Consider the following 57,671-nt stretch of genomic DNA (forward strand, 5'->3'; position numbering starts at 1 on the left):
GCGTCGTGGTGCTGAGCGGCGCGGGCCTGTCGACCGAGTCGGGGATACCCGACTACCGGGGGCCGAGCGGGGCGCTGCGGCGGCACAGCCCGATGACCTACCAGACGTTCGTCGGCGACCCGCTGGCGAGACGGCGCTACTGGGCCCGCAGCCACCTCGGGTGGCGCACCATCGCGCGGGCCCGGCCGAACGACGGCCACCGCGCGGTCGCGGACCTGCAGCGGCGCGGCCTGCTGGCCGGCATCATCACGCAGAACGTCGACGGCCTGCACCAGGCGGGCGGCGCCCGCGAGGTCGTCGAACTGCACGGAAGCCTGGACCGCGTGGTGTGCCTGGAGTGCGGGGACCTGAGCTCCCGTCAGGAGCTCGACGGGCGCCTGCGGGAGGTCAACCCCCACTTCGCGGCCGGGGTCACCGCGGTCAACCCCGACGGCGACGCCGACCTGCGCGACGACGAGATCGACGGATTCCGGACGGTCGCATGCCGGGCGTGCGACGGCGGGACGCTGAAGCCCGACGTGGTCTTCTTCGGGGAGACCGTCCCGGCCGGCCGGGTCCAGGAGTGCTTCGCCCTCGTGGAGGGCGCGCGCCTGCTGCTGGTGCTCGGGTCCTCCCTGACGGTGATGTCCGGCCGCCGCTTCGTGCTGCGCGCCGCCAAGCAGGGCATCCCCGTCGCGATCGTCAACCAGGGACCGACCCGGGGCGACGGCTACGCGGCGCTCACCGTCGACGCCCCGCTCGGCGTGGCGCTACCGGAGATCGCGCGTCTCACCGGGGCCCGGGCCGCCGTCCGATAGTCCGGGCCGCCGTCCGACAGGCCGGGCCCGCCTACCGGCCGGCCCGGCCTCGCCGCGTCGTTTCCGGAAGGCCTGTTCGGCGTCCCGGTGAGAAGCGCTTGTATTCCATCGACCTGTCTCAGGTGACGGTGTCGCGGGTCCAGGTGCCGAGGACCAGTAACGTCTTGGTGCCGGTCACGTCGCCGGCGCGGCGGAGCCGGTCGATGACCTTCTGCAGGTGGCCGAGGTCGCGGACGCGGATCTGGACGAGCGCGTCCGGGTCGCCGGCGATGGTGTAGACGGCCTGCACCTCGGGCGCGTCGGTGGCCGTCCGGACGATCTCGCTGACCGGGGTGGTCCCGGGATAGCGAAGCTCGGTGAAGGCCTCGATGCCCCAGCCGAGCTTGGCGTAGTCGATCTGCACGGCGAAGCCGGTGATCACACCGATCTCCCGCAGCCGGTCCACGCGCCGCTTGACGGCGGCGACCGAGAGCCCGATCTCGGCGGCCATCTCGGAGAAGGTCCGCCGCCCGTCCTCGCGCAGCAGGCGCAGCAACCGGTGGTCGATGTCGTCCACGTCGGACATGGGAAACCTCCTCCGCTCGACGCAAAGAACCCTAGCCATTCGGGCGTCATCTGCAAAGACTTTGCGTCTTCGTCCCTATTTGTCGTCCGATACTTGCGCGCCCTCCCCGCCGTTGCTGTGCTGGGGTCTTCACGTACCAAGCCAGGAGGTTCTGTGAGCGTGAAGCCCCCCACGGTGTCGCTCGACGACAAGTACACGGCCACGGACGGCCGGGTGCTGATCTCCGGGATCCAGGCCCTGGTCCGCCTGGCGCTGGACCAGCGCAGGCTGGACCGGGAACGCGGCCTGGACACGCGGGTCTTCGTCTCCGGCTACCAGGGCTCGCCCCTCGGCGGGGTGGACCTGGAGATGGGGCGGGCCGCGAGGTTCCTGGACCCCGCGGGCGTGGTGTTCCGGCCGGGGCTGAACGAGGAGCTGGCGGCGACGGCCGTGGCCGGGACGCAGCTGCTCGGCCGGGTGCCGGGACGGCGGCACGAAGGGGTCACCGGCTTCTGGTACGGCAAGAACCCCGGCCTGGACCGGGCCGCCGACGCCATCCGGCACGGCAACCTGGCGGGCACCGCGGCACTCGGCGGCGCGGTGGCCTGGATCGGCGACGACCCCGGCAGCAAGTCCTCCACCGTGCCCAGCTCGTGCGAGCCGATGTGCCAGAGCCTGTCGATGCCGCTGCTCGCGCCGGGCTCCGTGGCGGAGATCATCGAGTTCGGCCTGCACGCCGTCGCCCTGTCCCGCGCCACCGGCCTGTGGACCGGCTTGAAGATCGTCGCCGACGTCGCCGACGCGTCGGCCACCGTGGACCTCGGCCCGCTGCGCGACGGCGTCCCGGCGCCGTCCACCACGAGCCGCGGCCCGTCGCCCGCGCTGGTCGGCCCGGCCTCGCTGGACGCCGAGCACGACATGCTGACCCGCAGACTCGACATCGCCCGCGCCTACGCCCGCGAGAACGGCCTGAACAGGGTCGTGTTCGGATCGCGCCGCGCCGGCCTCGGCATCCTCGCGTCCGGTACGTCGTACGCGGTGGTCCGGCGCGCTCTGGCGGACCTCGGCCTCGACGAGGCGGCGATGGACGACCTCGGGCTCCGGCTCATCCGGCTCGCCATGCCGTTCCCCCTCGCGCACGACGACCTGGCCGCCATGACCGCGGACCTCGACCGCGTGCTCGTGGTGGAGGACAAGGTGCCGTTCCTGGAGGGCGAGCTCAAGCAGGCCCTGTACGGCGGCGAACGGACCCCCGCCGTGGTGGGCCGCGAGCTGCTGACCGCCCGCGGCACCCTCGGCGCGGAGGACGTCGCCAAGGCGCTGGCGACCTGCGTCGGCCCCGACCGGCTGCCCCGCGCGGCCGTCCACCTGTCACCCCCGAGGGCCGCCCGCCGCCGTCCGCTGCCGATGGTCGCCGCCCGCACGCCGTACTTCTGCTCGGGCTGCCCGCACAACACCTCCACCCGCACCGCCGACGACACGCTGGTCGGCGTCGGCATCGGCTGCCACGCCATGATCGCCCTCGACGGGAACGGGCGCGGCACCCAGATCGGCATCACCCAGATGGGCGGCGAGGGCGCGCAATGGATCGGCCTGGCGCCGTTCACCCGCGACCGGCACTTCGTGCAGAACCTCGGCGACGGCACCTTCCACCACTCCGGCTCGCTGGCCGTCCGCGCCGCGGTCGCCGCCGGCGTGTCCATCACCTACAAGCTGCTCTACAACGATGCCGTGGCCATGACCGGAGGCCAGCGCGCCGAAGGCCGCCTCGGCATCCCGGAACTGACGCAGGAGCTGGCCGTCGAGGGGGTGCGGCGCGTCGTCATCACGACGGCGGAGCCGCAGGCGTACCGGGGCGTCCGGCTGGCGCCGATCGCCACCGTCCGGCACCGCGACGACCTCCCCGCCGTGGAGAAGGAGCTGGCCGCGGTCGACGGGGTCACCGTGCTGATCCACGACGACCGCTGCGCGGCCGAGGAACGGCGGCTGCGCAAGCGCGGCAAGCTGCCCACGCCGGTGGCCAAGGTCGTGGTGAACGAGCGGGTCTGCGAGGGCTGCGGCGACTGCGGGGACGTCTCGACGTGCCTGTCGGTGCAGCCCGTGGAGACCGAGTTCGGCCGCAAGACCCGCATCCACCAGCCGTCCTGCAACTCCGACCTGAGCTGCCTCAAGGGGGACTGCCCCTCGTTCCTGCTCGTCGAGCCGGGCACCCTCCGCGCCAGGCCGGTGCCGCCGCTGCCGGTGCGGCTCACCGAGCCGGTCCCCAGGTTCGGCGACCGGACGGTGCTGCTGCGCATGCCCGGCATCGGCGGCACCGGCGTCGTGACCGTCTCGCAGATCCTGCAGATGGCCGCGCACCTGGACGGCCTGCACGCGGCCGGGCTGGAGCAGACGGGCCTGGCCCAAAAGGGCGGTCCCGTCGTCAGCGACGTCCGCATCTCCCCGCGGCCCGTCGAGGGCGCGCTGCGCGCCTCGCGCGGCGCGGCCGACGTGCTGATCGGCTTCGACCTGCTCGGCGCCGCCGCGGACGCCAACCTCGCCGTCGCCTCGCCCGAGCACACGATCGCGGTGGTCGGCACCGCCGTGGTGCCGACGGCCGCCATGGTGACCGGCCGTGCCGCCCTGCCCGGCTCGGCCGCGGACGCCATCGTGCGCGTCGAGTCGGCCACCCGGGGCGCCGACAACCTCTACCTCGACGCGCACGGGCTCGCCGAGGCGCTGTTCGCCGACCACATGCCCGCCAACATGATCCTGGTCGGCGCCGCCTACCAGCACGGCTGCCTGCCCGTCTCGGCCGAGTCGATCGAGGAGGCCATCCGGCTCAATAAGGCCGCCGCCGAACAGAACCTCGCCGCCTTCCGCTGGGGCCGCGCCGCCGTCCTGGACCGCGAAGCGGTGCTGCGTGCCGCGCTCCCGCCGGGGCGGAACCACGCCCCTGCCGCGCCGGAGGGCCTGGAGGAGGTGCTGGCCGTCAGGGTCGCCGACCTGACCGGCTACCAGAACGCGGCCTACGCCCGCTCCTACGCCGACGACGTGCGCCGGGTCGCCGCGCTCGCCGCGCGGCGGGCCGGGGAGGACGCCGGCACGCGCGTCGGCCTGGCCTACGCCCGGGGGCTGCACAAGCTCATGGCGTACAAGGACGAGTACGAGGTCGCCCGGCTGCACCTCGATCCGGTCGAGCGGGCCCGGCGTGAGCAGGAGTTCGGGCCGGACGCGGTGGTGTCGGTGCTGCTGCACCCGCCGCTGCTGCGCGCCATGGGGATGAAGCGCAAGATCAAGCTGCGCCGCGGCGCGGGGCCGCTGTTCCGCGGCCTGCGCGCGGCCCGCGTGCTGCGCGGCACCGCGCTCGACGTGTTCGGCTACGCCGAGGTCCGCCGCGTCGAACGCGAACTGGTCGGCGAGTACCGCGACCTGGTGCGCAAGGCTCTGGACCGGCTCACCCCGGCCACCGCCGACGAGGTCGCCGCCATCGCGGCCTTGCCGGAGGTGATCCGTGGGTATGAGGACATCAAGCTCGCCCGCGTCGCCGAGTTCCGCGAGCGGGCCGCGACCGCCCTCGCCGGGCTGGACCGCGAGCCCGCCGCGGGGCCGGCCGACACCCCGGCGCGCCCCGCCTGACCGTACAGATCACCCCCCGGGAGTACACCGTATGGCCGTCGACCGCCTGCTGCCCGACCAGGACGCCAAGGACCTCATCGACCTCACCCGCGAGATCGCCGACAAGGAGCTCGCCGGCCGGGTCGACGAGCACGAGCGGGCCGAGACCTATCCCGAAGGCCTGTTCGCCACGCTCGGCGACGCCGGGCTGCTCGGGCTGCCCTACCCGGAGGAGTACGGCGGGGGAGGGCAGCCGTACGAGGTGTACCTGCAGGTGATCGAGGAGCTCGCCGCGCGCTGGGCGGCCGTCGCGGTGGCCACCAGCGTGCACACGCTGGCCTGCTTCCCGCTGGCCACTCACGGCAGCCGCGAGCAGCGGGAGCGCTGGCTGCCCGGCATGCTGGGCGGCCGGCTCGTCGGCGGCTACAGCCTGTCGGAGCCACAGGCCGGGTCCGACGCCGCCGCCCTGACCTGCAAGGCGGAGAAGACCGAGCAGGGCTACCGCGTCACCGGCACCAAGGCGTGGATCACCCACGGCGGCAGGGCCGACTTCTACGCCCTGTTCGCCCGCACCGGCGAGGGCAGCCGGGGCATCTCCTGCTTCCTGGCGCCGGGATCCGCCGAGGGGCTGACCTTCGGGCGTCCCGAGGAGAAGATGGGCCTGCACGCCGTCCCCACCACCAGCGCCTACTGGGACGGCGCGATCCTGGAACCCGACCGCCTGATCGGCGAGGAGGGGCAGGGCCTGCAGATCGCCTTCAGCGCCCTGGACTCCGGCCGCCTCGGCATCGCCGCCTGCGCCACCGGCCTGGCCCAGGCCGCGCTCGACGAGGCCGTCGCCTACGCCCGGCAGCGCCAGACCTTCGGCAGGAGGATCATCGACCACCAGGGGCTCGGGTTCCTGCTCGCCGACATGGCCGCCGCCGTGGACTCGGCCCGCGCGACCTACCTCGACGCCGCCCGCCGCCGCGACGCCGGGCTGCCGTACGGCAGGCAGGCCAGCATCGCCAAGCTGGTGGCCACCGACGCCGCCATGAAGGTCACCACCGACGCCGTGCAGGTCTTCGGCGGATACGGCTACACGCGGGACTTCCGCGTCGAGCGCTACATGCGCGAGGCCAAGATCATGCAGATCTTCGAGGGCACCAACCAGATCCAGCGGCTCGTCATCAGCCGCCACCTGGCCAAATAGCCCGTCGGTCCGGGAGGACCCTACGCCGGTGACGATCGCCGGGCGGCCTCGGACGTCGCCCGGCGATCGCCGGTTCTGTCCCGTCCTCGCCGCTGATCCGCGACGGCCGGTCAGGACAGCCGGTGGCGCCCGGCCCAGGCGGTGATCGCGGTGGCGATGGTCTCGGGCCTGTCCTCCGCCGCGTGGTGGCCGGCCGGGCCGCAGTGTTCGATCTCGAGGCGGGCGACGTTCGCCGCGCACCAGGCGGCCGTCTCCTCCCCGATGAGCAACGTGGGGGAGGAGTCGAAGGTGAGCAGCAGCTTGGGGACGTCGTCGCTGGCGGCGAGCCACTTGTCGTAGTACTCCACCCGCTCGGCCACCTCGGCGGGCTCTCCGTCGAGTGGCAGCGAGCGTGCCCACTCCAGCAGCGGGCGGCGGCTCTCGCGGGTGGGGTACGGCGCCAGGTACGCCTGGATCTCCTCCTCGCCCAGCGGGTCGAGCACGCCGCCGGTGAAGGCCGTCCGCACGAAGAAGTCCTGGTCGAGCACGAGGGCCTCGCCCTGTGGGCCGCGCATGGCCTCGGCGCGGGAGCGCGGCCCTTCGCCCAGTTCGCTCCAGGACATCGGCCGGACGATCGTCTCGAAGAACGCCACGCCGCGGACGCGGCCGGGGTGCCGGGCCGCCCAGTCGAAGGCCAGTGCCCCGCCCCAGTCGTGGCCGACCAGCACGACCTCCTCCAGGCCCATCCGGTCGAACCAGGCGTCGAGGTAGCGGGCGTGGTCGCCGAACCGGTACGGCAGGTCCGGCTTGCCCGAGCGGCCCATGCCGATGAGGTCGGGAGCCAGCAGCCGGGCGGGCGCGCCGATGCCGGGCAGCACCTTGCGCCACACGTGCGAGGAGGCGGGGTTGCCGTGCAGGAAGACGAAGGGGGTGCCGGCGCCGGTCTCCTCGTAGTACATGGTCGAGTCGAGCACGTCGATCTCAGGCATGGCGGTTCTCTCCAATTCGTTCAGGCGACTAACGTTCGTCGCACTAACGAAAGTACATCGTTAGTCGGACTAACGCAATGCGAGTAGGATCGCCGGCATGAGCAGCGCGTCCGACATGACCGGCCACACCGACGAGCGGGGCGCCCCCGCGCGGCTGCGGAACCTGCCGACCCGGCTGCTGTCCCTGGTCGCGATGCAGTCCGACCGTGTGGTGAGCGAGGGGCTGGCGGTGGCGGACTCCCGCAAGTGGCACTACGCCGTGCTGGCGACGCTGCGGGAGGCGGGGCCGGTGAGCCAGGCGGAGCTGAGCCGCCGCACCGGCATCTACCGCAGCGACATCGTCGCCGTCATCAACGAGCTCACCGAACGCGACCTGGTGGAGCGCGCGCCGGACCCGGCCGACCGCCGGCGCAACGTCATCACCCTGACCCCGCGGGGCGACGGCCACCTGGACAGGCTCGACGAGCTGCTCGCCGCGCTGCAGGACGAGGTGCTGGCCCCGCTCACCCCGGCGGAGCGCGACCAGCTGACCGGCCTGCTCACCCGCCTCCTCGACCACCTCGGAAGATCGCACGGCCGCGGCGCGTGAACCCTGCCCGGGGGAGGGCGCCTGGTTCACGAGTCGTGGAGCGTCCCGCCTGCCCCTCCTCTACGGTGAGCGGCGGGTGGGCCGCGGGGCGAGGCCGCGGCCGGTGGTGACCGGGCGCCGGGCCCGGTCGCCGGAGACGGTTCAGGACTTGATCTCGCGGAGGCGGCCGGTCTCGACCTCGTACACGAAGCCGCGCACCGCGTCCTTGTGCGGGATGAAGGGATCGGCCAGGATGCGGGCGACGGACTGGCGGACGTCCTCCTCCAGGTCGGGGAAGGCCTCGGCGGCCCAGTCGGGCCTGAGGCCGGTCTCCTCGGCGATCGCGCTCTTGAAGGCGTCGTCGGTGAAGGTCAGCATGCCGCAGTCGGTGTGGTGGATCAGGATGATCTCGCGGGTGCCGAGCAGGCGCTGGCTGATGGCGAGGCTGCGGCGCTCGTCGGCGGTGACGACGCCTCCGGCGTTGCGGATGACGTGCGCGTCCCCTTCGGTGAGGCCGAGGAGCCTGTACACGTTGAGGCGGGCGTCCATGCAGGCGACCACGGCGACGCCGCGGGCCGGGGGCAGCGGCAGGTGGCCCTTGTCGAAGGTCTCGGCGTAACGCTCGGCGTTGGCGAGGAGCTCGTCGGTGACGCTCATGCGGATCTCCAGGATCGGGGGACCGGTACGGCTCCCAGCCTTCTCCTCATTTCCTACTCAGTCAATAGGTTATTACGCTTCGTGACCGACGGCGGCACGGGTGGCCCGGCAGACGCGGGTCGTCCGCCCGGCCCTCCCGGGTGGGCGGATCGATCAGGCGCTCCTCCCGCCGGTAGCCGGGGCCGACTCGCAGCCTGCTGATCGCTTCGTCCACGAAGCCATGAGCGACGAGGATGGCGATGAGTCTGTCCTCGACCCACAGGTCACCTCGGCCGCCGTCTCGTCGAGTCTGCCGTGTCGCAGGAACGGCTCGGGGATCTGGAGGGCCGCGTGGAGGTCTCCCGCGACGGCTTGGCGCGCGGGTGCTCCAGATAGAGTACAGAGTTCAGTTCTGGCTGCGGTAAGGGAGACAAGGCCCGCTCGAAGCGTTCCCGACGTTATCGAACGGAAAGCCTTCGGGCGGGCTGTCGTTGTCCGCGACGACAGGAGGTCAGCGGGCGGCCTGTACCAGCAGCGTGAACGCCTTGACCGGGTCGCCGGTGAGGAGGGCGTGGTCGGCGTCGGCGATGAGACGCGCCCAGTCCTCCGGGGCCTTCCCGGCCACCACGTTGGCCTGCGCGGCGTCGCGGGCCCGCGCCACGATCTCGTCCACCAGCCGCGAGTCACCCCGCGACCTGGCGGAGTCCAGGTCCGCCGCGCTCGCCGCGGTCGCCGTCACCTTGGTGCGCAGGCCCCAGCCGAACGGGTACAGCGGGTGGTAGTCCGCGTCGCCGACGTTGACCGGCACCTGGTCCGCGCTCGCCGGCCAGCTCACCGGGAGCCGCCCCGTGAACGGCCGGCGGCCGAACAGCACGTCGGCCACGCCCGCGCCTTCACTGCCGGGCAGCCAGGAGGCGACCAGCGCGCCGATCTCGCCGAGCTGCCCGGTGACGATCTGCGGCCGGCCCGAGACCACCAGCACGACGCACTTCTTGATCGCCGTGCAGACCTTGTCGATGACGGCCTTGTCGCCCGGCTGCAGCGACAGCGACTTCGGCTCCTGCTGGGGCGTGCTGCACCACCCGCACTCGGGCCCGCCGACGTCGCCGTACCCCTCGGCGTACGGGGTCTCGCCGACCACGACGACGCCGACCTCGGCCCCGTCGGTGGGGGCCGAGGCGTCCGCGCTGTAGGTGACGGAGGCGCCCGGCGCGACCTCCTTGATGCCCTGCAGGATGGTGGTGCCGGGGATGCTGCCGCCGGAGACGCCCTGCCAGGTGATGGTCCAGCCGCCGGCCTGGTCACCGATGTCGTCGGCGTTGCGCCCGGCGACGTAGATCTTGGCGTCCGGCCGCAGCGGCAGCAGGTTCCCACTGTTCTTCAGCAGCACCTGCGACTCGGCGACCGCGCGGCGGGCGACGGCCCGGTGCGCGGCGCCGCCCACGTCGCCGGCCTTGCCGGCGGGGGCGTACGGGTGCTCGAACAGCCCGAGGACGAACTTCTCGCGCAGGATGCGGGAGACCGCGTCATCGATCCGCGCCCGGCTCACCCGCCCCGCCTCGACCTCGGCCTGCAGCAGCTGCTCGAACTGGGGCGCGCTGTTGGGCTCCATGAACATGTCGATGCCGGCGTTGACCCCGGTCCTCACCTTGTAGGCGGTCAGCCCGGTGTTGCCCGGTTCCGAAGGGTCGGGGATCTGGTGGACGCCCTCCCAGTCGGAGATGACGAAGCCCCGGAAGCGCATCTTCTGCTTCAGCGTCCCGGTGAGCAGCTCCTGGTGGGCGTGCATCTTCACCGGGTTTCCGACCCCGTCGTCGGTCCAGTCGACGCTGGAGTAGGACGGCATGACGGTTCCGACGTGGCGCGTCCCGACCGCGGGGTCGTAGGGGGCGAGGTCGATCCGGGTGAAGCGGTCCCGGCTCGTCACGGTGACGCCCTGGTCGATGGTGTACTTCTTGCTGTACCAGGGCAGGCCGGCGTTGGCCGCGGCGGTCGCGGTGTCGTACCTGGTGTCGCCGTCCCCGGCGAAGTGCTTGGCGGTGGCGAGCACGTGGTCGGGGCCGATCCGCCCCGGTGTCCGGCCCTGCAGGCCGTCGATCTCGGTCTCCATGGCCTTCGCCAGGGCCGGGTCCTCGCCGAAGCTCTCATAGCCGCGCCCCCACCGTTCGTCCCGGGTGACGCAGACGCACGGCGCGAAGTTCCACGGGATGCCGGTGGCCCGCAGCTCCGACGCGGTGACCTGGCCCTCCTGCTCGGCCACGTCGGGATCACGGGTGGCGCCGATGGCGACGTTGTGCGGGAAGATCGTGGCGCCGTACACGTTGCCGTGCCCGTGCACCGCGTCGATCCCGTAGATCATCGGGATCTTCAGCCGGGTGCTCAGCGCCTGCGCCTGGAACTCGTCGACCATCTTCACCCACGCGGCCGGGGTGTTCTCCGCCGGGGTGGAGCCGCCTCCGGACAGCACCGAGCCGAGGTTCCACTGCGCGATCCGGGTGGGGTCGTCGGTGACGGCGGCCCGCTCGGCCTGGGTCATCTGCCCGATCTTCTCCTGCAGGGTCATACGGCCCAGCAGGTCGGCCACCCGTTTCTCCACCGGCGCGGACGGGTCGAGGTAGGCGGGGCGGTCCGGCGCGGCCTGCGCCGCCGGGGCGGTCGCCAGCCCGGCGGCCAGTACGGTGACGGCGCTCAGCGCGGCGAGGACGTTTCGGCGGCGCGGGGACGGTCGGATGCCCATTGCGAGCCCTCCTCATGCAAGATCGGGCCCTGACGGTAAAGCGGGGTCAGCGAGCGAGTCAATAAGTGACGGATGCCCAGGTTTCGTGATCCGCGCCCAAGGCGGCGTCGATCAGGGGCGGGTCCACCCCATGGACATCGACCAAGATCTGTACGATCCTCGTCTCGCACCGTGGACCGTGCGAAGGGCCCGACGGGCCCGCGCCCCGGCGTCCGGTGTGACCGCCGGACCGGCCGGAGGATGCCATGAGCGATGACAGGTCGGCGAGGGTGGGGCCTGCCCGGCCGCCGGAGCTGGTCGGACGGGCCGAGGAGACGGCCCGGATCGACAAGGCCGTCGCCCGCGCAGGCGGATGCCGCCTGCTCCTGATCGACGGTGAGCCCGGAGTGGGCAAGACCCGGCTGCTGGAGCACCTGGTCGAGCGGGCGCACGCGGCCGGGCGGACCGTGCTCGCCGGCGGCGCCACCGAGTTCGAGCGCCTCGTCCCCTTCGGCATGTACGTGGACGCCTTCACGCGGCTGTCCGACGAGTACGGCACGCCGGGCGACCTGGCGGAGGCGGCGCTGCACACCCTGCTGTCGGCGGGGGAGGCGGGTGACACCGGCCGGGGGCGGCTGGATCGCCACCACACCTATCGCGGCATCCGAGCGCTCCTGACCCATCTGGCGGGCGACGGCGGAGCCGTCCTGGCACTCGACGACCTGCACTGGGCGGACGCGCCGTCCCTCGAACTGACCGAGTTCCTGCTCCGCCATCCACCGGCCGCCGGCTTCCTGCTGGCGATCGCCTGCCGGTCGGCCATGATCCCCCCGGTGGTGGCCGACGCCGTCGCCCGGCGGGATCCACGCGTCACCCGGCTGAGCCTGGCCCCACTGGACCAGGACGCGGCCGCGTCGCTCATGCCCTCCGGCGTGGACCCGCGCCGGCGGCGGCTGATGTACCAGGTCAGCGGCGGCAACCCGCTGTTTCTGAAAACGTTGCTGGACGCCGGTGACGACACCCTGGCGGAACTGGCCGACGACCGGCCCGGGGCGGTGCCCGCCCTGGAGGAGACCCTGCTGGCGGTGCTGCGCCGGGAGCTGGACCGGCTCACGCCCACAGGACGCCGGGCGGCCCACGCGGCGGCGGTCGCCGGCGAACTGGCATCGCTCGTCGTCATCTCCCATGTCGCCGAACTCGACGCGGCGACCACCGCGGCCGCCGTCGAGGAGCTGTGCCGGCAGGGGCTGGGCACGCTGGAGGGCGCGCGGTTCACCTTCCGCCACCCGTTGATCCGCGCGGCCGCCTACGACACATGTGGCGCGGGCTGGCGCGTCGCGGCCCATGCCCGGGTCGCCGGCCATCTGCGCCGCACCCATGGATCGCTGGCGCTGCTCGCCCACCACACCGAACGGTACGCCGAGCACGGTGACGAGGAGGCCGCCCGGACCATGGGCGACGCCGGTATCGCGTACCTGGACTCGGCGCCGGCGACCGCGGTGCGGCTGCTCCGCGACGCCCTGCGGGTGCTCCCCGAACACGCCGGCCTCGTGCCGTACCGCGGTCACCTGCTCACCGGGCTCGCCAAGGCGACGGGCGTGATGGGCTCGCTGACCGAGAGCCGGCGGATCCTGCACGAGGTGATCCACCTGCCGCACGAGGTGGCCTCGGCGGCGGTCGCCTTCTCCTCGGTGATATCGCGGCTGCTCGGCCGGCTGGACGAGGCGTGGGCCCTGTTGAGCTCGCAGGCCGGCCGGACCGGGCACGACCGGCATGTGCGGACCCAGCTCCTGGTGGAGCTGGCGGCCGTGGCGGTGTTGCGCGCGGACCCGGTGGCCGCGCGCGAGCACGCCCTCGAGGCCATCGGGCTCATGCCGGAGACGACCGAGCCGGCGCTCGGCGCCGCGGCGTACGCCGTGCTGGCCCTGGCGTGTCTGCAGGACGGCGACGTCGCCGCCGCGCGGGCGCACAGCGGGCGCGCCGGGTGGCTGATGGACAGCGCGTCGGACACCGCCCTGGTGCGGCACGTGGAACTCGTCGCGCCGCTCTCCTGGAGCGAGACCTGTCTCCAGCGGCCGGCCGACGCCGCGCGTCACCTGGCCAGGGGCGTCGACCTGGCGACGATGTCCGGTGCCGGCTACGCGATGCCGTACCTGCTGATCAGCCAGGCGCATCATGCGGCACGGACCGGCCGCCTGGCGGAGGCCATCGACATCGCCGAGCGCGCGGCGGCGGCGTCGGAGTACATCCAGAGCAGCGAGACCCTGGCGATGGCCCGCTGCGTCATGCTGGTGCCGGTGCTGTGGCGGCACGGCGTCCGTCCCGCCATGACCCTCGCCGGTCAGATCGCCGGCGCCGTCCCCGGGTCCGCCTGGTGGCAGGGGATGGCGCAGGTGTCCTTGGACCGCGTCCGCCTCGCCGCCGGTCGTGACGAGGCGGGCCACGAGTTCCCGCCGCCGGCGGTCGTGTCCCGCGACACCGAGGTGGAACGGCTGGCGGTCCGGTCGATCGGCGCCGGAGCGGACGGCGACGTCGGCGCCGCGCTCGCCCTGTCGGCGGCGGCGGTCGCCGCGGCCGGCAGCGGCCTGCCCTACCACCTCGCCATCGCCTACGACGCCCGCGCCCGCGCGTTGTGCGGCGGGGACGACCTGGCCGGGGCCGTGGCGGCCGCCCGGATCGCCGTCGAGCGGTTCGGCGAGAGCGGCGCCGTCGTCGAACGCGGCCTGGCGCACCAGTTCCTCGCGACCGTCCACGCCCGCCTGGGGGACGCGGCGACGTGCCGCGCCGAGATCGGTCAGGCCAAGGCCGCTTTCAAGGAATCGGGGGCGGACTGGCTCACCGGCCGGCTGGCCCGGGTGGAGCGGCAGCTCGCCGCGCGCGGTCCCCGGCAGGGGGCGCGCCGGTCCGCCGGTCCGCCCGCGCTGACCGAGCGGGAACGCCAGGTGGCCGAACTCGTCAGCCAGGGGCTGACCAACCGTGAGGTGGCCGAGCGTCTCCAGGTCAGCAAGAAGACGGTGGAGACCCACGTCGCGCGCATCTTCAGCAAGTTCGACGTGCGGTCCCGCGTGGCGCTCACCAGGCGGCTGGCGGGTCACGGCGACCTCCCGGCGCCGGGGTGACCGTGCCGCGGGGTGACCGTCGCGGCGGAGCCGCCGGGCGGTACGTCCCCCGCCCGGCGGCCCTGATCACGGTGTCGCCTGATACCGGTCAGTCGCCGGAATCGCCGCCGCCCAGCCATTCGTCCACCATCTGCTGGATCTCGGTCGGGTCGATCTTCTCGCCCTTGGCGCAGGGGTCCGAGGGCTGGCTTCTCATGAACGACACCCAGGTGACGTGGACGGGTTCCCGCAGGCCTCCGCCGCTCAGCGTCGACGTCGTGACCGTCACGGCCTTGACGAGCGGATCGGCGGTCTTGATGTCACACGGGTCCCCGGTGGGGGTGTTGCCGATCGAACCGTCGGTCGGGATGGACGGTGCGCTGCTGTAGGTCGCGGGGATCCAGGTCGAGGACGGTGTGCCGCCGCTGCTGGAACCGCCTCCGGGACCGCTGCCGATCACCGCTCCTCCCGGGATCGGCGGAAGCGGGATCGGGTTGGTCAGCACGTCGACCGGGAAGGTTATCTCACCGTCCGGCGTGACGAAGTGGCAGATGCTGTCGATGTCGGTCTCATCGCACGCCTCGTCGGGGTTCTCGAGCGCCCACTCCTCGAGCTGCTGGTCGGCGTCCGGGTCCTCGGCCGAGGCCTGCGCGTCGACGTGGACCCGGGAGAAGTCGGGGCCGTTCGGGAAGAGGTCGGGGAACTCCTGCGCCATCCAGGTGGCCAGCGCCCTGCCGAGTGCCACGGCGCCCACCTCGTTGGGGTGGAAGCTCTCCTGGTAGGCCTTGAAGAACCTCCGCTTGCCGAGGATCTCGCGCCTGACGACCTCCGGCCGGTATCTCACGCCGTTGAAGTACGAGTCCGGCGTGCCGAGCTCGTGTCCGGCGACGATGCTGGTGCCGTTGGGGCCCGCCGTGTTCGGGTCCCACACGTGCACCTTGACGCCGGGGTACCTGGCGCGGAACCGCTGGACGGCGTCCTTGATCGCCTGGTTCACGGCGACGCCGAACGGATACATCTGGTCCATGGCCGCGCCGGAGATCTGCCGCAGGTCGGAGTTGCCGGACGGTTTGACGCCCAACGGGTAGAGCGCCACGATGAGGTCGGCCTTGTCCGCCCACTCGTGCGTCTGGACCAGGCCCTGTTCGACGTTGGCCGACATCTGCGGCACTCGCTTCAGCAGCCGGAACACCTCGAGCTGGGTCGCGCGTATCTGGCGCGCCACCCAGTTCGCCCTGAACCTCCCGAAGAGGTACGCCTTCAGCGCGGTGCTCATCATCTGCCCGAAGCCGACGTCGTTGCCGCCGAAGCCGAAGTAGACGATGTCGGCGTTCCTGGGAACGCTGTCGAGCTGGGGCGGGTTCCGCAGCTCGGCGGGGTCGGGGTGGTCGTCGTCCTCGTACTGCGGGCTCTTGAGGTGTTTGACCTTGGCGCCGGACGACGCGTTGAAGACGAAGGTGTCGCCCTCCCAGCTGGTGCGGACCTCGGTGGGCTGGAGGGTGTAGTCGCCGCCCGGGTAGCGGCCCGATTCCAGGAAGGTCCACGCCGAGGCGATCGGCGCCAGCCCGGACCGGTGCGGCCAGGCCTCCTTACCGTCCGGGCCCTTGATGTAGACGTGGTTCCTGCTCGCGCCTTCACCGCTGCTGAAACTGTCGCCGAGCCCCGCCATGATGTACGACCGCGGCGGTGACGTCGCCGGCGGTGGTGTCGGCTGTGAGGTGGGAGGCGGAAGCGTCGGTACGAACGTCGGGGGCACCGGTACGAGCGTCGGCTTGGTCGGCAGCGTGGTCGGCCGGACGGGCGGTCCGGCGCTCGCCGGGTCGGTGGGCAGCACGGTCGCGACGAGCATGGTCGCGAGCGCGATCAGGACGAGCCACCACGGCGTGAGGTGTCGCCGTAATCGGCGCGGAGGTCGCATGGACAGGCCTTCCTTTGGTGCGTGCGAGACGGCGGGCGTTGCTGCACGAATCATCCGCCGCTGTGCGAGCGCTAACATCAGGCGTTGTCCGCACGACCACCCCGACATCCGCGTTCCGGACCGGCGCGCCGGGTGGTTTCGCGCGAGCGGGTCGCAGCCGAGGCAATAAGTGACTGATGTCGGGCTTGCGGTGTTCCGTGACAGTTATCACGGCCGGTCGGTGTCAGATGTTTCTACCGCCGAAGGTCGCCAGGGGTGAGGCTTGAGCTGCACAAGGGCAGCGAGCAGTCCAGATGCCCGCTGCCGCTCCCGTCGGACCCCGGTTGCGAGCCGGGACGGAAGGAGAGTGGCCCGATGGCCGAAAGCGTCTACATTCTCGGCGACGAGGACCGAAGGAAGTTCGCCAGGCTGATCGCCGCCGCGTGGTCGGAGGGCGAGGTCAAGTCCCGCTACGGCCGTGAGCCGCGGTTGATGCTGGCCGAGTACGGCATCGCCTACCCCGAGGGCGTGCCGACGCCGCCGCTGCCCGCCAAGCCGGAGGGCGAGTTCAGCGTGGAGGAGCTGGAGGCCGCCGCCGGCAGCGAGGGCGAGGCCGGTAGCTGCCTGGGCTCGGCGAGCTCGATCAGCACCATCGGCGGCTGCCTGGGCACCGCCTCCACCTACGGCTGCGGCGCTTCGGAGACGTGACGGTTCCTGGGGCGCGGTTCCGCCCGCGCACCCAGGACGTCCAAGCCCGGCACCAGGCGGCTCGCCCGTCCGACCGCCTGGTGCCGCACGCGGTGCGGGAAGCGGAGACCTGACCCGTTGCCATCCCCCGGTTCGGTTGTCATGATCCGTCTGTGACCCAGACAGGGGCTCCGGGACCGCGCACGGCGGCTCGCGCGCCGGTGGAGATCCGGCTCGCTCGCGTGGCGATCGTGGCGTTCGCCCTCTTCCTGATGAGTCGTACGTTCGCCCACTACATCGAGGGCGGCCCGGCCCGGGGGATTCCGGCCGTGGTGCTGGCGACGGCGGTGGTCGTCCTGTACGTCCTGGCCGGCGGCGCGCACCCGGACAGGGGCCGCGGGAAGTGGGTGGTGGTGATGGCGCTGCTGGTCTACCTGCCCCTGCCCTTCCTGGGCGAGTGGTGGGCCGCCGCCGGGATCTTCCTCGCCGCGGCGGCGCTGGGGCTCCTTCCCCGGCCGTACTCCCTGCCGGTCTTCGCCCTGGTGGTCCTGGCGGAGGCACTGAAGTCGATCGCCTTCGGGGACGGCCCCACGGAAGTCATGTCCTGGACGCTGACCGTCGCGGTGGCCGCCGTCCTGCTGGCGGGGCTGACGCATTTCGCGCAGACGGCGAGGGTCCTCTACGAGACCAGGGCCGAGCTCGCCGTCGCGGAGGTGGCGGCGCAGCGCGCCAGGGCCATGGGCGAGCTGGAGGGCGTCCTCGGCAGCCGGCTGGAGGCCATCGCGGCCCAGGGCCGCAAGGTCATGACCGTCGCGGACGGCGAGGCCGGCGGCCTAAGGGAAGAGCTGCGGCACATGCTCGACCTCGCCCGGGAGGCCCAGAGCCGGATGCGGGAGTTCGCCCATCGGGAGCAGCGGATCCCGTCGGGAAAGACCGGTTACCCGAAATGACGAACATCACGATATGTCGGTGTTAGTTGTTCCTGGCGGGCTTTGTTGCTGACGGCGAATCTGAATCTCACAGGCGGCCGAACCCCCTGACCTGCCGAGGGGAGCGGACCAGCGGTGTCCGCGCCCCGAAGCCTGCCCGACGAGGTGACACCATGCCGGAAGACCCGTCCCTGCCCCCCGAACTGCACGCGCGGTTCGCCCGATTCGTTGCACGCGCCTGGTCCGATGAGTCGGTCAGGCGAGAGTTCGCCCGAGATCCGCGGGCCGCACTGGCGGACGCGGGCGTCGACTGGCCGTCCGAGCTCTCACCGCCCGACCTGCCCGCCCAGCCCGACCAGGCCATCGACCTGGAGAGCCTGGAGTCGTCGGCGGGTGGCGCACTCGGCACGATCGGCACGGTCAGCTGCCCGACGGGCTGCTTCTCCGGCGGCCGCACCGCCTGAGGCGTCCTCGCACCACCAAGGCCGGCGGTGGGCAGTCCAGATGCCCACCGCCGGTCCCGCAAAGCATCTCACACCACCGCCGCGGGAGAACTGTGATGACTGTGGACACGATGGGCTGGGACCTCGACCAGCGCAGGCGGTTCGGAGAGCTGACGGCGAGGTCGTGGTTCGACGCCGACCTCAGGCTCCGCTACGAGCGCGAGCCCGCCACGGTGCTCACCGAGTACGACATCCGGCTCGCCGACGGGGCGCCCGTGCCGGCGCTGCCCCCCGAGCCCGGCGCCGAGCTGGTCATCGAGGCTCTCCAAGGCGGCGAATACCTGCCGCCCCCGTGCCTGTTCACCCTCTGCTTCTGCGTGGAGACCACATGAGCGTGCCCGTGGTGGAGGCGCCCGCGGGCGACCGGATCGACGGGCTGGTCTCCACGGTCCGGACCAAGGCGTGGCTCGCCGCGGTCGCGCTGATCCTGGTCGCGGCCTGCGGGGCCGGGTGGGTCTGGCTGGGCAGGGTGCGGGACACGGTCGTCGCCAATGGCGTCCTCGTGGCCGGAAGCGGTCCCGTCCCGGTGGCCGCCCCGGCGGCGGGGAGCCTGGCCGAGGTGCTCGTCCGCGCCGGGCAGGAGGTGACCCCGTCCACGTCGGTGGCCGTGCTCTCCGACGAGCAGGGACGCCGGCACGTCGTGACCGCCTCGGCGCGGGGGCGGGTGCTCCGCACGGCGGCCCCCGGCACGGTCCTGGCCGCCGGCGGCATCGTCGCCGCCGTCGACCCCGCCGACGGCCCCCTGCGGGCGCTGCTCACCGTCGGCCCGGACCAGGTGGGTGCGCTCGCCCCCGGCCAGCCCGTGACCGTGGCCGGCGCGGGCGGCGCGGAGCCGGGGCGGGTGGGCGCGGTCGAGCCCTACCCCGCCACCGGTGACCTGCTACGGCCGCTGTTCGGCCCGGCGCTGCGGGCCGAGGGCCGCTACCTGGTGACCGTCGACCTCGACCGGCGGGCCTGGCCCGGTGCCACGCTCACCCCGGTGTCAGGGGAGATCACCGTCGCCGTCGTCCGTCCCGTGGACGCCCTGTTCCCGGGAGGCCGCCGTGGCTGAGACCGCGACCAGGCGGCCGCGCCCCGTGCGCACCGAGCGCCGCCCGCAGATGGAGGACGCCGACTGCGGGCCCGCCTGCCTGAGCATGATCTTCGCCCACCACGGCCTGCGCGTGCCCCTGCACGAGATCAGGGAGCGGTGCGGCGTCGGCAGGGACGGGCTGACGGGGGTCGGTCTCAAGGCGGCGGCCGAGGAGTACGGCTTCGACATCGGCGGCTGGCGCGTGGGGCCGGACGAACTGGAGACCTTCCCCGTCCCATCGATGATCTTCGTCGACCAGCGGCACTACGCGGTGCTGGAGGGCATGCGCGGACGCTGGGCCTACCTCAACGACCCGGCGGTGGGCAGGGTCCGGCTGAGCAGGGAGGAGTTCCGGCAGCGGTTCAGCGGCATCGTGCTGGTACCGCGCCCCGGCGAGCGATTCAGACCGGGAGGCCCGCGCTTCCCCATGGCCCGCTCGGCGCTGGCGAAGGTGCGGCCGTACCTGCCCGCGCTCCTCGCCATCGCCGTCATGGCCTTCACGCTCGCCCTCCCCGCCGCGGCCACCGCGCTGCTCGGCCGGCTGCTGCTGAGCCAGGTGATGATCGCGCGGCAACCCGCCTGGTCGGTGCCGGTGCTGCTCGGACTGCTCGGCTGCGTCGTCTTCACCCTGGCCGGGACGTGGATGCAGCAGCGGCTGCTCGGCGCCGTGCAGACGGCCATGGCGGCCGACCTGTCGGGCCGGTACGTGTGGCGGATGCTCCGGCTGCCGGGCGACTACTTCCACAGGCGCTCGACCGGCGGCCTGGTGACCCGGACCTCCTTCGGCGCGGGACTGGCCCTGCTGCTGTCGGACCGGGTCGCCGCGGGCGTCGCCGCCGTCCTCGCCATGGTGGTGCACTCGTCGATCCTGTTCGCCCTGCATCCGGCCTTCGCCGTGGTCGCCGGGCTCCTGGCGGTGGTCAACCTGGTGGCGATGCGCACGGTCAGCCGCCGCAGCGCCCCGCACCAGCAACGGCTGATCTTCGACGAGCACCGCAGGGACAGCATGGCCTTCAACGGGATCGCGATGGCCGAGTCGCTCAAGGCCGACGGCTCCGAGGGCTGGTTCTTCGCCAAGTGGGCCGAACTGTCGGCGCGCAGCCTGTCGGCCACCCAGGACCTCATGCGGGTGACCCAGGCCCTGATGGTGGTGCCCGCCGCGCTCGGCTCGCTCGCCGGGGCCGCGGTCGTGATCACCGGAGCGGTGCTGACGGCACACGGAGAGGTCGGCATGGCGACCGTCGTGGCGGCGCAGCTCCTGGTCGGCGCCTTCCTCGTCCCGACGACCTCGCTGGTCGGACTCGGAGCCGAGGCACAGATCGCGGTCGCGCAGACGAGCATGCTCGACGACGCGCTGTGCGCCGAGCCCGATCCGCGGCACGCGACGCCGCCCGCGGCGCCCGCCGGGCCGGGCGGCCTGCGCGGCGCGGTGGAGTTCGACCAGGTGACCTTCGGCTACGACCGCCAGCACGGGCCGGTCGTCGAGGGGCTGTCGTTCCGCGCCGAGCCCGGTCAGCGGGTCGCCATCGTCGGCCGCACGGGCAGCGGCAAGTCCACCGTCGCCCGGCTGCTCACCGGCGCCGTCACACCGTGGTCCGGTGAGATCAGGCTCGACGGCGTCCCGAGGGAGGAGACCCCCAGGGAGGTGCTCACCACCTCGATCGGCTACGTCGAGCAGAACCTGCAGGTGTTCGAGGGCACGGTCGCCGACAACCTCACGCTCTGGGATCCGACCATCCCGGCGTACCGCCTGCGCAGGGCGCTCGGCGACGCCTGCCTGGCCGAGGTCGTCCACCGCCGGGGCGGGCTCGCGGAGGGCTGGATCCAGGAGCGGGGCCGCAACCTGTCCGGCGGCGAACGGCAGCGCCTGGAGATCGCCAGAGCGCTCGCGATGTCTCCTCCGGTGCTCGTGCTCGACGAGGCCACCAGCGCGCTGGACGCCGAGACCGAGGCCGTGGTCGACATGAACCTGAAGGCCAGAGGCTGCACCTGCGTGGTGATCGCGCACCGGCTCAGCACCGTGCGCGACAGCGACCTGATCCTCGTGCTCGACCGCGGCAGGGTCGTCCAGCGCGGCACGCACGTCGAGCTGATCGCCGCTCCCGGTCCCTACCGCGCTCTCGTCGAGGAAGCGATGTGAACGGATACCCCGTCAGCGAGATCGAGCTGATCGACCCCTATGCCTGCTGGCGGGTGGTCAGCGGGTCGATCGACGTCCTGCTGTCCCCCCTGGACGGGCAAGGCCCCCGTCACCGCGTCGTCCGGGTCGAGTGCGGGCAGCTCATGCACGGGTTCGCCGCGACGGATCTGCCGCCGGGCTACACCCTCAGGGCCGCCCCCGCGGAGGGGACGTCGGTGCGCCGCGTCCGCAGGGACGCCGAGGCGGTGTCGGCGTGGGCGCAGGGGCTGCGCCGGCCCGGTTCGGCGGGCCCGCCCGGCGACCGCGAGCTGCGCGACCTGCACCGCCGGACGCTGGCGCAGGTGCTGCTGCTGGCCGAGGCGGAGCGGGCCGACCGGGACAACTGGCGCGCGGCCAGGGTGGAGGCCACCGCGGGGACCCTCAGGCGGTCCTTCGCCGACATCGCGCTGGCCGCGGGCGCGAGCGGCTCGCCCGACCTTCCCCGTACCGGGGCCGGACGCGCGATGGCGGTCGTCAGGGCCCTCGGCGCCCACTGCGGGTTCCCCGTCAGGGACATCGGCGACACCTCCGGTGACCCGCTCGGCGCCGCGATGGACGCGGCCAGGGTCAGGCACAGGCGCGTGCGCCTGGAGGAACGGTGGTGGCGCAAGGCCACCGTCCCCATGATCGGCTTCGACCGCCGGGACGGCCGTCCCGTGGCGCTCCTGCCTCGCGGGGGCGGGTACAGGATCGCGGACCCAGCCGAGGGCGAGCGCCGGGTGACCGAGGCCGTCGCGGCGGAGCTCGCCGCGGAGGCATGGCAGGTCTACCCGCCGCTCGACGAGGGCCTGACCTCGCCCCTCGCCCTGCTGAGGTACGGCCTGCGAGGGGCGGGCCGGGAACTGGCCTGGCTGCTCGCCGCGGGCGGCGGGGCCGCGCTGCTGGCGCTGTGCGTCCCCCTGTTCACCTTCACGCTCCTGAGGTCGGCGGCCACCTCGGCCGACCGGCCGTCGATGATCTGGACCGCGCTGGTCATCGCCTGCGCGGTGTGCGCCGGCGCCATGCTCCTGGCCGTGCGCAACTCGGTGCTCGTACGGGTGCAGGGCCGTCTGCAGGAACGGATCGAGCCGGCCGTGTGGAGTCACCTGGTCTCCCTCGACCTGGAGTTCTTCGGCCGGTACAGCACCGGCGAGCTGGTCCAGCGGGCCAACGCCGTCTCCGACATGCGCAGGTCGCTGGGGGAGGCCGCGGTCAACTCGCTCCTCGGCGGCGTGTTCTCCCTGCTCGGCCTGCTGATCCTGGTCGCGGTGGACTGGCGCCTGGCCGTGGCCGCGCTGGCCGGGGTGGTGGCACTGCTGGCCGTGCTGGCCGTGCGGGCCGTGCGCCAGCAGCGGCACGAGCTGGTCACCCACGAGCAGTACGGCAAGGTGTACTCCCTGCTGTACGCCTGCCTCGGCGCCATCGACAAGATCCATGTCGCGGGCCGGGAGGCTCAGGTGTTCGGGCTGTGGGCGCGGCTGTTCGCCACCCAGCAGCGCGCCGCCGCGGCGGCGCAGCGCGAGCGGGCCGTGTCGGCGGCCATCGGCGCCGCGGCACAGCCCGCGCTGCTGCTCCTCCTCGCCGTCACCGGACTGTCCCTGGACGTGCCCGCGGGATCGTTCGTGATCGCCGCCGTGGCGCTCGGACAGTTCGTGCTCGCCCTCGGCCAGGTGAACAGGGCGGTGGAGGCCGCGTTCGCGCTGCTGCCCAGGTTCGAGCGGCTGCGGCCGTTGCTGGAGCGGGCGCCCGAGACGCGCCCGGGTGCCAAGGACCCGGGTGAGCTGAGCGGGCTGGTACGGCTCAGCGGGGTCTCGTTCGCCTACCCGGGCACCGCCAAGCGCATCCTCGACGACGTGTCGATGGTGTTCAGGCCGGGTGAGTTCGTGGCGGTCGCCGGCCCCTCGGGCGCCGGGAAGTCCACGCTGGTGCGGCTGCTGCTGGGCTTCGAGCCGCCGCGCACCGGCCAGGTCCTCTACGACGGAGGCGACCTGCGCGACCTCGACCTGCGCCGGGTCCGCTCCCAGGTGGGGGTGGTGATGCAGCAGGCCAGGGTGCTGCGGGGCTCCATCCTGGACAACATCCTGGGCGAGGTGCCCGGCACCACGGAGGAGGACGCCTGGCGGGTCGCCCGCCTGGCGGGGCTGGACGACGACATCGCCGCGATGCCGATGGGCATGCACACCCTCGTCGGCGAGGACAACGCGTCCTTCTCGGGCGGGCAGCTGCAGCGGCTGCTCATCGCCAGGGCACTGGTGAAGCGGCCGCGGGTCCTCATCCTCGACGAGGCCACCAGCGCCCTGGACAACCTGACGCAGGCGCTGGTCAGCAGCAAGATCGCCGAGCTGGACGTCACCAGGATCGTGATCGCGCACCGGCTGAGCACCATCAGGTCGGCGGATCGGATCTACGTACTCGACCAGGGCAGGGTCGTCGCCGACGGCCCCTTCGAGGGGCTCGTGGACCGCAACCCGCTCTTCGCCCGAATGGTCCGCCGACAGGAGGTCTGAGATGACGGTCTCGGTTCACCAGGGGTACGCCGAAGCGCGGGGGGAGGGGCTGCTGGCCGTTCCCGGCGGGGACGAGCGGCTGATCGCCGTGCTCGCCGCCGCCGCGCCCTTCCCCGAACGCGCGTCGGGGGAGTTCTTCGTCCCCGTCGCCGGGCGCGGCCCCCGCCAGGCGTCCGAGCGCACCAATCGCTGGCTGAAGGCGGCCGTGGGCGAGAACGAGGACGCCAAACGGGCGCTGCTGCACCACCGCAGACGCTCCGGCCGCGACCTCGGCGCCGGCCTGGTCGACGTCAGGGTGGCCGATCCGCGCAGGCTGCCCGAGTGGGGGTACGCGCTGGTGGACTTCCTGCTCGCGCAACCGCCCACGGCCGCGGCCGACCCGGCGTCCGGGCGCCCCGGCTCGCCGTTCGTGGCGTTCAGGCGGGCGGTGAACAGGCTCGTCGACATGGAGGACGGGACGCTGCGCGGTGTGCCCCTGACACCTGAGGCCCGCGAGGACATCGCGGGCCAGCTCATCGAGCGGCTCACGCAGGTGTGCTTCTCCGGGTTCGCGTTCGAGGCGCAGCTCGCCGGCACCGCCGGCGACGTGTCCGCGTGGTTGCAGAGCCCGGGCCTCGACGTCAGCCAGTCCGGCTGGCTCGACAGGCTGGAGACCCTGCCGGGGCTCGCCTACGTCATCGGCGTGGTGTGCCTGCAGTGGAAGCGCGTGGTCCACGAGCTGTTCGACAGGCTCGGCGCGGACCTGCCGGAGCTGCGCAGGACGCTGTGGGGCTGGGCCGCCCCCGGCCCGGTGACGGGGTACTCCGGGGACTCGGGCGACCCCCACGACCACGGCAGGGTGGTCACGCTGCTGACGTTCGCCTCCGGCCGGCGCGTGGTCTACAAGCCGAAGGACCTGCGCTCGGTGGCGGGGATGATGGACGTCTGCACCCTGCTGAACAACCACGGGCTGCCGCTTCCCCTCCACACCCGCAAGGTCGTGCTGCGCGAGGGCTACGGCTGGGAGGAGTACGTCACCGCCGAGCCCGGCACCGACGAGGACAGCGTCCGCCGCTACTACACGCGCCTGGGCATGCTCGCGAGGCTCGCCCAGTTCCTCGAGTGCCGCGACCTGTGGGCGGACAACCTGGTCGCCAGGGGGGACACGCCGGTCTTCATCGACCTGGAGAACATGCTGCAGGCCCGTATCAGCAAGCCCGCCCTCATCGGTGACAGGATCCGGGCGCTCTGGGGGAGGGTCGAGGAGACGGTGGTCAAGACCGCCGTCATCACCTTCCCCAGGGTGATCGCCGGCGGCGTGCAGGCGCAGGACATCGGCTGCGTGGCCGCGTTGCAGGAGCAGGTCGCGGAGAACCCGTACGGATATCCGGTCGGCTGGGAGGCGCCGCCGTACCGGCCGACCTGGGGGGCGGGGGAGCTGGCCGACCCCCGGCGCTACGCCGACGAGGTCGCCGAGGGTTACCGGCAGATGCAGGTGTGCCTGGCGCGCAACCGGGAGCTGCTGGCCGACGCCCGCGGCCCGCTGGCGCTGCTCAGGCAGGCCCCGGTCCGCTACATCTGGCGCAGCACCTGGGACTGCGTCGAGATGCTCCGCATCAGCCTCAGCCCGGGCGCCCTGCTCGACGGGGTGGCCAGAGAGGTGTACCTCGCCCACCTGTTCCGCAGCGCCAGGGAGACGCTGCGGGAGGACCCGGGGCGGGCGGACATCCTGGAGATCGTCGAGCAGGAGATCGAGGCGTTCCGCCGGATGGACGTGCCGTTCTTCGTCTCCAGGCCCGAGTCGGACTCGGTGTTCACCCCGGACGGGGCCGAGATCCCCGGGCACTTCGCGGGTACGGCCTGGCAGCGCCTGCAGGATCGCGTCGCCGAGCTGGCGGGGTTCCCCGTGGAGGAGCACCTGGCGGTGCTGGAGACCTGCCTGGACTTCACCGGGGCGGGGGAACTGCCCACGTCGTTCCCCGACGCGGGACCGAGACCCCGCACCGTGACCGAGATCGGCCTGCACGCCTACGACCTGTCCGGCAGGGGACAGGAGCCGTCGCCGGAGGTGCTGCTCGCCCGCGCGGGCGAGCTGGCCGGCGAGGTGCTCGCCGCGGCGGTGCCGCTCGGCGCGCCCCCCGGCGGGCCGCCCGGAGACCGGTCGGGCTGGATCGGCGTGGTCACCTACCCCGCGCACGGGCTGGACCAGGTCGAACCCCTGCACGGTGACCTGCTGACCGGCACCGCCGGCCTGGCCGTCTTCCTCGCCGAGCTGTACGCCAACACCGGCGCCCCCGCCCACTGGACGGCGGCGCAGGACGCGCTGGACGCCTCGTACGAGTTCGCGACGCTGGCCACCCGGTCGGGGTTCTACCGCCGGATGTCCGGGCGGCTGGCGCCCGTCGGCGCCTTCGTCGGCATCGGGTCGGCCATCTACGCGCTGAGCCGATGCGGCGCCGCGCTGTCCGACAGCGGGCTGATCGCCCGGGCGGCCGAGCTGGTGCCGCTGGCCGAGGCCGAGCTGTCCCTGCCGACGGCGGCCGAGCCGGTGCTCGGCCGGGCCGGGCTGCTGCTCGCCCTGCACCGCCTCCGCGCGGCCTCCCCCGTGGCGGTTCCCGCGGCCGACGCCCTGGCCGCGCGGCTGCACGAGGAGCTGACGGCCGAGTTCGCCTCGGGTGACCGGCAGCCGATCCCGTACCCGCCCCGGGTGCCCGCCCTCGAAGGGCTGCCCACCGGCCAGGACGGGCTGGTCTGGGCGCTGGCCCGCAGCGCGCACGCGCTCGGGGACGACGACCGGGCCGCCGCCGCCCGGCTGGCGGCGCACCGCTTCGCCCTCGACACCCCGGGCTCCCTGCTCGCCGCCGTGGCCACCGCCCATCTGCTCACCGGGGAGGTGCCCGGCGAGCTGCGAGAACGGGTGGGCGGGCAGTGCGCGCCCGAGGCCGGACGCTCGTGCGCGCGGCTGGTGGTGGACGCCGAGGTGGCGCTGCACGCCGGCCGTCTGACCGGCGACCGGGCGCTGACACGGTCGGCCGGAAGGCTCGCCGCCGAACTGCTGCGCCGCCGCGACCACACCCGCCGCTGGTTCGCCGACCGGCGGCGCGCCGACCGGCTGTCCTTGTCCGCCGTCAACGGGCTGGCCGCGGCGGGGCTCACCCTCCTCCGGCTGGCCGACGACCAGGTCGCCTCGCTCCGACTCGTGCACTGACGCCGCAGAAAGGAACGCCATGGACCCCCGACCAGGATTTCGCCGCCACTTCCGCGTGGAGACCATCGAGGGAGAGGGGGTCTTCCTGATCTCCGAGCGCGACCTGCACGTCCTCACCGGCCGGTCCATCGGGGCGGTGGCGGCCCTGCTCGACGGCAAGCACACCATCCCCGACATCGTCGCCGCCGTCGACCCCGACATCCCGCCGGAGAACGTCTACTACGTGATCCACCAGCTCCGGGAACGGGGTCTGCTGGTCGACGTCACCGAGGACCTGGAGCGGGGGACGGCCGCCTACTGGGAGATGGCGGGCCGGCCGGCCGAGGAGGCGGTCGCGGGGGTGCGCGGCGGGCACGCCGAGGTGGTCACCGTCGGCGAGGTGCCCGGAGAGGAGCTGCGCACCCTGCTGGCCGCCGAAGGGGTGCGGATCACCGGCCCGGACGAAGGCGCGCTGACCGTGGTGCTGACCGACGACTACCTGCGCGGGGAACTCGCCGAGATCAACCGGCGGAACCTGGAGGAGGGACGGCCCTGGCTGCTGGCCCGCCCCACGGGTCCCGTCATCTGGCTCGGGCCGTTCTTCCAGCCCGGCGAGGGCGGCTGCTGGCGCTGTCTCTCCCAGCGCCTGGAAGGGCACCGGCAGTCCCTGACCTACCTCGCCGACCGGCTGCGCGGCGGCGGGCCGCTGACCCCGCCCGTCGCCACCCTGCCCCTGACCGGCGGCGCGGGCATGCGGCTGGTCGCCGCCGAGGTGGTGAAGTGGCTGGCAGGGGTCAGGAACGAGCAGCAGCGAGACGTGATCACCTTCGACACCCAGCAGCTGGGGGCCACGCGCCACGAACTGCGCCGCAGGCCGCAGTGCCCCGAGTGCGGCGACGCGGGGCTGGTGGCCGCGGCCGCCGGGCGGCCGGTCGAGCTGCGCTCGCGCCCCAAGACCTTCACCGCCGACGGCGGCCACCGCTCCCGGCACCCGGAGGACACCGCCGAACGGTACGCCCACCTGGTCAGCCCCGTCACCGGTGTCGTCAGGGAGCTCGCCAGGATGGAGACGGGAGTGCCCTTCGTCAAGACGTACATGGCGGGACACAACTTCGCCAGGCAGGTGCGCGACCTGCGCGCGCTGCGCCAGGGACTGCGCAGCCAGAGCTGCGGCAAGGGCACGACCGACCTGCAGGCCAAGGTCAGCGCCATGTGCGAGGCGATGGAACGCTACTCGGGGGTCTTCCAGGGGGACGAGGCCAGGCGCACCGCCAGTTTCGGCGAACTGGGCGCGGACGCCGTCCACCCGAACGCCTGCTCGCTCTACAGCGAGGCGCAGTACCGCACCAGGCCGGCCAGAGGCGCGACCTCCAGTTTCGACTTCGTCAACGACCCGCTGGACGAGGACGCCGAGATCGAGTGGACGCCGGTGTGGTCGCTGACCGAGCGGCGGCACAAGTACCTGCCCACCGGCTACCTGTACTACTACTACCGCGACCAGCGCTCCTCGGGGCCGCTCTACGCCTGGGCCGATTCCAACGGCAACGCCGCCGGCTCCTCGCTGGAGGACGCCGTGGTCCAGGGCTTCATGGAGCTCGTCGAACGGGACGCGGTCGCCCTGTGGTGGTACAACCGGATCCGCCGCCCCGCCTTCGACCTCGAAGATTTCGCCGACCCCTGGATGGCGGAGTTCCAGGACGTCTACGCCGGGCTCGGCCGCGAGGTGCACGTGCTCGACCTCACCACCGACCTCGGCGTCCCCGTGGCCGCCGCGATCAGCCGCCGCGTCGGCGCCCCTGCCGAGGACATCCTCATGGCCTTCGGCGCCCACTTCGACGTCCGCATCGCCGTCCAGCGAGCCCTGGCCGAGATGAACCAGTTCATCCCCGCGGTGATCGACGTCGGCCCCGACGGGACGACCCGGTACCGCTTCCACGAGAGCGAACAGCTCAACTGGTGGAAGACCGCCCGCCTCGCGGAGCACCCCTATCTGGTGCCGGCCGGGCCGCCGGTGCCCGCCTCGGCGTACGACCGGCCCGCCACCGCCGACCTGCTCGACGACGTCGCCGCGGCCCGCGCGCTGGTGGAGGAACGCGGCATGGAGATGCTCGTGCTCGACCAGACCAGGCCCGACATCGGGCTGCCGGTCGTCAAGGTCATCGTGCCGGGGATGCGCCACTTCTGGCGGCGTCTGGCGCCCGGCCGCCTCTACGACGTGCCCGTCCGGCTCGGCTGGCAGGCCGAGCCCACCCCGGAGGAGCAGATGAACCCCATCACGATGTTCCTGTGACCGCCCCCGCCATCCGGCCCGTCCTCATGATCGGCATGCGGGAGGACGCCGTCGTGGAGTCGTCCGGCGGCGCGCTCACCATCACCCAGCCCTTCGGCAGGATCACCGTACGCGGCCTGCCTCCCGGGGTGGCGGCGGTGCTGCGCGAGCTGCCGGGCAGGCTGGTCGGCGAGGACGAGCCGGCCGACCGGCTGGTGGCGTCCGGCGGGACCAGCCAGGAGGTCGCCCTGCTGTACCTGGTGCTCTCGCGGCTGCGCCCGATCCTGGTCCACGCGGTCGAGCCGCTGCTGCGGGTGGTCCCCATCGCCCGCGACGCGGTGTACCAGCCGCGGGACCTGCCGCCCGACGACATCGTGCGCCTGTCGAGGTTCGCGCTGGTGCGCCGGTCGGGGGAGGGGCTGGTCCTGGAGTCCCCGTTGTCGAGGCACAAGGTCACGCTGACCGAGGCGGCCATGCCGCTGCTGGCGGCGCTCGGACGCGGGGTCATGGTGAAGGAGGCGCCCGAGGCGCTGAGCCACCTGGTCGCGGCGGGGGTGGCCGGCGCCGGCGACACCGAGGACACCGACCCCGCGCTGCGCGCCTGGGACTTCCACGACCTGCTCTTCCACGCCAGGAGCAGGTGGGGACGCCAGGAGGGGCCGTTCGGGGCGACGTTCCGCTTCCTCGGGGAGCTGCCGCCCGAGCCGGTGGTCAAACCGCTGCCCGAGGGCCCCGCCCTGCCGCTGTTCAGGCCCTCCCTGGAGGAGGTCGCGGCGGCCGACCCGCCGTTCACCACCGTCCTGGAGTCGCGCAGGTCGGTGCGCGAGTACGGCGCCCCGCCGACGGTCCGCCAGCTCGGTGAGCTGCTCTACCGCGCCGCCAGGGTGCGGGAGGTCTTCGGGCCCACGCCCGGCATGCCGTACGAGGCCAGCAGGAGGCCCTACCCCGGCGGAGGCGCGGTCCACGAGCTCGAGCTCTACCTCACCGTCGGCAGGTGCGAGGGCCTCGCCCTCGGCGCCTACTACTACGACCCGCTCGGTCACCGGCTCGTCACGCTGCCCGCCAGGCAGGAGGACACCCGCGCCATGCTGGCCATGGCGAGCACGGCGACCGGAGGACTCGCCACCCCCGACGTGCTCGTCACCATCACCTCGCGCTTCCAGCGCAAGTCGTGGAAGTACTCCGGCCTGGCCTACGCCGCCACGCTGAAGAACGTCGGAGTGCTCTACCAGACCCTCTACCTCGTGGCCACCGCGATGGGGCTGGCGCCCTGCGCCCTCGGCAGCGGCGACGCCGACCTGGCCGCACGCGCCTTCGGGCTGGACTGGGTGAGGGAGTCGTCGGTCGGCGACTTCCTCATCGGCGGCGCCCCGCGCGAGGCGGCGTCCGGTTCGTGATGTCCGTCATGAGCGGCAGGTGTCGTCTGCATCTGCCCGCTCCTGCCCGGATCCGGGATCGTGGCAGGTGAGAGGCCTGCCGGACGGAACAGGAGTGTCTGATGGCCGAGAGCATCCACATCCTTGACGATGAGGACCGCGGGAAGTTCGCCAGGCTGATCGCCGCGGCGTGGGACGACGAGGTGATCCGGCGCCGTTACGAGACCGAGCCGAGGGCGCTGCTGGGCCAGTACGGCATCGTCTACCCCGAGGGCGTGCCCACCCCGCCGTTGCCGTCCAAACCGGAGGGCGAGTTCGACATCGCCGACCTGGAGTCCGCGGCCGGTCACGCCGCCGGCTCGGTCAGCACCGTCGCCTGCGCCACCTCCTACTGCGGGCCGGACGTCCCCTCCACGGTGGGCGACACGCTGTGACCGCGACTATGGCCGGAAGGTTCGGCACAGCCAGGGGACTCGACGTCCCGCATCCGCCCGTCCCCGTCCGGGTTCGGGATCGTGGCAGGTGACAGGCCTGCCGGACGGAACAGGAGTGTCTGATGGCCGAGAGCATCTACATCCTTGGTGATGAGGACCGCAGGAAGTTCGCCAGGCTGATCGCCGCGGCGTGGGACGACGAGGTGATCCGGCGCCGTTACGAGACCGAGCCGAGGGCGCTGCTGGGCCAGTACGGCATCGTCTACCCCGAGGGCGTGCCCACCCCGCCGTTGCCGTCCAAACCGGAGGGCGAGTTCGACATCGCCGACCTGGAGTCCGCGGCCGGATACGCGGCCAGCTCGATAAGCTGCGTCCCCACCGTCGGCTCCGTCTTGACCGCCGGCCTCACCTCGAACGACACGCAGTGAACGCGGCCGTGATCGAGGTCGCCGGCCTCCGGAAACGCTACGGCGAGTTCACCGCCGTCGACGGCATCTCCTTCGACGTCCGCAAGGGCGAGGTGTTCGCCCTGCTCGGCACGAACGGCGCCGGCAAGACCACCACCATCGAGATCCTGGAGGGCTACCTGAAGGCCTCCGGGGGCACGGCGAGGGTGTTCGGCCACGACCCCGCCGACCGTGGTCCCCTGCGGTCCAGGATCGGTGTCGTGCTGCAGGAGTCCGGCCTGTTCGGCGACCTGTCGGCGGCCGAGACGGTGACGGCCTGGCGCAGGTTCACCTCGGGCGCGCGGCCGGTGGCCGAGGCCCTCGAACTGGTGGGGCTGTCCGGCCAGGCGTCGACGCGGGTCAAGCGGATGTCCGGCGGGGAGCGGCGCAAGCTCGACATCGCGCTGGCCACGCTGGGCCGTCCCGAGCTGCTGTTCCTCGACGAACCGACGACGGGTCTCGACCCCGAGGCCAGGCGCAGGGTCCGCGACCTGGTCGGCGAGCTGGCGGGCGCGGGGATGACCGTCCTGCTCACCACCCACTACCTGGAGGAGGCCCAGGAACTGGCCGCCAGGGTGGCCATCATGGACAAGGGCAGGATCGTCACCCACGGCACGATGGCCGAGGTGCTCGGGCGGGGCTCGGGACGGGTCGCCTTCGACCTGCCCGGCGGCGCGACCCCCGAAGGGCTGCCGGTCGGCGAGCGGGACGCCCTGACGGTGACGGGACGGCGGTGCGTGATCGTCACGGCGGAGCCCGAGTCCGTCGCGCACTCCGTGCTGGGCTGGGCGCACACCCGGGGCCTGAAGCTCACCGGCTTCGACGTCCGCCAGGCCACCCTCGAAGAGGTCTTCCTCGACATCGCCCACCACAGCGGACAGGAGGTCACGACGTGACCGCCTACACGCTGTCGCACTTCAGGCTGACCCAGACGCTGTTCTGGCGCACGCCCGTCTCGGTGGGCGTCGCCCTGGGATTCCCCATCCTGTTCGGCGGGCTGATGCCGCTGCTGGTCGGCGGCGGCGCCCGGGGAGGCGCGCCGGTCGGGGTCGCCATCGTCACCGGCGTCATCGTGATGGGCATGGGCACCCTGGGCTTCATGACGCTGGTGGAGTCCTTCGTCATGAAGCGGCAGCTGCTGATCTTCAAGCGGCTGCGCGGCACGGAGCTGCCCGATCTCGCCATCTTCGGCGGCGAGATCCTCACCGTCGTGTCGATCGGGCTGCTCCAGCTCGCGGCGATCGTCGGGCTGGCGAAGGTGGCGCACGGCGTCGACCTGCCGGCCGACCCCGCCCTGCTGGTGGTCACGGTGGTGCTCGGGCTCGCGGTCTTCGCGGCGATGGCCGTCGCGGTGAGCGGCAGGATCCCCGCGCAGGGCGCCACGGCGGTGGTGAGCCTGCCGTTCTTGCTGCTCACCATCGGCCTGTCGGGGTTCGCCTACCCCACCTCGGCGTTCCCCGGCTGGCTGCGCGCGGTCTCATCGCTGCTGCCCTTCCAGCGAGTGGCCGAGGGCGTCAGCACCGCCTACCTCGGGCGCGACTACGTCGGGCACGCCGGCTCCGCCGTACCGCCCAAGGTGGGCGTCCTGTCGGGCTTCCTGCTGATGTGGCCGGGGTGGCTCGTCCTGGCCGCCTGGCTCGTCCTGTCGTTGCTGGCGGCGAAGAGGTGGTTCAGGTGGGAGCCTCGCAGAGGCTGAGAAGTGTCGGGCCGGGCACCGTGCGCCTGGCGCGCGCCGGGGCCGCGGTCTTCTCCGTGGGCATGGCGGCCTTCGTCGCCGTGCCCCTCGCGGAGGCGGCCGGCGCTTTCCCCGGCGTCAGGGCGGCGACCGCGGTGCTCCTCCTGGTATGCCTCGCCGGCTGCTACCTGTGGCTCGCGGTCAGAGCCGTGCTCGACCGCGGCTCCCGGCTGGACCTGGTGGTGCTGGGCGGCATGACGGCCGTGGCCGTGGCCGTGCCGTTCGCGGCGGGGCCGTCCTGGCTGAGCGTGGGATTCATGCTCCCGCTCGCGGCGGCGGTCACGCTGCCGGGCTGGTGGGCGGCGGCGGGATTCTTCGCCGCGCTCGCCGTCGACGTCGCCCTGTCGGCCTTCCAGGAGATGAGCTGGGTGCTGTTCGGCTCCCTGCAGAGCTTGCTCACGGCCGGCGCGCTGGCGGGCCTCACCATCTTCGCGACCCTGCTGAGCGAGCTGCAGCGCAGCCGCGAGGAGCTGGCGAGACTGGCCATCACCGAGGAGCGGCTCAGGATCGCCCGCGAGCTGCACGACGTGCTCGGGCACAACCTCTCGGTCATCGCGATGCGGACCGAACTGTCCATGCGGATCCCCGCCGAGCAGATCGAGCGGCTGCGCCGCGAGCTGACCGAGATCCACGACATCGCCCGCCGCTCACTCCACGACGTACGGGCGGTGGTCAAGGGCTACCGCGAGTTGTCGCTGGAAAAGGAGCTGAGCGGGGTGCGCCGGGTGCTCGAGACCGCGGGCGTCCGGTGCGACTTCGCCGAACTTCCGCCCTCGCTCCCCGGCGAGGTCCGCGTGGCGCTGGCCTGGGCGGTGCGGGAGGCGGCCACCAACCTGCTCCGGCACAGCGACGCCACCGTCTGCCTGCTCGGCGTCGAGACCCGGGGCGACCGGGTCAGGGTCACCGTCGCCAACGACGGCGTACGCCCGAGCGACGCCTCCGGGGCCGGGCTGACCGTGGGCGGGAGCGGGCTGGCCGGCCTCGACGAGCGGCTGGCGCGCGTCGGCGGCAGCAGCGGACGGCACACCGAAGACGGCTGGTTCACGCTGTCGCTCGACGTTCCCGGCCGTCCCATGACGGCCGTACTCACCTCTGCCACAGGAGACCAGAGATGATCAGAGTTCTTATCGCGGAGGACCACGATCTCATCAGGGGAGCGCTGATCGCGTTGCTGTCGGAGGAGAACGACATCCGCGTGATCGAGGAGGTGTCGAGGGGTGATGAGATCGTGCCGGCCGTCGTCGGCTCCAGGCCCGACGTGGCCCTGCTCGACATCGGGCTGCCCGGCATGGACGGCCTGGAGGCGGCCGGTCTGATCAAGGAGCTGGAGCAGCCGCCGCCGGTGCTCATCCTCACCAGCGTCGGGTCTCCCGGCAACTTCGAGCGGGCCATGGCCGCCGGGGTGCGCGGCTTCCTGGTCAAGGACGCGCCCGCCCACCGGCTAACCGACGCCATCCGCGCCGTCGCCAGGGGGGAACGCTACATCGACCTGGACGTGGCGGCCGACGGCGGCGGGCAGCAGGTCGACGTCAACCCGCTGACCGCGAGGGAGGTCGCCGTCCTGGCGGCGGTCGCGGCCGGCGAGCGGGGCAGCGACCTGCGCAGCAGCCTGGGCCTGTCCATCCACACCATCAGGAACTACCTCGCCGCCGCCCGCCTGAAGACCGGCGCCCGCAGCGACGAGGAGGCCGTCCGTATCGCGCGGGCGAACGGGTGGCTGGAGGACAGGACGATCGGCTCGAACGGTTGATCGTGGCCTTCGGAGGAGTCACGATCGGTACCGGATCCTGATGCCCCGGACAAAAGGGGAGGCCGGCCGTGGTTCGGGAGAGCGAAACGCAGGTCAGGTGGCTGTCCAGAGGCGTCGTCGCGCTGACGGCGGCGCTGTGGGGCCTCACCCCGGTCGCGTTCCTGCTCACCGGCGACGTGGCCCGGGCCCTTGTGTCGGGCCTGCTGCTCGGCGGGCTCATGACGGTGCACGCGCGGGTGCTCGCAAGGCACGTCGCGGGCGCCGGCCAGGGCCCGTACGCCGGGTGGATCCTCGGGTTGTTCGCGGTGGTCGTCTACGGCGCCATGCCGTTCCTGGGGCACGTCTGGATCTACACGCCGTTCGCCGTCGCCACCGCGGGGCTGCTGCTCCTGCGGATCCGGCCCGCCGTGGCGGTGCTGCTGGCGGTCACCGCCGCCGAGTACCCCCTGGCGCTGGCGCTGTGGAGCCCCTCGCACGACGCCGCCCTGGAGAAGAGCGCCGCCGTCTTCGTCGCCTCGCTGGTCGCCGCCGGCATCGTGCACTACGCCGCGTTCGTGCGGGAGTTGCGCGAGCTGCGGGCGGCGCTCGCGGAGATGGCCGTGGACCAGGACCGGCTGCGGATGGCGGGGGAGCTGCACGACCTGCTCGGCCAGACGCTGGCGTCCATCACGCTCAAGACCGAGCTGGCCCTCGCACTGGTGGACCTGGACCGGAAGCGGGCCCTCGGCGAGATCGAGGCCACGATCGCCATCGCCGACGAGGCGCGCCAGGAGATCAGCGACGTCGTGGAGGCCAGGCGCTCGCTCGACCTCGGCGCGGAGCTGACGGCGGCGGTCGCCCTGATCGAGCTGACCGGCGCCCGCTGCGAGCTGCGCCTGGGGATCAGCGAGATCGACGAGGAGACGGGCGACGCGCTGGGCTGGATCGTCCGGGAGGCGGCAACGAACATCGTCAGGCACAGCGACGCCCGCACCTGCCTGATCGAGCTGGACGCGGTGGACGGGCAGGTCACCCTGCTCGTCCGCAACGACGGCGTCCGCCACGGCACGGCCACCCGGTGCGGCTCCGGGCTCGCCGGGCTGGGGCAGCGGGTGGACAAGATGGACGGGACCCTGCACGCGGGCGGCGCGGACGCGGACGGGTTCGAGGTGCTGGTGCGGCTGCCCGCCGTACACGATCGGGAGAGAGTGGTCACCGTTGATTCGTGTCCTGCTGGCTGAGGACCATGGAGTCGTGAGGGGCGCCCTGACGGCGCTGCTGAGCCTGACGGGCGACATCGAGGTGGTGGCCGAGACCGGCAGGGGCGACAAGGTCGTCGCCCACGCCCTCGCCGCCGAGCCGCAGGTCGCCGTCATCGACATCGAGATGCCGGGCGTGGACGGCATCGAGGCCACCTGCCGCCTCAGGCGCGCCATGCCGGCCTGCCGGGTGCTCATCCTCACGGGGCTCGCCCAGACCAGGCTGCTCAAACGGGCGATGGACGTCGGCGCGAGCGGCTTCCTGCTGAAGGACGCCCCCACCGAGCGGCTGGCCGAGGCCATCCGCAGGGTCGACCAGGGGGAGCGGGTGATCGACGCGTCCCTGGCCGTGGCGGCGATGACCGCGATGGCCACTCCGCTCACCGACCGGGAGGCGGCCGTGCTGGGCCTGGTCGGGTCCGGGGCCACCACCGGGGAGATCGCGGCCGAGCTGCACCTTTCGGCGGCGACCGTCCGCAACTACATCTCCAGCGTCATCACCAAGACCGGGGCGAGGAACAGGACGGACGCGGTCCGCATCGCGGTGGAGTCCGGCTGGATCGAGGGCCCCCGCCCGGCGTGACCTCTCTCGCGCGACCGCCCGGACCGGCGCCGGCGGCGAGCCGGGTGGGGCGTGATCGCCTGCTGGTTTGTCGGGCCCGGGTGGCATGCTGGGGGGCATGAGTTTTGGGGGGTTCCCCGACGAGGGGCTGATCTTCTACGAGGGCTTGGAGGCCGACAACTCCAAGGCCTACTGGAGCCGCCACAAGGAGGTCTACGAGGCCGCCGTCAAGGCGCCGATGCTGGCCCTTCTGGAGGAGCTGTCCGGTGAGTTCGGGGTGTCGCACCTCTTCCGGCCGCACCGGGACGTGCGGTTCGGCAAGGACAAGTCGCCCTACAAGACGCATCAGGGGGCTTACTTCCGGGGCGCGGGGGACGGGATCGGTTATTACGTGCAGTTCGACGCCGACGGGCTGTTCGCCGGCGCAGGGTGGTACACGCCGGCGCCCGACCAGGTGGAGCGGTTCCGCGCCGCCGTCGACGACGAGAAGAAGGGCGAGCGGCTCGCCGCCGTCCTCGATGAGCTCACCGCGGCCGGCCTGACCGTCGAGGGCGACCGCCTGAAGACGCGGCCGCGCGGATTCGGTGACGGCCACCCCCGCCTCGACCTGCTCCGCCACCGATCACTCCATGTAGGCCGCCGCTGGCATCCGGAGGACTGGCTGCACACCCCCGAAGCCCTCGACCGGGTCCGCCTGCTGTGGCGGTCGACCAGCGACCTGGTCGACTGGCTGGGCACCCATGTCGGCCCCACCGACATGCCCCGCCGGCGCTGACCGCCCGTCGAGGGGTTCAGGGGCCGGTGAGGCGGCGGTCGCCGGTGGTCGTGATGACGTAGACCTGCCAGTTGTAGTAGGCGTAGTAGTTGCGCTTGTCCCGTTTCATCTGGCGGGCGTGCGCCAGGACCGCGTTCACGTACGCCTGCGAGTGGTTGTAGGCGTTCAGCGCCCGCGCGTCGTCGCGGGGGGCGCCGGAGGCGTGCAGGTAGTTGGCGGCGGCCATGATGGCGTCGCGCGGGTCGTCGATGTCGCCGCCCATGCCGTAGGCCTTCCAGGTGGCCGGCATGAACTGCATGGGGCCCTGCGCGCCCGCGTAGCTCGCCGACTTCACGCGGCCGAACTTCGTCTCGGCGAACATGACCGCGGCCAGGACCTCCCACTTCACGCCGAACCGGCGCTCGGCCGCCTTGAAGTACCCGAGCAGGACGCCCGCGGGCCGGGGGTTCTGCACGTGGAACGGCGCCGAGCCCTTGATCGGGCGGGCCAGCGCGATCAGGCCGTGGATGGCCTCGACGTTGTCGCGGGCCTCGCGGGCGAGCGCCGCGGGCATCCGGGCGTAGGCGCGGGAGGCGACGTCGGGATGGCGGGCGGCGAAGCGGTAGACGCGCTGCTGGTAGAGCGCCAGCAGCACCACCGGCTCCGGCGGGCGGCCCCGCGCGGGGTCGCCGTCCTTCACCCACGCGTCGACGGCGTCGTGCAGCTCCCGGGTGGTCTTCACCAGGGTCTCCGCCAGCTCGGAGGGGGTGCTCGGGACCGGCTGGTCGGGGGAGGGGAGGGCGGCGGCCGGTTTCAGCTTCGTCGCCCCGGGCGAGGCAGGCGAGGGCGGCGGGGAGGAGGTCGCGGCGGGGGAGGAGGACGGGACGGACGAGGACGGCGCCGCCGTCCCGGAGGTCCCGCCCGGGCTTCCGCAGGCCGCGAGAACGGCCACGGCCAGAACACCCATCACCGAGGCCCTGCGCCCGGAACGGTGAGGAGGTGTGCGAGCGGAGTCGGGAGGCGCCCCGACGCCGGAGATCGTGGAAGCGGCGGGCGTCGCGGCGGTGTGCCCGGGATCGTCGGATGCCGAAGTGGTGCGAGCGGAGCCGGGAGGGGCGCCGGTGGGGGTTCGCGGGTGTGGCGTGGTGACGGTCGAACGGTGAGTGGTCCCCTGGGTCTCCTCCATGACCACCCAACCTACCCTTTCTGTCGCTCCGCCGATCATTTGCGGCGAGTGGCTCACGGCGTATCGGGCCGCCCGATACGATCAAGGTGCCATCAAGCACCGCCTCCTAGAGAGAGTCATGACCACGGGCCACAAGCCGAAGTCTCTCTTCGAGATCACCAAGCACATCGGGCTGAACATGTCCGATGTAGCCCTGTTATCCGGGCTCGACGAGAGCACGGTATCCCGACTGTGGGACAACACCTGCTGGCTCGACCGCATCAGCGGCCGGTCGCTGCAGAGCCTGATGTCGGCGGTGCCGGGGATCGCCGAGTATTCCATAGAGCACTCGATAAGCCGCCGGCGCGACACGCTGGTGGCCGAACTGGACGCCGAAGGGCTGACCGTCGACGTGGCGGCCCTTGAGAGCTCGCCGGTGGCCAGGCAGCACCTGCTGAACGCGCTGGAGGCCGCGCTGCACATCGTGCGGAACGAGGCGGCGCACAAGGTCTCCTCCTACCTCGCGAGGTTCTGGGGGCGCGAACAGGACCGGGCCCTCGAAACGCTGTACTCCACCAGACGGGGCCACGGCCTGCTGAAGGACCCCTACAAACTCGTCGACTCCTCGGTCGAGCTGGTGCCGAGACTGAACGGCAAGTCCTACTCGTTCCACTCGATCCTCGCCCTCAACATCCTCACGCACCAGGTCGCCAAGGTGACCGGCGCGCTGGTCGTGGAATCCGCCCCTCGGATCCTCGGGCGCCGGAAGGCGTTCATGATGAGGGGCCTGGCGATGGGGCTGCTCATCGCCTGCGACGACCTGGACCTGGCGGAGAGGTACCGCCGCGAGCTGGAGTCGACGCCGGTGTACACGGCCCTTGAGGAGTGGTCGTTCCCCACCTACACCCGTGACGGCCGTATCAGCTCCGACTTCAGCCTGCCCGGCTCGCTGTCCCTGGTGAACACGGCGGTGGAGGTCCTGCGGGAGATCGAGAGCTACAACGACGCCTACTTCCACTACCTGGTGTCGACCTACCTCCCGCTGGCGCTGCAGCGCGATCCCGCGTTCGGGTCGAGGGCCGCCGATCTCCTGGCGGCGGTGGAGCGGCGCGGGGCGGACTCCCGTGACAAGCGGATCCGGGAGGCCTGCGCCGCGCTGGTGAAGCGGCTCAAGGGGACGGGGTGACCGTCTCGGACGGCGCCCGCCGGGACAGCCGCCGGACCACGACCCCGACGAACAGCTCGCGGGGCACCAGGCCGTAGTGGCGGGAGTCCCAGCTGGTCTCGCGGTTGTCGCCCAGCACGACCAGTGAGCGGGGCGGCACCACCGTGCCCGCCATCCCCTCGACGTCCGGCGTCTCCCAGTCGTCGGGCACCCGGTCGCCGGGTACGGCGACGGCCCGCTTGAGCAGAAGCTGCCGCTCCCGCACGGTCGCGGGCCCCTGGCCACTGGGCAGTTCCGGGAACCGGAACAGCACGATCTGGCCGGCGCGCACCCGTTTCGTCCGGCGCACCAGCACCCGGTCGCCCGACAGCAGCGCCGGCTCCATGCTGGTGCCGTCGACCGTGGTGACCAGGTACCTGCGCCGGATCGACAGGACCAGCAGGCCGGCGGCCAGCAGTGTTCCGGCGGCCGGCAGGACGAGCGTCACAGCGCCTCCTGGTATCCCTCGGCCTGCAGGCGGAAGAGCCGGGCGTACCCGCCGCCGGCGGCGAGCAGGTCGTCGTGCGACCCGTGCTCGGTGATCCGGCCGTCCTCCAGCACGGCGATCCGGTCGGCCTCCCGGACGGCGCTGAGCCGGTGGGAGATGAGCAGGCTGGTGGCACCCGCGCGGTACTCCCGCATGCGGGTGTGGATCTCGTGCTCGGCCTCGGGGTCGAGGCCGGAGCTGGGCTCGTCGAGGATCATCAGGGCGCTGCCGCTGCGCACGAACGCCCGGGCCAGCGCGAGGCGCTGCCACTGCCCGCCGGAGAGGACGACGCCGGTCACCGGATCGTCCTTGTCCGACCCCATCATGAACAGGCGGGTGAGCGGCGTGTCGTACCCGCGGGGCAGGCCGGTGAGTTTGTCGTGGATGCCCGCCCGCGTGGCCGCCTCCTTCTGGCGCCCCTGGTCGTCCAGAGCGGTCAGGTCGCCGAGGGCGATGTTCTCGCCGGCCGTCATGTCGTAGTTCATGTGGTCCTGGAACACCGCGCTGATCCTGCGCCGCAGCGTCTCCGGGGAGATGTCCCGCAGGTCCACCCCGTCCCACAGGATGCTCCCCCGTGTGGGGTCGTACATCCGGCACAGCAGTTTGACCAGCGTGCTCTTGCCCGCGCCGTTGAGGCCGACGAGCGCGACGGCCTGACCCGCGGGGATGGTCAGGTCGACCCCGCGCAGCACCCACGGGTGGTCGTCGCTGTAGCGGAACCACACGTCGCGCAGTTCGACGCCCTGCCGCAACGCCAGGCGCGATTCCCCTTCGACGCGGGGGAGGTCGGGCGCGGCCGTGACGACGGCGACGTAGTGGGCGAACGCCAGCAGCCGCGCCTGCCCGCCGGAGATCGCCGAGGTCAGGGCCATCAGCGCCGACTGCACGCCGATGACGGCCGCGAGGAACATCGAGACGTCACCGACGCTGAGGTCGCCGCGCCTGGCCGCGGTGATCGCCCACCACAGGCCGGCGCCCGCCACCGCGGCGCTCAGGACCGTCAGCCCTCCTTGCGCGCGCAGCTCCCGCAGGTCCATCCGGCGGGTCTCCGCGTCCGCCGAGCGTCGTTCGTTCATCATGCGGGCGCGCAGGAACGCGCCGATGCCGAACAGGCGGATCTCGGTGGCCGCGGAGACCCCGGTGAGCAGCTGACTGTAGAAGAACTCCCGCCTGTGGTACTGCTCGATGCTCCATTCCATGCTCGAGCGGCGGCGGGAGAGGTAGAGCTCGGCGGCCAGGGCGGGGACGGCGGCCAGGAGCACGAGGGCCGTCATCGCCGGGCTGAGGACCAGCATGGACCCGACGAACCCGATGAGGGACAGCGCGCCGCCGAGGGCGCCGCCGAGGCCGTCCACCAGCTCGGCGACGCGGGCGGTGGCCTCCTGCGCCAGCCGGAGCCGGTCCTGGAAGGCGGGGTCCTCGAAGTTGCGCAGGCCCACCTGCCGTTCGGAGGCGGCGAACAGCCTGTCGGTGCCGGCCAGCCGGGCCGCGCGCCCGATCTCGGCCCTGACGTACTGGTGGGTCACCGGAAGAGCGGCGGTGGCCAGGCCCATGACGATGAGGCCCGCCGCCAGCCCGGCGACCTCGCCGTGCGGATCGGTCAGGCGGTCGATCACCAGCTTGGTCAGCCACGCGGTGGCGACGGGCGCCGCGGCCGAGGCCAGGGTCAGCAGGACCAGCCAGGTGACGTACGCCGGCGCGGACCGCCAGATGAGCGAGCCCGCCTGGGCGCCGGCGGCCCGCAGCTCGCGCGCGCCCGTGACCCGCTTCCCCGGCGGGTCTTCGCTCATCGCCGGGCCTTGCCCGCGACGCGGTCCCGCGGGTCGTGAAGCGGCAGCTCCTCCATCCGGGCTCCGGTGGCGGCGACCTTGTGGTCGTCCCCGATGAAGTACAGCGCCGGAGTCCAGACGTTCTGGAACGCGCGGGCCACGGGTCCGCCGTCGAGCTCCGCCACGACGACCCGGGCCACCGGCGTGAGGGCCCGCACCGTCTCCTCGTCGTCGCCGCCGACCACCGCCAGCACGTTCTCGCGGCCCCGCTCCCGGGCGCCCTCGACGAAGCGCGGCAGCAGGTCGTGGCAGGCCTCGCAGCCGGCGGAGAAGAATCCGACCAGCCCGGTGAGCGTGCCGTCGGTCACCGTCTCGCCGTCGGTGGTGTCCGCGCTGAACTCTCCGAGGGGCGAGCCGGGCCCGAGGGTGAACAACGACTGTGAATGGCGGCCCGCCTGGCCGGCCTCGGCCCGCATGCGACGCAGGATCCCCATCGTGAGCAGCAGGTTCAGCACGCACAGCACGCCGAGCAGGATCACGGCGGTGACAAGGTAGGGCATTCTTCCCTCCGAACGAACGGCCGGGCGGCGGCTTGACGCCGCCGCCCGGTGTGGTGCTCAGGAACAGATCAGCAGGAGCTACGGACCTTGGTCCACTCGCAGCCGGTCTGCACGCAGCAGAAGCGGTACCAGTAGCCCGGGTGGCCCGCGGCGTTGCAGAAGTAGTTGCCGGAGCAGGCCGAGGCGGAAGCCTTCGGGGCGATCCGGTCGATCATGCGGTCGATGAGACGGCTCACGGTTTTTCTCCTTTTACGGTGCGTTATCGGAAACAGACCGGGGCATCATCGAGTACGCTGCGGCAATACGGCCTCGTGGCCGGTTCGTGGTCCGGGATGACTCCCGGTTGATGCCCTGCGGTCCGGTACGGCGGAAGAGACCCCCTTTCGTGCGCATGGCGTCGCCTCCGTGCACGGAGTGCGAGTCCGTGGACGGGATCGGCGGCCGGGGTTTCCGGCGAACGCGGCCGGAGGCCGCCGATCGCCCGGGACGCGGCGAATCCCCTGGGCCGAGGGCAGGGCTGACGGTCGCCCGGCGAGGGCGGGAGTCCAGCGCTCCCCGCCACGCGCGTGGTGGTTCCCTGACAACGACAACCCCCCGTCTCCCGTGTCGGACCGTAATCGGGAATTCGCTCTGCGGTCGTGTGGGAGGGACGTCCGGCGCGGAGGTGAAACCGGCAGGCTCCCTGCTCACACGACAGACACACTGACGCGTCCCAAGATCCCGCGTCACGGATGCTTGCGTCCACGCAAGCGGCCCACCGCACGGTGAGTGACCGGCGCGTCGGGTTCCGTGCCGACGGCGCCGTCCGGCCGTCAGCCGGTCGGCGTGGCGGCGGCGGCCTCCACCTGCTGGCCCGCGGCCGTCCGGCGGGCGACGCCGCCGCGCACCAGGCGGTGCTGCGCCAGGCAGGCCCCCGCGACGAACGCGCCGAACACCGACCAGCCGGCGGGACCGGTGGCGATGGCCGCGGTGACCGCGAGCGGTCCGAGGGTCCGCTGCGCCGCCTGGGCCAGGCCGTGCACCCCGAGGTAGGCCCCCTGCGCGTGCTCGGGGGCCAGGGCGATCGACAGCTCCCAGGAGACGGTGGCGTGGAGCATTTCGGCGAAGGTGAAGGCGACGGCCGCGGCGACCAGGGACACGCTCGCGGGCACGGGCCCGCCCGTCGCCGCGGCGGCCGTGACGAGACCGGCGGCGACGAAGACGAGGGCGAGGCGGATCAGCAGGGCGCGGGCCGCGCGGGTCGTGGCGCCGAGTCGCGCGAGGGGCACCTGCAGGCCGACCACCATCACGTTGTTCACCACCAGCAGGAGGGGGACCAGGCCGTGCGGGGCCGTGGTGCCGTGGACGGCCCAGAGAGGCAGGCCTATGTTGAACACCGCGTCGTGGCAGTAGAGGACCGTCTCGGTGGCGACGTAGGCCAGGTAGGAGCGGTCGCGCCAGGGGGAGGCCGTCGCGGCGGCCTCGCCGGTGCCGGCCTGGGTCGCGGGCGCGGCGGGCTCGCCGCAGCGGAAGGTGATGACGGCGACGACGAGGAACGAGGCGGCGTCGCCGAGGAGCAGGAACTCGTAGACCGAGGCCGAGGGGACGGCGAGGGCGGCCGCCGCGCCGAGGCCGCCCAGCGCCCACCCCGCGTTGGCGGCCGAGCGGTTGATCGCCTGGTAGCGGACACGTTCGGGCCCGGCGACGCGCGAGGCGTACAGCCGGGTGAGGATGTTCCCGGCGCGGTCCCCGAAGGCGGCCGCGGCGGAGAAGGCCACGAGCAGCGCGACGTCGGCGCGGGCGGCGAGCAGGCCGAGAGAGGCGCCGGCGCGCAGGAGCTGGAACGCCACGAGCAGCCGCGTGAGCGGCAGGCGGTCGGCGAGGCGGCCTCCGATGGGTGCCCCGGCGACGCCGACGAGCCCGGCGACGGCGGCGAGGGTGCCCACCTGGCCGACGGTGAGCCGGCAGACGTAGGTGAAGTACAGGACCGAGGTGGCCGCCCAGAGTCCGCTGCCCACGCGGTCGACCAGGGAGATCCAGAGCATGCGGCGGCCGTCGGGGCCTCCGGGGATGCGTGCGGCGAGTGCGGCCCTGCTCCAGATCATGTTTTTACCCCGAGTCACTTGTGCGGCAAGTTTGTACTAATACATAATTAGGTACGTGGCAATACAATATGGGATCAGTGGGGCGTCGGCAAAGGAGATCGCGGCGTCCGTGGAGCGGGCCGTGGCCGCGGGCGCGCTGGAGCCCGGCACGTCGCTGCCTCCGGTGCGCGCGCTGGCCGACGAGCTACGGGTCAGTCCCGGCACGGTGGCGACCGCCTACAAGGAACTGCGGCAGCGCGGCGTCGTCGTCACTCGCGGCCGGGGCGGCACGGTCGTGGCGCCCGCCCCCGCCGTGGCCTCGCGGCGGCCGCCCAGGGTGCCCGAAGGGTTGCGCGACCTGGCGGGCGGGCATCCCGATCCGGCGTTCCTGCCCGGCACGCTGCCGCCCCTGCACCTGTCCGCCGGCGCCCGGTCGCACCGCCGGCGGCCCCGGCTGCCCCGTCTGGAGGAGGCCGTCCGCGAATGGCTCGGGGCGGACGGCGTGCCGGCCGGGCAGGTGACCTTCGCGCACGGCGCCCTCGACATGATCGGACGGCTGCTCTCGGTCGAGCTGCGGCCCGGCGACGCGGTCGCCATGGAGGATCCCGGCTACCACCACATGCTCGACCTGGTCACCACGCTCGGGCTGCGCACCGTCCCGGTCGAGGTGGACGACGAGGGGATGCGCCCGGAGGCGCTGCGCGCGGCGCTGCGGGCCGGGGTGCGGGCCGTGGTGTGCAGCCCCCGGGCGCAGAACCCGTACGGCGGGTGCTTCTCGGCCGCGCGCCGTGACGCCCTGGCCGAGGTGCTGCGCGGGGCGCCCGAGACGCTCCTGATCGAGAACGACCATGCCGCGGAGGTGGCCGGGGCGCCGCTCAACTCGCTCAGCCTCGGCGGCCCGCCCCGCTGGGCGCACATCCGCACGGTGACGAAGTACCTGGGAATGGACCTGCGCTGGGCCGCCGCCGCGTGCGACCCGATCACGCTGGCCCGGCACGACGGGCGGATGCTGCTCACCTCGGGCTGGGTCAGCCACCTGCTCCAGGAGGCGGTGCTGGGGCTGCTGACCGACCCCGGGACCAGGGCGCTGGTGGGGCGGGCCCGCGGGGCGTACGAGGAGCGGCGCCGGGCGCTGATCGGCGAGCTCGCCGGACGGGGGATCGCGTCCCACGGGGCGAGCGGGATGAACGTCTGGGTCCCGGTGCCGGACGAGTCGGCCGTGGTCAACGGGCTGCGCACGCGTGGCTGGTGGGTCGCCGCCGGAGCGCGGTTCCGGATCGCCTCCGGGCCCGGGGTGCGGATCAGCGTCGCCACGCTGCCACCGCCGGACGCCCGGCTGCTGGCCGCGGACTTCGCCGCCGCGCTGGGCGAGTCGGAGGCCACCTACGGTGGATGACGATCTCCGCCGCCAGCGCCGGGAGCATGCGGGGAGGCGTGACGCTCGTCCGTTTTGGGTATGTATGTCGTGAATTAGCCGTTCTTTCGAAGTTTTGGTGTTGACGTCACCGATTTGGGTGATCCTGCGGGTTCCGCGCCTCGTCCGGGCCGCCGGGCCGAGCGAGGAGGAGAAGGGGAGTGATGCGGCGAATCGGCATCGGCGAGGGATCGATCCTCTATGCGCTGCGCCGGATGAGCGACGGATTCCTCCTCGCCGACTCCCATCGCCGGATCATCTTCGCCAACGGGGAGGCCCGGCGCCTCCTCGGCTCCTGGCGCCGGCTGCTCGGGCGCCCGCTGTGGGACGTCCTCGCCCCGGTGTGCGGGGTCGACCTGAAGGCCGTGCACGAGCAGGCCGAGAAGGACGGCCTGCCGGTCGACGTCGACGTCAGATGGCCGTCCGAGCAGCGCTGGTACCGCATCAGGATCGGACACGCGGGCACCTGCCTGACGGTGTACGTCTCCGACGTCACCGACCGGCGGGGGCGGCAGGCCGAACACCTGGCCTTCGACCAGCGGCCACCGGACCGCACCACGGGGGTCCGCGAGCTCACCATGGCGCTGGCCGACGCGCTCACCGTGCAGAACGTCGTGGACGCCGTCGCCGAGCACGTGCTGCCGGCGGTCGGCGCCACCGGGCTGATCGTCTCGTTCGTCGTCGGCGGGCGGCTGCTGAAGTCGGGCGTGGTGGGATACGACAAGAAGTTCATGGACGTCCTGCCCCTCCGGACGTTCGGCGACGAAGCCCCGTTCGCCGAAGTCCTGCGGACCCGCACCCCGATCTTCATCGGTTCGCCGCAACGGTTCGTCGAGCTCTACCCCAACCTCGCGTACATCTCGCGGCTGGGCAACAAGAAGAGCTGGGCGTTCCTGCCGCTGATCGCCTCCGGGCACGACATCGGCAGCTGCGTCATCTCGTTCGCGCTGCCCCGGCGGTTCACCTCCGAGGAACGCATCCTGCTCACCGCCATCAGCGGGCTGATGGCCCAGGCCTTCGAACGCGCCCGCCTGTACGACGCCGAGCACATACGGGCCCAGGCCCTCCAGCGTGGCCTGCTTCCCCGAGGTCTGCCCGTGCTGCCCGCCCTCACCGCCGCCGCCCGGTACCTGCCCGCCGGCAAGGACATGGAGGTGGGCGGCGACTGGTACGACGTCATCCCGCTGTCCTCGGGCCGCGTCGCCCTGGTGATCGGGGACGTGATGGGGCACGGCGTGGCCGAGGCCGTCACGATGGGGCGCCTGCGGACGGCCGTCCACACCCTCGCCGACCTCGAGATGCCGCCCGACGAGCTGCTCACCCACCTCAACGACACGGTCAGCGACCTGGGCGAGGACTTCTACGCCACCTGCCTGTACATCGTGTACGACCCCGCCTCGAACACCTGCGCCTTCGCCCGCGCCGGGCATCCGCCGTTCGCCGTCGTCCGTCCCGACGGCACCGTCCACTTCCCCGCCGCCGAGCCGAACCCGCCGCTCGGCGCGGCCACCCCGCCGTTCGACGTCACCGAGCTGGACCTGACGGACGGCAGCCTGCTGGTGCTGTACACCGACGGGCTGGTGAAGTCGGTCACGCCCGACATCGACCAGGGCCTGGCCGAACTCGCCCACGCGCTCGCCGAGGCCGAGGGACCGGACCGCGACGAGGAGCAGGCCGTCGCGGAGGAGGGCGGCGACGCCCGCCTGGAGCTGCTGTGCGACGCCCTCACCGGAGCCCTCCTGCCCGGCCGGTACACCAGCGACGACGCCGCCCTGCTGGTCGCCCTCGTCCATCCGCTCTCGCCCCGTGACGTCGCCGTCTGGCAGCTGCCGGAGAACGCCAGGGCCGCCGGCGAGGCCCGTGAGCTCATCAGGGACCAGCTGGCGACCTGGGAGCTCTACGACCTGTCGACGACCACCGAGCTGCTGGCCAGCGAGCTGGTCGGCAACGTCGTCCGCCACGCCAAGGGCCCCATCCAGCTCCGCCTGCTGCGCAGCGACGTGCTGACCTGCGAGGTCTCCGACGGCAGCTCCACCACCCCCCGCCTGCGCCGCACCAGCGAGACCGACGAGGGCGGCCGGGGCCTGCAACTGGTGGCGGCCCTCTCGCAGCGGTGGGGCACCCGCTACACCCCCACGGGCAAGTGCATCTGGACCGAGCAGCCCCTGCCCGTGACCGGCTGAGGACCGGCGCCCGTTCAGTCGATCATGCCCAGCTGCCCGGCCGCGCGGACGGCGAGCCAGACCTCGGCGAAGGCCTCGCTGGACGACAGGTCGCGCCCGGTGATCTCGGCGAAGCGGCGCAGCCGGTAGGCCAGGGTGTTGGGGTGGACGTGCAGCGCCGCCGCCGCCTCCTCCATGCGGCGGTCCCGCTCCATCCAGGCGCGCACCGACGGCAGGAGCCGGGAGCCGTGGGCCCTGTCGTACCCGAGCACCTCCCCGAGCACGTGCTCGACCAGGGCCGCCAGCGCGGCCGGGTCGTCGGGCATCCACCTGCCGGTCGCGTCGTCGCCGTACCGCACCAGGGACCGCCCGGACGCGGCGGCGTGGGACACCGCCCACAGGGCCTCGCGCTGCGCGACCCGCAGGGGCGCTCCGGGGACGAAGGGGCGGCTCATGCCCGCCGCCACCCCCGGCATGCCCGCCACCGCCGCCCCCAGCTCCGGGGACCCGAGCACGTAGCGGTCCTCGCCGCGGCCGAGCAGCAGGTACGGCCGGTCGGCCAGGCAGCGCAGCAGCGCCTCCTCGGTGACGCCCCTGACCACCAGCAGGGCCGTCTCACCCTGGATGGAGTGCCGCAGCAGCCGGCGCTGGGCCGCCGCCGGGTCGAGCACGTCCTGCAGGAGCTCGGCGAGGGTCTCGGCGCCCTCACGGCGCAGCGTCTCGCGCTCGGATCGGAACATGGCCACCTGGAGGGCGGCGACGGTGGCGATGTGCTGGACCACGGCGAGCCCGGCGGGACGCGCGCCCTCCCTCTCGAAGGCGATCAGGAACCCGGCCGGGCCGCCGGGGGCCGGCACCGGCAGCGCGAACCCGCCGGGGATGGTCGGCGGGGCCTCCACCGAGGCGGGGATGACGGCCGGATCGGGCGTGGGCACCCCGGGCAGCAGCGGGCGTCCCCGCGGGGTGCACAGGCGGATGTCGTAGCCGGACAGGCGTTCCAGGCGGCGGAACAGGGTGGCGGTGTCGAGGTTCTCGGTGGCGAGCCAGCGCAGCGCGCCGAACACCTGCAACTGGGCGCCCAGCCGGTGACGGGCGTCCTCCTGGACGGCGGCGGCCACCTCCTGGGCGATGGCGACGAACGGAACGGCCAGAGGCACCTCCAGCACGGGCATCCCGCGCTCGCGCGCGGTGGCCAGGAACGTCCGGTGCAGCGGGGGGACGTGCAGCTGGGCGGACAGCGCGAGCGCGCTGACCCCGGCGTCGTCGAGCCGTTCGAGGTACGCCCGCTGGCCGGCCGCCGACCTCGGCACGGCGAGCCCCGCGGTCATGATCATTTCGGCGCCGAGCAGCCAGGGCGTGGGGTCCTCCAGCTCGCTGACGTGCGCCCACGACACCGAACGCTGCAGCCCCCGCTCGCCGGTCAGCAGGCGCAGCTGGAGCGCGGGAAAGGAGAGAAGGTCTTCGACCGTCAACTTGTGGCCGTCCACAAGACACACCCTACGGGTTCGTGTCACCACCAATTGCCCCGGCCGTGCCGACCCCGCAGACTGTGGCGAAGCCCCAGCTCAGGGCCGAGTGACCCGTTCGGACGCCCCGGGCCGGGTGGATCAGGACGGACGCCCGGCCGGCGGCCGTACCCCAGCGAAAGGACCCTCCCGATGACCGGACCCCGGGGACCGGTGGACTCGTCCCGGATCCCGCGCTTCGCGGGCCCCGCCACCTTCGCCCGCCTGCCGCGGCTGGACGAGGTGGACCGTTGCGACGTCGCGGTGCTGGGCGTGCCCTTCGACGGCGGCGTGTCGTACCGGCCGGGGGCGAGGTTCGGCCCGGCGGCGGTCCGCGAGGCCAGCCGCCTGCTGCGGCCCTACCATCCCGGGCTGGACGTCTCCCCGTTCGCGGCGCTGCAGGTCGCCGACGCCGGCGACATCGCCTGCAACCCCTTCGACATCCGCGAGGCCATCGAGACGATCGAGCACTCCGCCGGCGAGCTGGTCTCCGGCGGCGCCCGGCCGGTGACCATCGGCGGCGACCACACCATCGCCCTGCCGCTGCTGCGCGCCCTGTCCAAGCGGCACGGCCCCCTGGCGGTGCTCCACTTCGACGCCCACCTCGACACCTGGGACACCTACTTCGGCGCCGAATACACCCATGGCACCCCGTTCCGGCGCGCGGTGGAGGAGGGCATCCTCGACACCGAGGCGCTCAGCCACGTGGGCACCCGCGGCCCCCTGTACGGGAAGAAGGACCTGCAGGAGGACCGCCGTCTCGGCTTCGGGATCGTCACCTCCGGCGACGTCCTGCGCAGAGGGGTGACCGAGGTCACCGACGCGCTCCGGCAGCGCATCGGCGACCGCCCGCTGTACGTCTCGGTCGACATCGACGTACTGGACCCCGCCCACGCCCCCGGCACGGGCACCCCCGAGGCGGGCGGCCTGACCAGCAGGGAACTGCTGGAGATCCTTCGGGGTCTGGCCGGGGCGAACCTCGTCGGCGCCGACGTGGTCGAGGTCGCGCCCGCGTACGACCACGCCGAGATCACCTCGGTCGCCGCCTCGCACGTCGCCTACGACCTGGTCAGCCTGCTCGCCCTCGGACACGGGGCGCACGCCCCCGAGTCCTGACTCGCCGTCCTCTCCTCACCCCCTGGGAGCCCCGTTGTCCGAAATCTCCCTGAACGTCACGTCCGAGGCCGCCGGGCCGCCCGGACGGGCGAAGGTCACCACGGTCGAGCCCTACGGCGTCGCCCCCATCCCCGCCGAGGAGCAGACCTCCCGGCCGCTGGACCTGTTCCGGCTGGTCTTCGGCGGCGCCAACACCTTCGCCACGATCATCCTCGGCACGCTGCCCATCGCCTTCGGCCTCGGCTTCTGGGCCGCCACCTGGGCGATCGTGACGGGCGTCGTGGCCGGCGCGCTGATCCTCATGCCCATGGCGCTGTTCGGGCCGATCAACCGCACCAACAACGCCGTCTCCTCCGGCGCCCACTTCGGCGTCGTCGGGCGCTGTGTCGGGTCGTTCCTGTCCCTGCTGACCGCCATCGCGTTCTTCTCGATCTCCGTGTGGGTGAGCGGCGACGCGATCGTGGGCGCCGCGCGGCGGCTGTTCGGCGCGGACGGCGGGAACGTGCTGCGGGCCGCCGCCTACGGGCTGATCGCCGTCGCGGTCCTGGTGGTGTGCCTGTACGGCTACCAGTTCATGCTGCTGATCAACAAGATCGCCGTCGTGGCGGGCACGGCCATCATGCTGCTCGGCGTGGTCGCCTTCGGCGGCTCCTTCGACGCGTCCTACCCCGGCACCGGCCAGTACGCGCTCGGCGGCTTCTGGCCGACCTGGGTGCTCGCCGCGCTCACCGTGCTCGCCAACCCCGTCTCCTTCGGCGCCTTCCTCGGCGACTGGTCCCGGTACATCCCCGACCGCTACAGCCCGGGCCGGCTGATGGCCGCCCCGTTCCTCGCCCAGGTGGCCACCCTGCTGCCGTTCCTGTTCGGCGCCGCCACCGCCACCCTGGTCGCCGACGCGGGCGACTACGTGAGCGGGCTGGCCGCCATGTCGCCCCTCTGGTACGCCGTGCCGCTCATCGCGATCGCGCTCATCGGCGGGCTCTCCACGGGCACCACCTCGCTGTACGGCACCGGGCTGGACTTCTCCTCGATCTTCCCCAAGCTCAGCCGGGTCCAGGCCACCGCGCTCATCGGCACCCTGTCGGTGGCCTTCATCTTCCTCGGCAACTTCGTCTTCGACATGGTCGCCAGCATCAACGCCTTCGCCACGCTGATCGTGCTGTGCACCTCGCCGTGGATGGCCATCATGATGATCGGCTACTTCGTCCGCCGCGGCTTCTACCTCTCCGACGACATCCAGGTGTTCAACCGGGGCCAGAAGGGCGGCGCCTACTGGTTCACCGGCGGCGTCAACTGGCGCGGCATGGTCGCCTGGGTGCCCGCCACGGCCGTGGGGCTGATGATGGCGAACACCCCGCTGATCGCCGGCCCCTGGCGCGACGTCGCGGGCGGCGTCGACCTGAGCCTGGTCGCGACCCTCGCGGTGTCGGCCGCGCTGTACGTGGTGCTGCTGTTCGTCTTCCCCGAGCCCCGCGCGGTCTTCGGCCCCGCCGGGCCGCGCCTGGTCCCCGCCCGGGACACGCCGGTGGCCGAGATCACGGCCGCCTGACCACCGCCGGCACCGGCCCCGCCCCGGTGCCGGACTCGGCATCTACACGACATCTACCGGACCTGAACACGCTATCTACCGCCCCCGGTCACTGTTGATCCCGGCCGCCAGCGACGGTCTGCCGGCCGACGTCGACGAGGATCCGGTGGGAGCGCGGTGTGAAAGCTCGTTGGACCGTGACGGCGGTCACGGCGATGGCGGCGATGACCTTGTCGGGTCTCGCCGCCCCTTCCTGGGGAGCGGTTCCCGGCCGGGAGGCGCGGGCCGCACGGGCGGCCGAGCCCGAGCCGCAGGTCACCGAGACGGAGGCGGCGCGGGCCGCCCGCGAGTCGGGCCGGCCGGTGGAGGTCCTCGGCCTGCGAGGCGAGACGCGGGAGGTGCAGGCCCAGCCGCAGGGCGGATTCGTCGCGGTCGAGCACCTCGAACCGGTCCGCACCCTGAAAGACGGCAAGTGGGTCGGCATCGACACCACGCTGCGGAGAGAGGCCGACGGGACGGTGGTGCCGGCGGCCACCACCGTGGACCTCCGGCTCTCCGGCGGCGGCGACGCCCCCATGTTGTCGATGACCCGGGCAGGCCGCCGGATGTCCCTGTCGTGGCCCGGCCGCCTGCCCGCCCCAGACCTCGAGGGCGACACCGCCGTGTACCGGGGCGTGCTCGGCCCGGACGTCGACCTGCGCGTCCGGGCCACCGCCGACGGCGCCTCGCACGTGCTGGTCGTGAAGACCCCGGAGGCCGCGCGCGATCCCCGCCTGGCCAAGCTCCAGTTCGGGCTCTCGGCGCCCGACCTGCGCCTGAGCGCGGACGAGCGGGGCGACCAGACGGCGGTCGACCCGGTGACGGGCGCGGAGGTCTTCAGCGCGCCACCGCCGAAGATGTGGGACTCCAGCGGCCCCGCCGGCGCGGAGGCCAGGGCGGCGCTCGTCGGGGACGACGGGCTGCGCAGGGCCTCCGCCGCCGCGCCGGGTGACACCTCCCGCGTCGCGGTGATGAAGATGAGCGCCCAGGCCGGCCGCATGTCGCTGGAGCCGGATCAGGGGCTGCTCACCTCCCCCGACGCGAAGTTCCCGATCTACATCGACCCGATGTGGTACTCGCCGGGCGAGTCCGCCAGGCTGATGGTCTCCAGCGGAGGCTGGGAGCAGTACAACTTCACCGGCGACGAGGGCATGGGCCGCTGTCCCATCAGCCTGCCGCCGGCCGGCGCCTACTGCGGCAGCTCCCACGTCAAACGGCTGTTCTACCGCATGCCGACCAGCCGTTTCGCCGGCAAGCAGATCATCTCGGCGGAGTTCTCCGTCAAGGAGACCTGGGCGCCGTCCTGCGACGGGCGCTCGGTGCACATCTACCGGACCACCGCCTTCGGCAAGAGCTCCACCTGGAGCTCCACCTCCGACAACTGGGCCGACTACCTCACCTACCGCGACGTCGCAAAGGGCCACTCGAGCAGCTGCCCGGCGGGTGACGTGATCTTCAACGTGGAGTCGGCCGTCAAGGAGGCCGCCAAGAAGGGCTGGTCGAGCACGACGTTCGGCCTGCGCGCCGGGCACGAGGACGACGAGTACGGCTGGAAGCGGTTCGACCACAACGCGACCCTGCGCGTCTACTACAACAGCCCGCCGCCGCAGCCGAAGATGAGCCAGCTGCACTCCAGCCCCGGCGGCCCCTGCCCCGCCTACGGCCACACCGTGCCGGTGAACCGGCTGCCGATGCTGTACGCCGACAACCTCACCGACCCCGACAACAGCGGCGCCGAGGGGGAGAAGCTCACCGCCGAGTTCCTGGTGACGTGGAAGGACACCTCCGGCACCGAGCACCGGTGGGACACGACCACCCCCAAGAAGCAGTCGGCCAAGGGCTCGCACAAGTCGTCGTTCTCGGTGCAGGTCCCCGCGGGACTGATCCCGGCCAACACCGACTTCGACTACCAGGTGCGCTCCTACGACGGCGCGGCGTGGAGCCCGTGGAGCTGGGCGGGGTCCGCCACCAGCTGCTATCTGAGGTACGACCCCACCGCGCCGCGCACCCCGGCGGTGACCTCGTGGGAGTACCCGCAGCTGAACCCCGACGACCCGGACGTGACCGCGCGGGACGGCGTGGGCCGCTACGGCTCGTTCACGATCACCTTCGACCCCGAGGTGACCAAGTTCGCCTACGCGCTCGACACCGCCCCCGCGCCGGCCTCCGCCGTCAACCGGACGGCCGCCTCGCAGACGATCCAGGCGGTCCCGGCCCACGCCGGGGTCAACACCCTGTACGTCACCGTGTGGGACGCGGCCGGGAACTTCTCGGTCGGCGACCACCGCTTCTGGGTGAGCGAGGGAGCCCCGGAGCGGGCGCGCTGGAAGCTGGACGAGCCCGCCGGCTCCACCTCGCTGACCGGTGAGACCGCGGGGATCCCCGCCAGGTCCGGCGCCGGGGCCACCCTGGGCGCGGAGGGCAAGGTCGGCAAGGGCCTCACCCTCGACGGGTACGCCGGTGGCTACGCCGCCACCGACCTGCCCGTCGTCGACACCACCAAGGGCTTCACGGTGTCGGCCTGGGTCCGGCTGCGCAAGAACGACGCCTTCTACAACGTCCTGGCGCAGGACGCCTCCACCCAGAGCGGCTTCCAGCTCGGGGTGAACCCCGCCCCCGCTTCGTGGGTGTTCAAGACCCCGGCCAACGACGTCAAGGGCGGCAGCGGCCCGTGGACCGGGGCGATCGCGCCCACCCCACCGGAGCTGAACACCTGGACCCATCTGACCGGCGTGTACGACGCCTCCGCCAAGGCGCTCCGGCTGTACGTCAACGGCGTCAAGGCCGCCGAGACCCCGGTCGCCTCCGTGCTGGACGCCAGAGGCGCCTTCCAGATCGGGCGGAGCCTGTTCGACGGCGGGTACGCCAACAACTGGCCGGGCGACGTCGACGAGGTCAAGGTGTTCGCCGAGGCCCTGTCCGACGACGACGCGGCGAGCCTGGCCGCCGGCACCACGCCGGACGGCCGCAGGCTGACCGCGCACTGGCGGCTGGAGGAGCCGGCGGGCAACGAGCGGGTCTACGGCGAGGGCGGCGGCCCCATCACCGCCACCACGCAGGGCGACGTCACCCTCGGCGTCCCCGGGCAGAGCGGAACCGCCATGCAGCTCACCGGCCCCGGCGCGTACGCCTCCACCGCCGGGCCGGTGCTCGACACGACCGGGAACTTCGCGGTCGCCGCCTGGGTGAAGCTGCCCACGACCACCACCACGGACATGACGATCGTCAGCCAGGAAGGCGTCAACCAGAGCGGCTTCTACCTGAAGTACCGGGCCGCCAACAAGAAGTGGGCGTTCATGCGGGCGGCGGGCGACGTCACCGCCCCGGCCACCCTCACGGCGTACTCCGCCTCCACCGCCGTGCTCGGCCAGTGGACCCACCTGGTCGGCGTCCAGGACGTCGTGGCCGGGAAACTGCGGATCTACGTCAACGGCGTCGAGAGCGGCACCAACAGCCTGCCGCCGGTGTGGCAGGCCGGAGGCGGGCTGCAGATCGGCCGGTCCAAGTGGAACGGCACCCCGGTCGACCAGGTCACCGGCGCGATCGACGACGTGCGGGTCTACGACCGGGTGCTGTCGGCCGAGGAGGCGCAGGACCTGTTCGCCGTCAAGTCCGACGTCTTCGGCCGATGGCGGCTCAACGCCGCGGCCGGCACCCCGGCGACCAGCCCGGACTCCGCGCCGGTCGCCGTGAAGCACCCGCTCGTGCTCGCCGGGGCCGCGAAGATCACGGCCAACGCCGTCGTCACCCCGCCCGACGGGCAGGCGGCCGGCGCGCTCGACCTCCCCGGCGGCGACGGCGACTACGCCACGGCCGACGGCGCGGTGATCGACAGCGCCGAGAGCTTCACGGTGTCCGCCTGGGTGCAGACGGCGGGGACCCCGACGAGGTCGATGACCGTCCTCGGCCTCGCCGGCGCCACCAACAGCGCCGTGGCCGTCCGCTACGACGCGACCAAGGGCCACTACGTGCTGGACGTGCCCAGCGCGGACGGAGCCGGCGCGACCACCGCCACCGTGGACCACTCCGGCTTCCACCAGGGGAGCTTCGGCGACTGGGACCACCTCGCGGTCGTCTACGACGGCTTCAACAGCCGGATCACCCTGTACGTCAACGGCGTGCGGGAGGACGCCGCCGAGGCGCCGACGGTGTCCTACCGCGAGAACACCCGGGTGTTCGCCCCCATCACCTCGCTGCAACTCGGCCGGGCCAGGACCGGCGGCGCCTATCCCGCGGGCCAGAACTGGCGCGGCCAACTGGACGACGTCTGGGTGCTGCGCGGCGCGGCCACCGAGGAAGAGGTCGCCTACCTGGCCAACCCGACCGAGATCGACGAGCTCTAGCCGTGGAGGAAGTTGTGCGTAGCGGCAAAGGCCTGAACATGCTCCGGCGTTCCCCGCGGCTGGCCGCGACGGTGACGGCGCTCGTCGTGTGCGCGGGGCTGCTGGCGGCGGCGCCCGTCGAGGCCCCGCCGGTGGCGGCGGAGACCACACGGCTCCTGCCCAAACCCGCGGACCCCGACAAGACGGTGGCCGGGCACGAGATCAAGGTCAAGCCCCGCAAGCTGGACGACTCCGTGACCCACCCGGCACCGCCGCCCGAAGTGACGTGGCCGAAGGCGGGCGTCGCCGAGGTCTCCCTGCCCGCCGCCGCGCCCGGTCTCCGCGCGCCGGCGGCCAGGGCCGCCGCCACCAAGGCGGGCGATCTTCCCCTCTGGGTCGGCGCGGCCCCGCCCGCCGGCTCGGCCTCGACCCCCGGGGTCCCCCCGTCCCCCGGGGCCGTCGCCGCCCCGGCCGCCGGTACGCCTCCGTCCAAGGTGCGGGTGCGGATGCTGGACCGCGCGGCCGGGCGGCGTGCGGGTGTCGACGGACCGGTGTTCTCCGTCGAGCCCTCCGGGGCCGTACCGCAGAAGGTGGCGGTGCGCCTGGACTATTCGGGCTTCGCCCGCGCGTACGGCGCCTCCTACGGCTCCCGGCTGAGACTGGTCCGGCTGCCCGCCTGCGCGCTCACCACCCCCGACGCCCCCGCGTGCCGTACGGCGACCCCGGTCGCCTCGGCCA

Annotated in this window: 44 protein-coding genes (2 of these 44 running past the window's edge); 32 read left to right on the plus strand and 12 right to left on the minus strand. The window is 73.0% G+C overall.

What is annotated here, in order from left to right; all coding sequences use genetic code 11:
- Nucleotides 1-797: the 3' portion of an NAD-dependent protein deacetylase gene (locus KIK05_RS04595; RefSeq protein WP_214409248.1), read on the plus strand. Its footprint begins 64 nt before the window's first position; the window shows 797 of its 861 coding nt (coding positions 65-861); the start codon falls outside the window, past its left edge; the stop codon is at nt 795-797.
- A gap of 118 nt (nt 798-915) precedes the next feature.
- On the opposite strand, the gene KIK05_RS04600 is transcribed toward KIK05_RS04595, so the two are convergent.
- The gene (locus KIK05_RS04600; protein WP_214409249.1) at nt 916-1,362 is read right to left on the minus strand and encodes an Lrp/AsnC family transcriptional regulator; all 447 of its coding nucleotides are present in this window, start codon (nt 1,360-1,362) and stop codon (nt 916-918) included.
- A 153-nt stretch (nt 1,363-1,515) separates the two neighbouring features.
- Here KIK05_RS04600 and KIK05_RS04605 point away from each other — a divergent pair, with 153 nt between their 5' ends.
- Entirely contained in the window at nt 1,516-4,959 is a 3,444-nt protein-coding gene (locus KIK05_RS04605; RefSeq protein WP_214409250.1) for an indolepyruvate ferredoxin oxidoreductase family protein, read from the plus strand.
- 31 nt (nt 4,960-4,990) lie between these two features.
- Nucleotides 4,991-6,130 (plus strand): acyl-CoA dehydrogenase family protein, encoded by a 1,140-nt coding sequence (locus KIK05_RS04610; RefSeq protein ID WP_214409251.1) that lies wholly within the window; start codon nt 4,991-4,993, stop codon nt 6,128-6,130.
- 110 nt (nt 6,131-6,240) lie between these two features.
- Here KIK05_RS04610 and KIK05_RS04615 read toward each other — a convergent pair whose 3' ends face one another.
- Nucleotides 6,241-7,098 (minus strand): haloalkane dehalogenase, encoded by an 858-nt coding sequence (locus KIK05_RS04615; RefSeq protein WP_214409252.1) that lies wholly within the window; start codon nt 7,096-7,098, stop codon nt 6,241-6,243.
- A 97-nt stretch (nt 7,099-7,195) separates the two neighbouring features.
- Between KIK05_RS04615 and KIK05_RS04620 the strand changes: the two genes are divergently transcribed.
- Complete coding sequence (locus tag KIK05_RS04620; RefSeq protein ID WP_250562201.1) at nt 7,196-7,687, plus strand: MarR family winged helix-turn-helix transcriptional regulator; 492 nt, start codon at nt 7,196-7,198, stop codon at nt 7,685-7,687.
- Nucleotides 7,688-7,828: 141 nt separating this feature from the next.
- Here the strand turns inward: KIK05_RS04620 and KIK05_RS04625 are convergent, their stop codons facing one another.
- Nucleotides 7,829-8,323, minus strand: a complete 495-nt coding sequence (locus tag KIK05_RS04625) for a beta-class carbonic anhydrase (RefSeq protein ID WP_214409253.1) — start codon at nt 8,321-8,323, stop codon at nt 7,829-7,831.
- A gap of 490 nt (nt 8,324-8,813) precedes the next feature.
- A complete protein-coding gene (locus KIK05_RS04630; protein WP_214409254.1) occupies nt 8,814-11,039 on the minus strand; it encodes a glycoside hydrolase family 3 protein in 2,226 nt (741 codons plus the stop codon).
- A gap of 245 nt (nt 11,040-11,284) precedes the next feature.
- On the opposite strand from KIK05_RS04630, the gene KIK05_RS04635 reads away from it, so the two are divergent.
- The gene (locus tag KIK05_RS04635) at nt 11,285-14,137 is read left to right on the plus strand and encodes a helix-turn-helix transcriptional regulator (RefSeq protein ID WP_214409255.1); all 2,853 of its coding nucleotides are present in this window, start codon (nt 11,285-11,287) and stop codon (nt 14,135-14,137) included.
- A gap of 88 nt (nt 14,138-14,225) precedes the next feature.
- Here KIK05_RS04635 and KIK05_RS04640 read toward each other — a convergent pair whose 3' ends face one another.
- Nucleotides 14,226-16,034: an SGNH/GDSL hydrolase family protein gene (locus tag KIK05_RS04640; RefSeq protein WP_214409256.1), complete on the minus strand. Its 1,809-nt coding sequence runs from the start codon at nt 16,032-16,034 to the stop codon at nt 14,226-14,228.
- Nucleotides 16,035-16,388: 354 nt separating this feature from the next.
- Between KIK05_RS04640 and KIK05_RS04645 the strand changes: the two genes are divergently transcribed.
- The 19 genes from KIK05_RS04645 to KIK05_RS04735 all read left to right on the plus strand — a co-directional run bounded on the left by KIK05_RS04645 (nt 16,389) and on the right by KIK05_RS04735 (nt 37,620).
- Nucleotides 16,389-16,721 (plus strand): hypothetical protein, encoded by a 333-nt coding sequence (locus tag KIK05_RS04645; RefSeq protein ID WP_214409257.1) that lies wholly within the window; start codon nt 16,389-16,391, stop codon nt 16,719-16,721.
- A gap of 152 nt (nt 16,722-16,873) precedes the next feature.
- The gene (locus KIK05_RS04650) at nt 16,874-17,650 is read left to right on the plus strand and encodes a sensor histidine kinase (protein WP_214409258.1); all 777 of its coding nucleotides are present in this window, start codon (nt 16,874-16,876) and stop codon (nt 17,648-17,650) included.
- A 152-nt stretch (nt 17,651-17,802) separates the two neighbouring features.
- On the plus strand, nt 17,803-18,093 hold the full coding sequence (locus tag KIK05_RS04655; RefSeq protein WP_214409259.1) for a hypothetical protein: 291 nt from the start codon (nt 17,803-17,805) through the stop codon (nt 18,091-18,093).
- Nucleotides 18,094-18,188: 95 nt separating this feature from the next.
- Nucleotides 18,189-18,464: a hypothetical protein gene (locus KIK05_RS04660; protein WP_214409260.1), complete on the plus strand. Its 276-nt coding sequence runs from the start codon at nt 18,189-18,191 to the stop codon at nt 18,462-18,464.
- Nucleotides 18,461-19,183: an efflux RND transporter periplasmic adaptor subunit gene (locus tag KIK05_RS04665; protein WP_214409261.1), complete on the plus strand. Its 723-nt coding sequence runs from the start codon at nt 18,461-18,463 to the stop codon at nt 19,181-19,183. The genes KIK05_RS04660 and KIK05_RS04665 overlap by 4 nt, the downstream gene beginning before the upstream one ends.
- Nucleotides 19,176-21,344, plus strand: coding sequence for a cysteine peptidase family C39 domain-containing protein (locus KIK05_RS04670; protein WP_214409262.1), 2,169 nt, complete (start codon nt 19,176-19,178; stop codon nt 21,342-21,344). The genes KIK05_RS04665 and KIK05_RS04670 overlap by 8 nt, the downstream gene beginning before the upstream one ends.
- On the plus strand, nt 21,341-23,869 hold the full coding sequence (locus KIK05_RS04675) for an ATP-binding cassette domain-containing protein (RefSeq protein WP_214409263.1): 2,529 nt from the start codon (nt 21,341-21,343) through the stop codon (nt 23,867-23,869). Before KIK05_RS04670 ends, KIK05_RS04675 begins: the two co-directional genes overlap by 4 nt.
- A 1-nt stretch (nt 23,870) precedes the next feature.
- Nucleotides 23,871-27,056, plus strand: coding sequence for a type 2 lanthipeptide synthetase LanM (gene lanM / locus KIK05_RS04680; protein WP_214409264.1), 3,186 nt, complete (start codon nt 23,871-23,873; stop codon nt 27,054-27,056).
- 19 nt (nt 27,057-27,075) lie between these two features.
- Nucleotides 27,076-29,325 (plus strand): TOMM precursor leader peptide-binding protein, encoded by a 2,250-nt coding sequence (locus KIK05_RS04685; protein ID WP_214409265.1) that lies wholly within the window; start codon nt 27,076-27,078, stop codon nt 29,323-29,325.
- Nucleotides 29,322-30,701, plus strand: a complete 1,380-nt coding sequence (locus tag KIK05_RS48720) for a SagB/ThcOx family dehydrogenase (RefSeq protein WP_214409266.1) — start codon at nt 29,322-29,324, stop codon at nt 30,699-30,701. Before KIK05_RS04685 ends, KIK05_RS48720 begins: the two co-directional genes overlap by 4 nt.
- Nucleotides 30,702-30,802: 101 nt before the next feature.
- Entirely contained in the window at nt 30,803-31,114 is a 312-nt protein-coding gene (locus KIK05_RS04695; protein ID WP_214409267.1) for a hypothetical protein, read from the plus strand.
- A 122-nt stretch (nt 31,115-31,236) separates the two neighbouring features.
- Nucleotides 31,237-31,542 (plus strand): hypothetical protein, encoded by a 306-nt coding sequence (locus KIK05_RS04700; protein ID WP_214409268.1) that lies wholly within the window; start codon nt 31,237-31,239, stop codon nt 31,540-31,542.
- Nucleotides 31,539-32,456: an ABC transporter ATP-binding protein gene (locus tag KIK05_RS04705; protein WP_214409269.1), complete on the plus strand. Its 918-nt coding sequence runs from the start codon at nt 31,539-31,541 to the stop codon at nt 32,454-32,456. Before KIK05_RS04700 ends, KIK05_RS04705 begins: the two co-directional genes overlap by 4 nt.
- Complete coding sequence (locus KIK05_RS04710; protein WP_214409270.1) at nt 32,453-33,256, plus strand: ABC transporter permease; 804 nt, start codon at nt 32,453-32,455, stop codon at nt 33,254-33,256. The genes KIK05_RS04705 and KIK05_RS04710 overlap by 4 nt, the downstream gene beginning before the upstream one ends.
- Nucleotides 33,235-34,410, plus strand: coding sequence for a sensor histidine kinase (locus KIK05_RS48725; RefSeq protein ID WP_214409271.1), 1,176 nt, complete (start codon nt 33,235-33,237; stop codon nt 34,408-34,410). The genes KIK05_RS04710 and KIK05_RS48725 overlap by 22 nt, the downstream gene beginning before the upstream one ends.
- Entirely contained in the window at nt 34,407-35,045 is a 639-nt protein-coding gene (locus KIK05_RS04720) for a response regulator transcription factor (RefSeq protein WP_214409272.1), read from the plus strand. The genes KIK05_RS48725 and KIK05_RS04720 overlap by 4 nt, the downstream gene beginning before the upstream one ends.
- A 68-nt stretch (nt 35,046-35,113) precedes the next feature.
- Nucleotides 35,114-36,265, plus strand: coding sequence for a sensor histidine kinase (locus KIK05_RS48730; protein WP_214409273.1), 1,152 nt, complete (start codon nt 35,114-35,116; stop codon nt 36,263-36,265).
- Nucleotides 36,266-36,278: 13 nt separating this feature from the next.
- Complete coding sequence (locus KIK05_RS04730; RefSeq protein WP_308249748.1) at nt 36,279-36,866, plus strand: response regulator transcription factor; 588 nt, start codon at nt 36,279-36,281, stop codon at nt 36,864-36,866.
- Between the two features lie 97 nt (nt 36,867-36,963).
- Entirely contained in the window at nt 36,964-37,620 is a 657-nt protein-coding gene (locus KIK05_RS04735) for a DUF2461 domain-containing protein (protein WP_214409275.1), read from the plus strand.
- 16 nt (nt 37,621-37,636) lie between these two features.
- On the opposite strand, the gene KIK05_RS47940 is transcribed toward KIK05_RS04735, so the two are convergent.
- Nucleotides 37,637-38,341 (minus strand): lytic transglycosylase domain-containing protein, encoded by a 705-nt coding sequence (locus KIK05_RS47940; protein ID WP_214409276.1) that lies wholly within the window; start codon nt 38,339-38,341, stop codon nt 37,637-37,639.
- On the opposite strand from KIK05_RS47940, the gene KIK05_RS04745 reads away from it, so the two are divergent.
- Entirely contained in the window at nt 38,331-38,594 is a 264-nt protein-coding gene (locus tag KIK05_RS04745; protein WP_214409277.1) for a hypothetical protein, read from the plus strand. The genes KIK05_RS47940 and KIK05_RS04745 overlap by 11 nt on opposite strands.
- A gap of 309 nt (nt 38,595-38,903) precedes the next feature.
- A complete protein-coding gene (locus tag KIK05_RS04750) occupies nt 38,904-39,950 on the plus strand; it encodes a hypothetical protein (protein WP_214409278.1) in 1,047 nt (348 codons plus the stop codon).
- On the opposite strand, the gene KIK05_RS04755 is transcribed toward KIK05_RS04750, so the two are convergent.
- The 5 genes from KIK05_RS04755 to KIK05_RS04775 all read right to left on the minus strand — a co-directional run bounded on the left by KIK05_RS04755 (nt 39,934) and on the right by KIK05_RS04775 (nt 44,868).
- Complete coding sequence (locus KIK05_RS04755; RefSeq protein ID WP_214409279.1) at nt 39,934-40,416, minus strand: peptidase S26 family protein; 483 nt, start codon at nt 40,414-40,416, stop codon at nt 39,934-39,936. The two genes, KIK05_RS04750 and KIK05_RS04755, sit on opposite strands and share 17 nt — an antisense overlap.
- Nucleotides 40,413-42,245, minus strand: a complete 1,833-nt coding sequence (locus tag KIK05_RS04760) for an ABC transporter ATP-binding protein (RefSeq protein ID WP_214409280.1) — start codon at nt 42,243-42,245, stop codon at nt 40,413-40,415. The genes KIK05_RS04755 and KIK05_RS04760 overlap by 4 nt, the downstream gene beginning before the upstream one ends.
- Nucleotides 42,242-42,784, minus strand: a complete 543-nt coding sequence (locus tag KIK05_RS04765) for a peroxiredoxin family protein (RefSeq protein WP_214409281.1) — start codon at nt 42,782-42,784, stop codon at nt 42,242-42,244. The genes KIK05_RS04760 and KIK05_RS04765 overlap by 4 nt, the downstream gene beginning before the upstream one ends.
- Before the next feature lie 68 nt (nt 42,785-42,852).
- Complete coding sequence (locus KIK05_RS04770) at nt 42,853-43,020, minus strand: hypothetical protein (protein WP_214409282.1); 168 nt, start codon at nt 43,018-43,020, stop codon at nt 42,853-42,855.
- Between the two features lie 576 nt (nt 43,021-43,596).
- Nucleotides 43,597-44,868 (minus strand): MFS transporter, encoded by a 1,272-nt coding sequence (locus tag KIK05_RS04775; protein ID WP_214409283.1) that lies wholly within the window; start codon nt 44,866-44,868, stop codon nt 43,597-43,599.
- Nucleotides 44,869-44,923: 55 nt separating this feature from the next.
- Here KIK05_RS04775 and KIK05_RS04780 point away from each other — a divergent pair, with 55 nt between their 5' ends.
- Nucleotides 44,924-46,243 carry an aminotransferase class I/II-fold pyridoxal phosphate-dependent enzyme gene (locus KIK05_RS04780; RefSeq protein WP_214409284.1) on the plus strand — a complete coding sequence of 440 codons (1,320 nt, stop codon included), beginning with the start codon at nt 44,924-44,926 and terminating at the stop codon, nt 46,241-46,243.
- 182 nt (nt 46,244-46,425) lie between these two features.
- Nucleotides 46,426-48,444 carry an ATP-binding SpoIIE family protein phosphatase gene (locus KIK05_RS04785; protein ID WP_214409285.1) on the plus strand — a complete coding sequence of 673 codons (2,019 nt, stop codon included), beginning with the start codon at nt 46,426-46,428 and terminating at the stop codon, nt 48,442-48,444.
- Between the two features lie 14 nt (nt 48,445-48,458).
- Here KIK05_RS04785 and KIK05_RS04790 read toward each other — a convergent pair whose 3' ends face one another.
- On the minus strand, nt 48,459-49,910 hold the full coding sequence (locus KIK05_RS04790; protein WP_308249749.1) for a PucR family transcriptional regulator: 1,452 nt from the start codon (nt 49,908-49,910) through the stop codon (nt 48,459-48,461).
- Between the two features lie 171 nt (nt 49,911-50,081).
- Here KIK05_RS04790 and speB point away from each other — a divergent pair, with 171 nt between their 5' ends.
- The 4 genes from speB to KIK05_RS04810 all read left to right on the plus strand — a co-directional run.
- Entirely contained in the window at nt 50,082-51,044 is a 963-nt protein-coding gene (speB, locus tag KIK05_RS04795; protein WP_214409287.1) for an agmatinase, read from the plus strand.
- A 34-nt stretch (nt 51,045-51,078) separates the two neighbouring features.
- Nucleotides 51,079-52,593 (plus strand): purine-cytosine permease family protein, encoded by a 1,515-nt coding sequence (locus tag KIK05_RS04800; RefSeq protein WP_250562203.1) that lies wholly within the window; start codon nt 51,079-51,081, stop codon nt 52,591-52,593.
- Nucleotides 52,594-52,751: 158 nt separating this feature from the next.
- Complete coding sequence (locus KIK05_RS48735; protein ID WP_214409288.1) at nt 52,752-56,954, plus strand: LamG-like jellyroll fold domain-containing protein; 4,203 nt, start codon at nt 52,752-52,754, stop codon at nt 56,952-56,954.
- 14 nt (nt 56,955-56,968) lie between these two features.
- Nucleotides 56,969-57,671, plus strand: the beginning of a protein-coding gene (locus tag KIK05_RS04810; RefSeq protein ID WP_214409289.1) for a polymorphic toxin-type HINT domain-containing protein. Its footprint extends 6,281 nt past the window's final position; the window shows 703 of its 6,984 coding nt (coding positions 1-703); its start codon is at nt 56,969-56,971; its stop codon lies beyond the right edge, outside the window.

It is taken from the genome of Sphaerisporangium fuscum (assembly GCF_018531465.1).
Taxonomy (GTDB): domain Bacteria; phylum Actinomycetota; class Actinomycetes; order Streptosporangiales; family Streptosporangiaceae; genus Sphaerisporangium; species Sphaerisporangium fuscum.

Bases quoted from the DNA above. Each gene is read 5' to 3' on its own strand.
- KIK05_RS04600 (WP_214409249.1), bottom strand. From the start codon at position 1,362: ATGTCCGACGTGGACGACATCGACCACCGGTTGCTGCGCCTGCTGCGC.
- KIK05_RS04610 (WP_214409251.1), top strand. From the start codon at position 4,991: ATGGCCGTCGACCGCCTGCTGCCCGACCAGGACGCCAAGGACCTCATC.
- KIK05_RS04615 (WP_214409252.1), bottom strand. From the start codon at position 7,098: ATGCCTGAGATCGACGTGCTCGACTCGACCATGTACTACGAGGAGACC.
- KIK05_RS04620 (WP_250562201.1), top strand. From the start codon at position 7,196: ATGAGCAGCGCGTCCGACATGACCGGCCACACCGACGAGCGGGGCGCC.
- KIK05_RS04625 (WP_214409253.1), bottom strand. From the start codon at position 8,323: ATGAGCGTCACCGACGAGCTCCTCGCCAACGCCGAGCGTTACGCCGAG.
- KIK05_RS04630 (WP_214409254.1), bottom strand. From the start codon at position 11,039: ATGGGCATCCGACCGTCCCCGCGCCGCCGAAACGTCCTCGCCGCGCTG.
- KIK05_RS04635 (WP_214409255.1), top strand. From the start codon at position 11,285: ATGAGCGATGACAGGTCGGCGAGGGTGGGGCCTGCCCGGCCGCCGGAG.
- KIK05_RS04640 (WP_214409256.1), bottom strand. From the start codon at position 16,034: ATGCGACCTCCGCGCCGATTACGGCGACACCTCACGCCGTGGTGGCTC.
- KIK05_RS04645 (WP_214409257.1), top strand. From the start codon at position 16,389: ATGGCCGAAAGCGTCTACATTCTCGGCGACGAGGACCGAAGGAAGTTC.
- KIK05_RS04655 (WP_214409259.1), top strand. From the start codon at position 17,803: ATGCCGGAAGACCCGTCCCTGCCCCCCGAACTGCACGCGCGGTTCGCC.
- KIK05_RS04660 (WP_214409260.1), top strand. From the start codon at position 18,189: ATGACTGTGGACACGATGGGCTGGGACCTCGACCAGCGCAGGCGGTTC.
- KIK05_RS04665 (WP_214409261.1), top strand. From the start codon at position 18,461: ATGAGCGTGCCCGTGGTGGAGGCGCCCGCGGGCGACCGGATCGACGGG.
- lanM (WP_214409264.1), top strand. From the start codon at position 23,871: ATGACGGTCTCGGTTCACCAGGGGTACGCCGAAGCGCGGGGGGAGGGG.
- KIK05_RS04685 (WP_214409265.1), top strand. From the start codon at position 27,076: ATGGACCCCCGACCAGGATTTCGCCGCCACTTCCGCGTGGAGACCATC.
- KIK05_RS04695 (WP_214409267.1), top strand. From the start codon at position 30,803: ATGGCCGAGAGCATCCACATCCTTGACGATGAGGACCGCGGGAAGTTC.
- KIK05_RS04700 (WP_214409268.1), top strand. From the start codon at position 31,237: ATGGCCGAGAGCATCTACATCCTTGGTGATGAGGACCGCAGGAAGTTC.
- KIK05_RS04720 (WP_214409272.1), top strand. From the start codon at position 34,407: ATGATCAGAGTTCTTATCGCGGAGGACCACGATCTCATCAGGGGAGCG.
- KIK05_RS04735 (WP_214409275.1), top strand. From the start codon at position 36,964: ATGAGTTTTGGGGGGTTCCCCGACGAGGGGCTGATCTTCTACGAGGGC.
- KIK05_RS04750 (WP_214409278.1), top strand. From the start codon at position 38,904: ATGACCACGGGCCACAAGCCGAAGTCTCTCTTCGAGATCACCAAGCAC.
- KIK05_RS04760 (WP_214409280.1), bottom strand. From the start codon at position 42,245: ATGAGCGAAGACCCGCCGGGGAAGCGGGTCACGGGCGCGCGCGAGCTG.
- KIK05_RS04765 (WP_214409281.1), bottom strand. From the start codon at position 42,784: ATGCCCTACCTTGTCACCGCCGTGATCCTGCTCGGCGTGCTGTGCGTG.
- KIK05_RS04775 (WP_214409283.1), bottom strand. From the start codon at position 44,868: ATGATCTGGAGCAGGGCCGCACTCGCCGCACGCATCCCCGGAGGCCCC.
- KIK05_RS04785 (WP_214409285.1), top strand. From the start codon at position 46,426: ATGCGGCGAATCGGCATCGGCGAGGGATCGATCCTCTATGCGCTGCGC.
- speB (WP_214409287.1), top strand. From the start codon at position 50,082: ATGACCGGACCCCGGGGACCGGTGGACTCGTCCCGGATCCCGCGCTTC.